The organism is Olleya sp. Ti.3.14 (assembly GCF_038154885.1).
GTDB lineage: Bacteria > Bacteroidota > Bacteroidia > Flavobacteriales > Flavobacteriaceae > Olleya.
Genome location: NZ_JBAKAO010000012.1, coordinates 1 through 57,671 on the forward strand (window position 1 = coordinate 1; position 57,671 = coordinate 57,671).

Genomic DNA, 57,671 nt, shown 5'->3' on the forward strand with positions numbered 1-57,671 from the left:
CTTAGTAGAAAAAGAGAGAGGATTATCAATGTTGTCGAAGTCTAAAGCTTCACCGTGTATACTAATCTTATTTCTCTCTTTTGTTCTTTCTATTTATTAGTTAAATTTAATGAAAGACAAACTTAAGACGTGTATAATTAATTGCTTGTTTCTAGCCTACTTGCAAAAATCCTCAAGGATTTTCTATCTGATGTTTATTTGCTAAGTTAGGCGCTTAAACACGCCACCAATCTAATACATATACGTTAGGGCAAATTTGAAAAAAATGAGAAAAACACTATTAACATTTCTGATTTCGATTTCGATAATAAGTTGTAAACAGAATAAACGCAACACTAAAATTGAAGATATACCGACTGAACCAATAGATATAAAAGCATCCATTATAATTCCCATGAGCGAAAATGAAATTGGAAAAATTAAAAATGTTAATTTAGGTTGTGGATACAATTATGCGTTTGAAGAGAATAATTTGGAAATTTCACTTCCAAATACTCGAGAAGTCGATATTATAAATAAAATTCTATCATATTCCGGAATTCCATCAAATTTTGAAATTTACAAAGCCAATATACAAAATGCAGTCGCAACTATTATCGAAAATCAACGATATATACTTTATGACGAAAGACTGTTTGATTATACAGATAGGTCCACTAAATCACGTTGGAGTTCTATTTCAATTTTGGCACACGAAATAGGACATCACTTATCTGGACATACTTTAAGTTCATCTTCAGACCAATTAAAAGCGGAATTAGAAGCCGATAAATTTTCTGGCTTCGTTCTTTATAAAATGGGAGCTAGTTTGGAAGATGCAAGTAAAGCAATTGACTTATTAGGAACATTATCAGATACAGAAACTCATCCTTCTAAAAGGAAAAGAATTCAAGCAATTAAAAAAGGTTGGAACGAGGCAAATAAACAAAGGTATGAAGCTGCTTTACCACCACCACCAAATGATGATGATAAAGAATTTCATGCTTTTAATAGCCCAATGCTAATTGATGAAGAACATATTGAATATGCTAAAGAAATTGGTTCGGATGTTTATACGAACTATGGTTTTTTATATGGTATCATTACAGATGTAGAAAAAGATTTCGGTTCCTTTAGGATTAGAATTATAAGAATGGAAAATACTGATGATTATTGGCGTGATATAACTGGCGAAGAATGGGATGTCGTAATGGACAGAATTGAATTTCTTGACAATAATAAAATGTGCCACGCCTGTGCTTTTAATTTTAAAGCATTAATGATACCAGGAAGAAGGCTAAAATTCTCAATGGTTGAGGCTTATCCTGGAGCAGGCACTTCAATGAATGGTGTATGGTTTTTAACCTACGCTGAAAGATTAAATGGAAATGTATTGTGAAAAAACTTGCCATAACAACGTTAATAATTAATGGTTAATCCTCACCTCCTCACGAAATCCTCACGAATTTTCCGTCAAGTTCTTATTTACTAAATTACGCACACAAACCACGTAACTAACCAAACACAATCACGTTTTTAACCAGCATAAAAATCAAAACTCATGAAATACAAATTTAATCGTAAAACAAAATTTGGATTCCAAAATATAATGGTCAATTCAATCATTTTTAGTGTTTTACTGTGCTTTTCTTGTAAGGAAGAATCTAACGCGTTAAAAACCACAGAAAGTGATTTAATGACAAAAATAAATGCTGTTCAGGAACAAGTGATGGCTCAAGGTAATATGACAGCAGCTGAAGAACAGGCTTTATTAAGTTTATGCAGCATTGTGTCGCATGATGACGGTTTAGCAACTTATACTACCGACAATAGTATGCTATTAAAAGATGTAGACCTTGCTCCAGTCTATAATGGTTGTGAAGCGCTCTCAAAAGAAGAAACAAGAGCCTGTTTTGATAATAAAATAGCGACGTTCATTAAAAGAGAGTTTAACTTAAGTGTCTCTAAAGATTTAAATCTTTCTGATCCTAAACAAGTGGACGCCTTTTTTATTATCAACGAAGACGGTAATTTAACAGGAATGAAAGTGAGAGATTCAGAAGTAACCATTCAAGCAGAAATCTTAAGAGTGCTTAGAAAAATGCCTATAATGAAACCTGCTAACCACAATGGAAAAAGTGTTTCTGTATTATGTTCCATAGTCGTAACATATGGAAACACAATAAATGTAGACGTTGTTTATATTCCTGAAAGACCAGAATAATCTTTAACATTTTAAAAAAACTATTGCAATAATGGTGATAGACCATGGCTTGTCACTAACTACTTTTCACAATTAAAACCTAACAAAACAACCAACCACCAAAACCAAAAATGAAAAACACCCTTACCCTATTGCTACTTGTATTAACTACAATGGTTACTCAAGCACAAATTACCAAAGACAAATCGTTAAATGTACAATTGGGTTATGGTATTTCTGTACCTTATAACAGTATTACAGACGTAGCAGACAAAGGTGTTTTTGCACAAACAGAATTAGTACTTAAAGTAAAATCTTGGTTAGAGTTAAGACCTTACGCTGGTTTTATTATAACAAACTCTAATGGTAAGGATTTAAACAACAATCCTACCTTTGAGGTTTCCGAAACTAAAGCATTTTTACTTGGTGGTAAGGCCAGATTACGTGCACCAATTCCATGGGTTGCGCCTTATCTAGAATTAGGTATCGGAACATCCATAGGATCTTTTAAAACCTTAACTGCTTTTGATTTTGTGGACAAAGGTGGAATTATTTATCATATTCCGTTAGCGTTTGGTTTAGAACTAGGAAAAAATAATAATGTAGATTTAGGCTTCACCTATTTTTTTCAACCTTCGGTTAAACAATTTGCTGGCGCAATTGCTGTTGGTGTGACCTTTCCGCTTAATAATTAAAAGTGCAATACTACTCAGCATTAAAAAGTTAACCAATATAAAACGCAACACTACAAGATTAGTAGTATACCTAGTGCTTGCTTAGCAACTCTAATTGATTTAGCCATAAATGAATTTCCTAAAAACGATAACGCTTATAAATCCATTGGATTAGTAGTTATACTTGGCGTGTTAAGTTATTTAATTTTTAAAGACACTCAGTCTAGACTCAAAAAAAGACGCTAAAATCTAGTGTAGTATTGGGTTTAGTAAAAATTAGCTGTAATAAACGCGCTAAAATTCAGCTTTAAAACATTTACAATTCCCTTAACATTTAAGCGCTTTAGGTGTTATAAAAAATAACTAACTTGTAACCAACAAACTTTACAACCAGTTATTATGACAACATTAAGCATGACGTCAAGGCTTTTTGCAGCACTATTTTTAGTGGCTACAATGGGTTTTGCACAAGACAAAACGGTTCCTGTTTTTGAAAATGGAGAAGCGCAAATTGTCGAAGGATTTAGCAACTACAAAGATTACATAAGGCATGACCTTTGGGTACAAACTACATTTAATACAGATGGAGACGACACATTAGATCGTGTGCACGTGTCTGTAACTAGACCAAAACAAACAGATACTGAAGGTTTAAAATTACCTGTAATATACGTGACTAGTCCTTATTTTGCTGGAGTCGCACCAGATGTTCCTGGTATTATGTGGAATGTAGAGCATGAGTTAGGTGAGTTACCAACACAAGAGCGTGCACATCCTGAGGTAAAACGTTTAGGAGAGCGTCCAATTATATCAAATTCGCATATCTCTAAATGGGTGCCTCGTGGTTATATTGTTGTACACTCGTCGTCTCCAGGTACAGGATTATCGCAAGGTAGTCCAACCGTTGGTGGACCAAACGAAGCGTTAGCACCTAAAGCAGTTATTGACTGGTTAAATGGTCGTGTTAAAGGATACACAACACCTGATGGTGATGAAGAGGTTAAAGCCTTTTGGTCTACAGGAAAAGTTGGTATGACAGGGACGTCGTACAATGGTACATTACCATTAGCTGCTGCGACAACTGGAGTGGAGGGTTTAGAGGCTATTATCCCAATTGCACCTAACACCTCATCATATCACTACTACAGATCTAACGGTTTAGTGCGTCATCCTGGAGGTTATTTAGGTGAAGATATTGATGTACTATACGATTTTATACATAGTGGTGACGAGAGCAAACGTCCTTACAACAACAAAACGGTTAGAGATACAGAAATGGCTAACGGAATGGACAGAAAAACAGGAGATTTAAACGACTTCTGGAATGATCGTGATTACCTTAACCAAATGGATGGTATGAAAGCTGCATTATTAATGTCTCATGGTTTTAACGACTGGAATGTAATGCCAGAACACAGTAACCGTATTTACCAAAAGGCCAAAGCAATGGGATTACCAACCCAAATTTACTACCACCAAAATGGACATGGTGGACCACCACCAATGACTATGATGAACCGTTGGTTTACACGTTATTTACATGGTGTAGAAAATGGTGTAGAAAACGATAAACAAGCTTGGATTGTTAGAGAAAATGATAAACGTGATCAACCAACTGCTTATGATGCTTATCCAAATCCAGAGGCTAAAGACGTGACTTTATATTTAAATAAAGGTGGTAACCAAATGGGAATGCTAACTACAAAAGCTAGCAAACGTCAAAAAACAGAAACGTTAGTAGACGATTTTACCATTTCTGGGAAAGACCATGCGCAAGCATCAAACTCAACACACAGATTATTATACGCAACACCAACTTTAAAACAAGACTTACATGTATCTGGAGAAAGTACTATTAGCATAAGCTTATCTAGTAGTAAACCTGCTGCTAATTTATCGGTTTGGTTAGTCTCGTTACCATATACAGACGACGCCAAAGTATTAACTGATAATATTATTACACGTGGTTGGGCTGATCCTCAAAACTATAAGTCGTTAACCGAAAGCGAACCTTTAAAACCTGGTAAATTTTATGACTTAACGTTTAAATTACAACCAGATGATCAAATTATTAAAGCTGGTCAGCAAATAGGATTAATTATCTTTTCTAGCGATAAAGACTTTACAATCCATCCAAAACCTGGTACTGAGTTAACAGTAGATTTAGACAAAACTACATTAACGTTACCTGTTGTTGGTGGTTTAGAGGCTTTAAAAGCTGCAACTGAATACTAATGACTATTGTTATAAACAGTATTGAAATCAATAAGACCAACATCCTAAATTTATTATCTAAAGGCAAAAAGCTTCAAGCTATTAAAACCGTTAGAGAACAATTGGATGTTGGTCTTTATGAAAGTAAAATTATAGTCGAAAATTTAGAACAAAATCCTAATTTTTACGACGGAAGACCACACACGATTTCAACAGATTTCCCAGACATGGAAACCTTAGGTACTGATCCTATTAAAACAACTAGTGGTCATATTATATCAGATACCTCTAGCAAATTTAAAGACACGGTAATTATCTTTTTAATTATAGCTATTGTGGTATTATTATTAATTCAATTTAGCAAGTAACCTTTTGTCCATAACCGAAAAACTATATCGCTTTTTAAACAACGAAACGGAAGAACGTGTTTGCAAAGACATTACTGAGCAAGCTTGTGACGCTGTACCAAAAAACTATTTTTTACTGATTTTTAGTAGTGTGTTTACCAAATTAGGAGACACATTAAGCAATCCAAAAACGGTCTTAACATGGTTGATGAGTTATGTTAGTGCTCCTGTATATTTAATTAGTTTAATTGTACCTATTAGAGAATCAGGTTCTATGGTTCCGCAAGTATTTTTATCAAAATATGTCAAAAAGCAACCTGTTAGAAAATGGATTTGGGTTTTTGGCTCTTTTTTACAATTTTTAGCAATTGCGTCTATTGGTTTTATAGCTTTAAATTTTGAAGGTACAACTGCAGGATGGCTAATTATTATAGCTGTTATAATATTTAGTTTGTCCAGAAGTATTTGCTCGTTATCGTCAAAGGATGTGACTGGAAAAACCATTCCAAAAACAAGACGCGGTAAACTTAAAGGTTACACTGTATCTGTTTCTGGAATATTAGTACTTGCTGCTGGATTGTTTATTTTATATCAATCTAAAAGCGAACAAACCATTACCTTCTATAGCTATTTAATCTTTTTTGCTTCGGCAATGTGGTTAATTGCTGCTGTAATTTATTCTAGAATTAAGGAGTTTCCGGAAGATACTGATGCTTCGGACAACGACAAAACGTCTTTTATTTCAAAATTAAAACTATTAAAAAAAGATGCGCATTTTAGAAATTTTGTAATCGCACGATCGCTATTATTATGTTCTGCTTTAACAGCACCTTACTACATATTATTAGCGCAAAAATACATTGGCAAGGAAGTTTATTTGCTTGGATTGTTTATTATAGCCAAAGGGATCGCATCCATTGTAAGCTCGCCAACTTGGGGAAAACTAGCTGACAAATCCAGTAAAAATGTGATGGCAATTGCTGTATTAATTGCATCAGGTTTAGGGATTATCTTATTTTTTATAATTACCTATTTTGACACTGTTAGAAGTCTAGTTTGGTTATATCCTGTAGCTTTTTTTATTTTAGGAATTGCTCATGGAGGCGTCCGACTAGGTCGTAAAACTTACATTGTAGATATGGCTAAAGGCAACCAACGTACAGACTACGTTTCTGTTAGTAATACTGTTATTGGTATAATTTTATTATTTACTGGTGGTTTAAGTGCATTAGTATCATCAATATCTATTGAAGGCGTGGTTTTAATTTTATCTTTATTCGGAATTTTAGGTGCTTACAAAAGCTACAAACTACCTGATGTTGAGTAATTTTAACTGATTTTTAAAGTGTAAAATTTAATTCTATTCTTAGGTTTTTTTAAAACCGCTAAATTCTAATTAATTGAAGGTATATTTGCCTAATTAATTTTACCTGTTTTACATTTAAATGTCAATTACATTACTCTCTTCTCCTTTACAAGGTTTTACGGATTTTAGATTCCGTAACGCGTTTCATCATTATTTTGGTGGTATTGATACGTTTTATGCACCTTATATTAGACTTAACGGAAAGCTAAGAATTAAGCAATCGTATCAATTAGATTTACAACCAGAAAATAACACGACTTTAAATGTGATTCCACAAGTCATGACAAATGATGCTGACGAGTTTATGTTTGTCGTAGATTATGTTCAAAGTTTAGGTTATAAAGAGTTAAACTGGAATTTAGGTTGTCCTTATCCAATGGTTACTAAATCCGGAATGGGTTCTGGTTTGATATGCAATCCTACAAAAATTGACGAGATTTTAAAACGTGCACATAACGAGAGCGACATAACGGTTTCCATGAAAATGAGAATGGGTTATGAACATGCTGCCGAAATTTTAGACACCTTCCCTATTCTAGACAGTTATCCACTTAAAAATATTGCGATACATGCCAGAATTGGTAAACAATTATACAAAGGACCTGTAGATTTGGAAGCGTTTGAGCGTTGTATTACTGGCACAAAACACAAGTTATATTACAATGGTGATATTACATCTGTAGACGCTTTTAAAACTATGGAAGCACGCTTTCCTAGTATTGATCATTTTATGATTGGTCGTGGACTAATTGCAGATCCGTTTTTACCAAGTATGATTAAAAATAACACCACTGCATATCCTAAAGACCGTTGGGAAATTTTTAGTCAGTTTCATGATACGATTTACCAACAGTACGACGACTACCTTTCTGGTCCAACACCAATAAAAATGAAAATGTTAGGCTTTTGGGAGTTTTTCTCGCAGTCGTTTTCTAATCCTCAAAAAACTTACAAAGCCATCAAAAAGGCTAGTAATCCTGTAAAATACAAACAAGCAGTTGCTACTATTTTAAATAACGAAAAGTAGTTTTTCAATATTTACTCTATATTTACAAAAACCAACCAGAGTAACACCATGCAAAATAATTATAGATCCAAAGCTTTTAAAGCTTGGCTTGACAAACTACAACAAGAAAGTTGGCAGTTAGAATTAATTATTTCTGGGTTTTCGATTTACGGATTATCACAAGCGTTTGAACCCTTAGAGTTATATTTCAATATTTCTCAAAACGAAAGTAACTCGTATTTAACCACAATCTTAATGATTGCGCTTATCTCTTGTTCCATTTTACTATTTACATTATTACTTCATGTTATACTAAGAGGTTTATGGATTGGTGCCTTAGGATTACGTTACGTCTCAGGAGATATAGACTATAAAAAATTAAATTACAGGCCTAAATTTGACCGTTATTTACGTAAAAAAGTAGGTTCTTTTGATAAGTATATTGCTAAACTAGAGGATTATTGTAGTATCCTTTTTGCGGTTTCGTTTTTGCTGATTTTTTATATACTATCCGTATTTATTGTAATAGGAAGTATTGTCGCAATTGCCTATCTGTTTCTTCGTAATCACGAAAATCAACACTTTTTGTTATTTGTAATAGGCATGGTATTATTGTTTTTTATACTTATTGGGATGCTGCTTACTTTTTTAGATTTTGTCACACAAGGCTATCTTAAAAAAAACAAATGGTTAGCAAAAATTTACTTTCCGTTTTATTGGGTGTTTAGCTATTTAACACTGTCCTTTTTATATCGTCCATTAGTTCATAATTTTTTGGATAACCGCTTTGGTAAACGACTAAGCTTTACTTTAATTCCTATTTATTTTGTTATTATATTATTAGCTTCATATAGTTATAATCGTTCTAACTATTTTTCAGTAATGGATGACTCTAATAGTTTTATTGCTAATGCTAATAATTATGACGAAAGCATCACAGAAAAAGGTTTATTTATTTCAGATGCCTCTATTCCTTCTAAAATAATAAACACCAACTATTTACCTGTTTTTATAGAATACCAAAATGATATAGAAGACGTTATTTTTGAGTACAACAAATCCCTTAAACCAGAACAGGATAAACGTGGCTTAAAATCGGATATTTTTACCTCTACCAATCAAATGATTGCAAAAAACAGTCGAGACCGTCTTAAAGCAGATTACATGCTAACACTATCTAATATTTATAGTTTTAAAATAGACAGTTTGGACTATGATAATCCTGACTTTATTTATGCTAAACACAATAATAATCAGCAAGGTTTTGAAACCGTTTTATCTTTAAAAAACATTACTGAAGGCAAACACGTGTTAACTATAAACAGACTGGTTAAAAAGGATAGTGCGTTTATTAAAACAACACTTTTAAATATCCCTTTTTGGTATTTTAATAGTAATTAAAGTTTATGAAAATCACGTCTACCAACATAGCAAAACCAACAACCATTGTTTGGAATGGAAAAACACAAACAACCGGAATTTATAAATACCCTACAAAAGAAGGTATTTATCTAGAAAAAGAAGACGTTAAAGGCGATGAGGTCTCTGACCGCAAACATCATGGTGGCATTTTTAAAGCCTGTTATTTATTTTCGGAAGACCATTATGCGTATTGGCAAAACTTATATCCCAATTTAGATTTTAATTACGGGATTTTTGGCGAAAATCTAACCGTTAAAGGTCTAGACGAAACTAAAATAACTGTTGGTGATATTTATAAAATTGGCACTGCTTTAGTACAAGTCACGCAACCCAGAGAACCTTGTTTTAAATTAGGCATCCGTTTTGGTACGCAAACAATTCTTAAACAATTTATTAAGCATGCACGACCAGGAACTTACGTTCGTGTTTTGGAAGAAGGCTTGATAAAACCTGGAGATAAAATGATTTTGGTACAAGCTGCAACAGAGCGCTTAACCACAGCGCAATTATTCACCTTGCTTTATGCGAAACAAAAAGACCAATCACAATTAGCTTTAATTGTACATAATGATGCGATTCCACTTAAAAAACGTCAAAAACTAGCTGCTTTTATAAAAAACTAATAGAACACAAAACCGATAAGCTACATTAACTTATCTTTGCTGCAATCTATTTTAAAGCCATTTTTTTGAAAGATCTTTTACTAATAACGCCTCCTTTTACGCAATTAAACACACCTTATCCTGCAACTGCCTATTTAAAAGGATTTTTAAAAACGATAGGTGTTTCTGCCTTTCAGATGGATTTAGGGATTGAGGTGATTTTAGAATTATTCAGTAAAAAAACATTTGAAAAACTTTTTGATTTAGCAATAGAAAACGATTCAATTGCAACAGAAAACTGTCAACGTATTTACACGTTAAAAGCGGATTATTTACAGCCTTTAGATGCTATAATTTTGTTTCTTCAAGGTAAAAATCAAACCTTAGCAAGACAAATATGCACCACAAATTTCCTACCACAAGCCTCTAGATTTGAACAACTAGAAGATATGGATTGGGCTTTTGGCGAAATGGGAATGCAAGATAAGGCCAAGCATTTAGCAACCTTATATCTTGAGGATTTATCGGATTTTATTATTGAGTGTATCGATCCTAATTTTGGGTTTAGCAGATATGCTGAGCGTTTAGGACAAAGTGCCAATGCGTTTGACGAGCTATACGATAGCTTGCAAAATAAACCAACATTTATAGACGACCTAACACTAAACATATTAGAAAACAAACTAAAAACGGTACAACCAAAGTTAATTTGTTTTTCGGTTCCCTTTCCAGGGAATTTATACAGTGCATTTAGATGCGCACAATTTATAAAAGCCAATTATCCTGAAATTAAAATAGCAATTGGTGGAGGTTTTCCTAATACCGAATTACGTCAGGTCACAGACACACGTGTTTTTGACTTTTTTGACTTTATTACTTTAGATGATGGCGAACTGCCAATTGAGTTATTGCACCAAAACGTATGTAATACTCAAAATAAAACTCTTTCTGAACAAGAATTTAAAAGAACTTTTATTCTTGACAAGGATACAGTTGTATATAAAAACAACACCACACGACCTGATTACAAACAACTACAAGTTGGCACACCAGATTATTCAGATTTGTTGCTAGAAGATTATATTTCGGTTATTGAAATTGCTAATCCAATGCACAGTTTATGGAGCGATGGACGTTGGAATAAGCTAACTATGGCTCATGGTTGTTATTGGGGAAAATGTACCTTTTGTGACATATCTTTAGATTATATTAAAATTTACGAACCCATTGCTGCGTCCCTTTTAGTGGATAGAATGGAACAGCTAATTGCACAAACAGGAGAAAACGGATTTCATTTTGTGGACGAAGCTGCTCCTCCTGCGTTAATGAAAGCCTTGGCTTTAGAGATTTTAAAACGTCAATTAACCGTTACATGGTGGACCAACATCAGGTTTGAAAAAAACTTTACACAAGATTTATGTTACTTACTAAAAGCCTCAGGTTGTATTGCAGTCTCAGGAGGTTTAGAAGTAGCATCAGACAGACTATTAAAGCTAATTGATAAAGGTGTAACTGTGGAGCAAGTCGCACAAGTTACGCGTAACTTTACACAAGCTAACATCATGGTCCACTCCTATTTAATGTATGGTTATCCTACACAAACAGTACAAGAAACTGTTGATAGTTTAGAGATGGTTAGACAGTTATTTGAGTTAGGTATAATACAATCTGGATTTTGGCATCAATTTGCGTTAACAGCACATAGTCCTATTGGGTTAAACCCTTCAGACTATGGGATTACACCAAATTACAAGTCTATAACATTTGCAAATAATGATATTGATTTTACGGACAAAACTGGCATTGACCATAATATGTTTAGTTTCGGTTTAAAAAAATCGTTATTTAATTTTATGCATGGTATTGGTTTTGACATGGACTTACAAGAATGGTTTGATTTTGACATTCCGCAAAGTACAATTACACCTTATTACATCGAGGATTGCTTAAACACACCAGCTAGCTTAACAACTAAGCCAACTGCAAAAATAGTGTGGTTAGGTAATTTACCTTTAGTTAGAGAATACACAAAAACTAAAAAAGGATTTGTAAATGAATTGCTGGAGCTAACGTTTCATGATAAAACGGATCAACTTCAAATTACAGTCAATAAGCCTGAAGGTGAATGGTTGCTAGATACGCTTGAAACCTTAAAACCAACCACAGGAAAAGCGCTTTCATTTTCAGCATTAAAAAAAGATTTTGAGTCCCAATTTGAAGATTTTGAACTCTTTTGGTTTTCTAAACAAATGCAAAAATTAAAGGACTTTGGATTGCTTCAATTATAATTAACACAAGATTAATCTAGCCAATTCACATTAAAAACTACCTTTGCTTAAATGCAAAACAAGCTAAAGACACAGTTAAAAACAATCGAATTATTCCTTAAAGGCTCAAGCTTTTACAGAGGAGTCGTGCTTACTATTGCTGCTGTTTTACCTTTAGTAATATTTAGTGCTATAGACTTATTTGTCTATGCTCCTTCCATAGCTGTTGGTGCGTTTTTGAATGCTCCAAGTGATGTTCCTGGTAGTTTAAGACGTAAAATTAATGGGATACTAATTAGTATAGTGCTAACGATGTTAGTGACGTTTATTATTTTTATTACTAAACCTGTTTTTGTCTTATTAATACTTGCTATTGCAGTGTTAAGCTTTGCTATTAGTTTAATATCTGTCTATGGATTTAGAGCCTCGTTAATATCGTTTTCTGGACTATTATCTATTGTTTTAGCATTAGCAATTAGCAAACCAGATCCTGTTGCTATTTTTTTGCATGTTGGTTTAATGGGAGTTGGAGGTTTATGGTACTTATTGGTTTCATTATTTTCTAAATGGATTGCGCCTAAAAAGGATGACGACCAGTTATTATCTGACACTTTAGCTTTAACTGGCGAGTATTTAAAAATTAGGGGTAAACTGCTAACTAAATCTAATAAACGAGAAAAATACGCTAAAAAAGCACTGATCCTACAAACACAAATAAGTGAAAAACATGAAACTTTAAGAGAACTACTATTGGAAGGCCGAAAACGTTCTGGTCGCTCCTACTCTAATGAGAGACGTCTTTTAATTTTTATATCGCTTGTTGATATTTTTGAATTAGCATTAGCAAATACCTTAGATTATTCTAAAATAGATACGTTATTTGGTCTTCAAAAATCATACTTAACACCTTTTAAAGATTTAAATAAAGCACTAGGAAATCACCTTATTACTTTATCAGAACTTTTAATTAAAAAAGAAACACTTCCTGACTTTGATTCCATTTCTAAAATAGCAGATAAAACCAATAGTGCTATTGAAGATTATGTAACAGAAATAACCTTACCAAAAGCTAGAGAAGGTGCAATAACACTAAGAAACCTTCAAGATTACCAAAAACAATTATTGCAAGAAGTTAAAGCAATTAGACGCGTTTTAAGTAAAGTTAAAGACAACACTAAAGCGTCTTTAAAAACACAGGATTCTAAACAATTTTTAACCTCTCAGGATTATAGACTAAACATTTTGTGGCAACATTTTAGCTTAAAATCACCTATGTTACGACATGCGTTTAGGGTGAGTTTAGCTATGGTATTTGGTTTTTTATTAGGAAGTCTTTTTGATTTAAAAAACGCCTATTGGATTGTATTAACCATTGTGGTTATTATGCGACCTAACTATGGATTAACAAAAGAACGCTCTAAAAACCGAATTATAGGGACTATTATTGGAGCAATTATAGCAACAACTGTTGTATTAATTACTCAAAATACCATAGTATATATGGTATTGGCAGTCATATCTTTAACCTTTGCATTTTCGCTAATCCAACAAAGTTATAAAGCTGGAGCTGCATTTATTACACTTAATATTGTTTTTGTATATGCTTTAATTGATCCAAATGCATTTGATGTCATCCAATACAGAGTAATTGATACTGTGATTGGAGCAATCATTGCTGTTTTGGCTAATTACCTATTGTTTCCAAGTTGGGAATATAAAAATTTAGATGCAGTTATAGTTAATGCCATTACATCTAACAGTAATTATTTAAAGGCTACTAAACAGTTATACCATAATAAAGAAGCTAAAAACTTGGACTATAAAATTTCTAGAAAAGAAGCCTTTTTAGCTATGAGTAATCTAAATGCAGCCTTTCAAAGATTAACGCAAGACCCAAAATCTAAACAAAAAGAATCGGTTTTAATTTACGATATCGTTACATTAAATCATACCATATTATCTGCTGTAGCGTCTATTGGTAGTTATATTTTAAATCATAAAACAACATCTGCTTCAGAAGAATTTGATACTATTATTGATGGTATTACAGACACTTTAAAGCATGTGATTTTAAAATTAGAACAAGACAAAACCATTCCTTTTACAGAAGTAGACGATGTAAATAAAGCACATCAAACGTTACAAAACAAATATGCTAATCTTTCTGAAAAACGAGATATAGACATACAAGCAGGTCAGACTGAGATTGATACTAACACCTTATTAGATCTTCAAGAAGCGCATTTAATAAGCAACCAATTACTATGGTTAAAATCGTTATCTGCTAATTTAATAAATGCAACGTCTAAATATAAATCTGTTTTTAATTAACTTGCTTAGTATTTAAAATCTATAATTGAAAACTACCTTTTCAGATCGTAAAAACTTTATTAAGCAAGCCATAAAACCACACTTCGGGATTTTAGGAATTGGTTTTGCTATAATTTTATTTGGTGTTTTGTTTGCTTTTATAGGCTTTAAAGTTGAAAATGGCTTAGGATTTATAATATTTGGAGGTCTTTTTATTGCGCTTAGCTTAGCCTTTATGTTATATACATTACCTTCTAGTCTTATGTATTACTATGAGCAAGCCGAAATAAAAAAATATGGTAGTTATACAACTGCTAAAGTTATAAATAAGCGTGTGGACGACTATTCGCATAGTAACTCCACGTTTAATGGAGGATCAAAAAAAGCTATTGAAACCTACTTGTACGTTATAGCGTTTGAATTTACTTATAACAATACCATTTATAATAGCGAATGTTTTTTTGAGCATAAATCCACATATGATGCAATTGCAATGCACTCAACATTACCTATTAAGTTTTTAAAAACAAAACCTCAAAATGTTACTTTACGTCGCAAAAAATTAGCTAATCAATTAGGTGTTACTGCTAAAATGTGTCAATAATCAACCAACTGTAATTTTGCTTCCTCTGTAAAAGACATGCTTTACTCATCCAAAAGCAGGATTAACTAAGTGTTGGTTTTATGACTTCAATTGTTACCATAGGTTTGTTACATAATAATGTATTAAACTTATATATCATGAAAAATCAAATAAACTTAGACATCACGACGCCTTGTAATCAAAATTATAATCAATTTACGCCTACACCTAAAGGTGGTTTTTGTAACGCTTGCACAAAAGAGGTTATCGATTTTACTAAAATGACTACAGAAGACATCGGTCTTTACTTCAACACTAAACAAACCACCAACGTCTGCGGAAGATTTAAAAACACACAGCTAACAACACTTCCTGTTAAAGCTAAAAAAAATAAACTTAGTTTTATAAGCACCATTGGATTAGCTTGTTTAGCCCTATTCTCTTTAACAACTGCAAAAGCACAAGACAATCTATCCAGAGTCATGACCTCTAAAATAAAAATCAATCAGAATCAAGCTAATATTACCGTAAAAGGAACTGTATATGACAACGATGGTTTACCACTTCCTAGCGCAAACGTAGTTTTACAAGGTACAACTGTAGGCGTTACAACTGATTTTGATGGACAGTTTATTTTTCCAGAAAAGTTAAAAGAAGGTGATATTTTAGTGTTTAACTATGTTGGTTATGAGTCTAAAAAGATGGTTATTCAAAATCCAGATAGCATGTCAAACGTACTTTTAAATGTAAGCTTAAGTAACGATTCCTATATTATGATGGGTAAAGTTGCTGTTAAATCGGTTTATTCGTCTAAAAAATAAAGTGTTTTAAAATGAAAAAACTAAGCCTACTTTTATGTTTTTTGCTTTGCACGATAGTAACAGCTCAAATTACCGATTTTGATGACATCAATTTTACCAGAGCTGATAATATTGCTAAACGTCATAGCAACTTAGATTTAAAAAACCTTCCCTTACTTGCTCATAATTTGACTTTTAATTTACCTACTGAAGCAGAAAAATTTAGAGCAATATACACTTGGGTTTGCAGTAATATTAAAGGTGATTTAGCACAAGATAGTAAGGTTAGTAAAAACAGAAAAAAATTTAAAAACGATAGTATTGGCTATGTAAATTGGAATAATTCTTATAAAAATAAAGCCATAAAAAAACTATTAAAGCAAAATAAAACCATGTGTACAGGTTATGCCTATTTAATTAAAGAGTTGTGCTTTTTGGCTAATATAGAATGTAAAATAATTAATGGTTATGGACGTTCCACAACCACTAATGTAGATACCTTACAGTTAGTTAACCATTCTTGGAATGCAGTTAAGTTAAACGACAAATGGTATTTATGCGATGCCACTTGGTCTAGTGGTTATTTTATAAATGATGTCTTTATAAAAGACTATAATTTAGGTTACTTTTTAACTGAACCCATTCTATTTGCAAAAAACCATTATCCAATTAATAAAAAATGGTTATTGGATAGTACTTTAATATCAAGTGATTATACAGCATCTCCAATGGTTTATGGTAAGACGTTTACACATCAAATCACACCTATTTACCCTTCAAATTTAAATACAATCATAAAAAGAAACGACGTTATAAATTTTAGCTTTAAAATTCCAGATGCCATTAATATCAAGGATGTCACATTAATAGAATATTCTGGTTTTAATGAAATTACTCGTGATTTAGAATACATAAAACAAGACAATGGTCAGATAACATTAGCTAGTAAATTTAAAAACATAGGTACTTTTGACGTACACTTAAAACTAAAAAATGATATTGTCACTTCCTACACCATCCAAGTAGCAAAAAAGTAACACCTTGTGTAGTGTAAAAAAATATTAAGCCTCAATAAATGCTTGGAAAAAACTACCTTTGTAGCAAATCTTAATTCATGTCATTTAAAGACTTACAACTTAATAGACCTATTTTACGTGCAATTGCCGAAAAAGGATACGACAACCCAACGTTAGTACAAGAAAAAACAATTCCTGTAGTACTTAACAAAAAAGATGTTATTGTCTCTGCCCAAACTGGTACTGGTAAAACAGCTGCTTTTGCATTACCTATTTTACAGTTATTATTTGACAAACAAGACGCGCCTAAAAAAGGAAGAAAAATTAAAGCATTAATTGTTAGTCCAACGCGTGAACTGGCAATACAAATTGCTGAGAATTTTGAAGCCTATGCGACTTACACCACCTTAAAAAGCGCAGTAATATTTGGTGGAGCGTCTATCGATCCACAAAAAGAAATACTTCGTGATGGTGTTGATATTTTAATTGCAACGCCAGGACGTTTATTGGATTTACATAAGCAAGATGTTATTAATCTGGACTATGTCCAAACTTTGGTATTAGATGAAGCAGATTTAATGCTAGACATGGGGTTTATCGATGATGTCAAAAAAATTGAAAGGTTATGTCCTAAGACTAAACAAACCCTATTATTTTCGGCAACGATACCTTATAAAGTAGAACAATTAGCAAGTACAATATTAAACGAGCCTCAACGTATAGAGGTTGCTCAAAACAGCTCGACATCTAAAAATGTCAATCAATTACTATACTTTGTTCCTAAAAAAGACAAAATAGAATTAGGTTTACATTTACTACGAAACACCATAAAAGGTAACATCATTATTTTTAGACGTACTAAATATGGTGTAGATAAATTAGAAAAAACGCTGCTTAAAAACGGTTATAAAGTGGACAGTATCCATGGTGATAAAAGTCAAACTGCAAGACAAGAAGCATTAAATAAATTTAAGAAAAAAGAAGTCAATATATTAATTGCAACAGATGTTGCTGCGCGTGGTATTGATATTGATAATTTAGATGCGGTAGTCAACTTTGACCTTCCTAATGTCCCAGAAACTTATGTCCACAGAATTGGTCGTACTGCTCGTGCTGGACAAACTGGTATGGCATACTCACTTTGCAGTGCAGACGAAAAACCTTACCTATTGGAGATACAAAAACTGATTCATTTACAATTAGATGTTATAGATGAGCATCCTTACCCACTAGACCCAAAAGCAAAACCAATCATTCATAAATCTGCAAAAAAAGGAAGCAAACATAAAAAAGGACGTAAAAGTGAAGCTTCTAAAAAGAAGAAAAAGCGTTGGTATTAATCATTATTAAATAGACTGTATGCACTCTAGATATTTCATTATTTTACTTTCAATACTATTTACAATTAATAGTTTTAGTCAAACTAGAATTATTGATAGTATTACAAAAAATGGCGTCTCGTTTGCTACAGTTTCGTTTGGAAACGGAAATGGAATATTTGCTGATGATGATGGCAAATTTTTATTCACTAAAAAGCTATATTCAGATATCGATTCCCTTTTCGTTTCAGCATTAGGTTATAAAGATGTCAAACTTGCTTCAAAAACGCTAAAAGACACCCTTTATTTGACACCACAATCTGATCTTTTAGATGAGGTTATCGTTACTGCAAGACCTTCAGGAAAACACAAAGAAGTTACAATTAAACCAACTGAGCACGACGACTATTATAAATGTTGGTTACCCACTATTGAAAGCGAAATTGCTGTATTTTTCCCAAACACAGACAACAAGCCAAAGCATGTTACTAAAGTGCTAATCCCTATTAAAACCGAAGCCAAAGATTGGGACAAAAGAGGTAAAAGTAATAAAGCAAAACGTCCGTTTTCAACATTATTTAGAGTCCAATTTTACAAAAACAATAATGGGCTTCCTGGTGATGTTTTAACCTACGAAAAAGTAATATTTATTGCCACGCAAGACACCAAACCTGTTTTTGAATTTGATGTGTCTGGATTTGATATTTTTATACCAAAAGATGGTATTTACATTTCCATACAAGTTTTAGGCTTTACAGATAAAAACGGAAAATTACTTCCAAATAAAAAATATCAAGAAGTTAAAACTAGACGTGGTATTGTAAAAGTATCGACAACGTTTAGACCTTTATTACCTTTTACAGACCAAATTTCTGAAAAAACTACCTTTGTAAAACGTGTTTTTCAAAACAATGGACAATGGGTTCTTTTTGACAAAAAAAACATCGATAACTCAAATCTTTTAAACGCTGGTTTAAACAATTATGGTATGGGTTTAAAAATGGAAGTCTATAAAGAGTAATAGCCTTTTTACTGCAATATTTTCATCTTACAAAAAGCTTATTCAGTTTTAATCAAAATTAGACAAATGTGTGTTGTCTATTCATAATTTTGTAGTATTTTTAGTATTCATTCTATTTTAAATGAAGGAGAGCAATCTATGACAGAAATCGATATTGAAAAAGAAAATGCAGACATTGCCAAAGCGTATAAACAACTGTTAAAAGTTAGTTATCGCACATTGTCTACAGAGGACAAAAAACTAATACGAAAAGCATTTGACGTAGCTGTTGAAGCGCATCGTCCACAACGCAGAAAAAGTGGAGAAGCCTACATCTTCCATCCTATTGCTGTTGCCAAAATTGTTGCGCAACAAATTGGTCTAGATGCAACATCTATTGCTGCTGCGTTACTACATGATGTGGTTGAGGATAACGAAAACTACACCATTAAAGATATCGAAGATTTATTTGGATCTACCGTTTCTAAAATTGTAGATGGCTTGACAAAAATTTCGTCTTTAAGTAAAGAAAAAGACATGGACGTGTCTTTACAAGCCGAAAACTTTAGAAAAATGCTACTAACTTTAAATGACGACGTTAGAGTTATCATTATAAAAATAGCAGACCGTTTGCACAACATGCAAACCATGGACAGCATGCGTCCTGATAAACAAGAAAAAATAGCATCCGAAACCCTGTACATTTATGCTCCTTTAGCGCATAGAATTGGATTATATAATATTAAAACAGAATTAGAAGACTTAGGATTAAAATACACAGCACCTGACACTTACAACAAAATTCTTAATAAAATTAAAGAAAGTAAGGAAGAACAAGATGCTTATATAACCGAATTTAATGATGTTATAAAAAAATCCTTAGACAAAGAAGGCTTAAACTACACTATAAAAGGACGACCTAAATCCATATTTTCTATTAAACGCAAAATGGACAAACAAGGCGTTACATTTGATGAGGTTTACGACAAATTTGCTGTCCGAATTATATACAAAAGTGATCGTGAAAACGAAAAATTTCTAGCCTGGAAAATCTACTCCATTGTAACCGACCATTTTAGACCTAACCCAACCCGATTACGTGATTGGATATCCTCTCCAAAATCTACTGGTTATGAAGCTTTACACATTACTGTAATGGGACCAAAAGGACGATGGGTAGAAGTACAAGTACGTAGTGAGCGTATGAATGAAATAGCCGAAAAAGGTTATGCTGCACACTATAAATATAAAAATGCCGAAGACAAAGAGGATAATTTAGACATGTGGATTAATCGTTTGCAGGAAGCGCTAGAAAATGCGTCTACCAATGCAGTCGATTTTGTAGAGCAATTTAAACTAAACCTGTATTCTAAAGAAATTTTTGTTTTTACACCTAAAGGAGAATTAAAGTCCTTACCTAAAGGCGCTACACCTTTAGACTTTGCATTTAGTATACACACAGAAGTTGGTAAAAAAACTAGAGGCGCCAAAGTAAACGGAAAACTAGTGCCTTTAAGTCACGAATTAAGTAGTGGTGACCAAGTAGATATTATCACTTCAGAAAACGCAAAACCTAATCCTAACTGGTTAGATTACGCAACCACAGCAAGAGCTAGAGGTAAAATTAAATCGTTATTAAAAGAAGATACTAAAGTAATAGCCGAAGAAGGAAAAGAAATTTTAAGACGTAAATTAAAACAACTTAAAATTACGCTTAATGAAAAATCGGTTAATGAAATGGTAAGCCATTTTCATTTAAAAACTAGTTTAGATTTGTTTTACCGTGTAGGCACAGGTAATATTGATAACACGATGCTTAAGGAATATGCTGCTTCACGTAGCAATGCTTTGATGAGTTTTTTCAAAAATAAAATTACCAGAAAACAAACTATATCTCCAGAAGAAGTCAATAAAGATGAAATTACTAATAAATATGACCTATTAGTCTTTGGTAAAGAAGAAGAAAAACTAGATTACAAATTAGCTAATTGTTGTAATCCAATTCCTGGAGACGCAGTATTTGGCTTTATTACCATAAACGATGGTATTAAAGTGCATAAAAAAAATTGCCCAAATGCGATAAGTTTGCAATCTAATTATGCCTATCGTATCATTCAGGCAAGATGGATAGACTCGTCACAACAAGAGTTTGCTGCACAGATTATTTTATCTGGAATAGACAATTTAGGACTAGTTAATCACATTACTAAAGTCATCTCATCCAACATGCACGTCAACATGAATAGTATTAGTTTTCAGAGTGATGACGGTATCTTTAAAGGAAAAATAAATGTTATTGTACGTAACAAATCCATGCTTAAAAAGCTAATGGATAATCTTAAAAAACTTAACGGTATAGACAAGGTAACTCGGGTTTAAATTAATGTTGTTAATAACTGTCTAATAACACTTAAAGTAAAGTCTAAGTTTTATGATTGCAACCTCAAAAAAAGATGTAAATTTGCTTGGTATTTATGAGCGCAAAAACAGATATAAAAAATCAAGAGATTGTAAAAAACGTATTCACTTCTTTTTTAGAAGCGAATGGTCATAGAAAAACACCAGAACGTTACGCTATACTTCAAGAAATCTATTCTAACGATGAACATTTTGATATAGAATCCCTATATCTAAACATGAAAAACAAGAAGTATCGTGTTAGTCGTGCTACGTTATACAATACTATCGAGCTGCTTCTAGATTGCGGCTTAGTTAGAAAACACCAGTTTGGTAAAAATCAAGCACATTACGAAAAGTCTTATTTTGATAAACAACATGACCATGTTATACTTCAAGATACAGGAGAAGTTATAGAATTTTGTGATCCAAGAATTCAGGCAATTAAAAAAACAATTGAAGAAGTCTTTGATATCGAAATCTCTAAGCACTCACTATATTTTTACGGAAATCGAAAAAAAAATAATAACAACACAACTAATTAAAAATGGCAGTAGATTTACTACTTGGTTTACAATGGGGAGATGAAGGCAAAGGAAAAATTGTCGACGTTTTAACTTCAAATTACAATATCATAGCACGTTTTCAGGGTGGTCCAAATGCAGGACATACACTTAAATTTGACGGAATAAAACACGTACTACGTACTATACCTTCAGGAATTTTTCATAAAGATGCTATGAATGTTATTGGAAATGGTGTAGTAGTTGATCCAGTTGTTTTTATTAAAGAATTAGAAGGTTTAGACCAATTTGATGTTGATTATAAAGCCAAACTAATTGTATCTAGAAAAGCACACTTAATTTTACCAACACATCGTTTATTAGATGCAGCTAGCGAAGCCTCTAAAGGTAAAGCTAAAATTGGTTCTACTTTAAAAGGTATTGGTCCAACATACATGGATAAAACTGGTAGAAACGGTATTAGAGTTGGTGATCTAGAACTAGATAGCTGGAAAGAAAAATACAGAGCTTTAGCTAATAAGCATGAAGCTATGATTGCATTTTATAATGTAGACGTACAGTACGATTTAGAAGAAATGGAAGTTGAATTTTTTGAGTCTATTGAAAAACTTAAAGAATTACAATTTATAGATAGCGAAGCCTATTTACATCAATCACTAAAAGATGGTAAAACTATTTTAGCCGAAGGTGCTCAAGGATCGCTTTTAGATATCGATTTTGGTACCTATCCATTTGTAACTTCAAGTAATACAACTGCAGCAGGAGCTTGTACTGGTTTAGGTATTGCTCCAAACCAAATTAAAGAAGTCTTTGGTATTTTTAAAGCATACACAACACGTGTAGGTTCTGGACCTTTTCCAACAGAGTTGTTTGATAAAGATGGAGAAGAAATGGCTAGAGTTGGTCAAGAATTTGGAGCTGTAACAGGTCGTGCTAGACGTTGTGGATGGTTAGACTTAGTGGCTTTAAAATACACTTGTCGTGTTAATGGTGTTACACAATTAATGATGATGAAAAGTGATGTTTTATCTGGTTTTGAAACTTTAAAGGTAGCAACTGCTTACAAATATAAAGGAGAAACGATTAAACATTTACCGTTTAACATAGAACCTGAAAATGTAGAACCTATTTATACAGAGTTTAAAGGTTGGAGCGAAGACTTAACTAAAATGAGTGAAGCTTCTCAATTACCAAAAGCGCTAAATGATTATATCGCATTTTTAGAAGAAGAATTAGAAATTCCTATTAAAATAGTATCTGTTGGACCAGACAGAAAACAGACTATTTTTATGTAATTAAAAAATAAATTAAAATTACCAACCTGCTATTCAATATAATAGCAGGTTTTTTCATCTTAAATAATTCCTAATAGATAATACTAAGTCTATTAAATCGTTATTTTTGTGCCAAACCATGACATCTTGAAAATTAATAAACACATATATTTTTTATTCTTAATGCTTACAATGCAGTTAGGAATAGCACAACAAAAAACCATCGAGATTAAAGACTCTGGTGCATTTGGTGATATTGACGAAGAAAACTTTCCAGGAGCAAGTATCCTAACCAGAAGTGATCAAGGTCAAGTTCATATTTACCATGATGGTATTGATATGTTTTGCGACAAAGCCATATTTTATGGTAAAGAAGATTTTGTTGAAGCCTACGGAAATGTAAACATGAAGCAAGGTGACACCATAAACTTAACGTCAAAATACGTGGAGTATTCTGGTAAAACACAATTAGCGTTTGCAAGTGGAGATGTGGTATTGACAGATCCTCAATCTACTATAACATCTGATACGCTATACTTTAACAGAGCAAAACAAGAATCCTATTATAAATCTGGAGGTAAAGTTGTAAGGGACTCATCTGGGACGATTACAAGTCGTATTGGTCGTTATTATATGAATGACAAAAAATACCGTTTTGTAGATAGCGTCAAACTTGTCAATCCAGATTACGAGCTTAACACAAAAACCCTGGATTACTATTCTGATAATGGTCATGCCTACATGTATGGTCCTTCAACAATAGTTGGTGATAGTAGCAAAATTTACAGCGAACGTGGTTTTTACGACACCACAAACGACACTGGCTATTTTGTCCGAAACTCAAGAATAGACTACGATAATCGTGTTATTGTTGGTGATAGTTTGCATTTTGACAGAAGACTAAATTTTGCGTCAGCAACTAATAATATAACCGTTACAGACACTATAAATAGTAGTATCATTAAAGGACATTATGCAGAAGTTTATCGTGCTAAAGACTCTGTGTTTATTACCAAACGCGCTTTAGCAATAACTATCCAAGAAAAAGATAGTATATACATGCATGCAGACACGTTGATGGTTACAGGTAAACCAGAACATCGTATTACTAGAGGCTATTACAATGGTAAAGTATATAAATCAGATATTAGTGCCAAAGCAGATTCGATTCATGCAGACCATAAAACAGGACTAACACAGTTAATTAATTTAAAACGATTAAATAAAGGCGATGCGTTTTCGGCTGCAAGAAAACCAATACTCTGGAATCTGGACAATCAAATGACAGGTGACACAATTCATTTAAAATCAAATCCTAAAACCGAAAAATTAGATTCACTCATCGTTTTTTATAATGCTTTTTTAATTAGTAAGGATACGATTAGTAAGGACTCATACAATCAAATTTCTGGTAAACGCTTAATAGGAATGTTTGATGATGATAATCAAATCAAGCAAGTAGATATACTTAAAAATGCAGAATCTATTAATTTTAGTAGAAATGATAAGCAAGAGTTAATAGGTATAGAAAAATCAAAATCTTCAGATATTATTATTTATTTTGAAGAAAAAGAAGTTGTTGAGCTTAGAAAACTTTTACAATTTGAAGGTAAGCTTTATACAGAAGAAGATTTACCATTAAACGCTAGAAAACTTAGAGGTTTTGATTGGCGAGATGATGAACGTCCAAAATCTGTTGAAGATTTATTTAAAGACGATCCACCTTTTACTCTACCTGTTATTAAAGGACTAGAAGCCTATCAAGAAGGTGAAGAGTTTTTTGGAGAGGCTTTAATTGGACGTGTTAAAAAAGCAGACGACGAAGCTGAAAAGAAAAATTTAAACAAAAAAGACGAAGCTCCCAAAGCCTCTAGAAATGTCCCTAAAAAATTTCTAAATACAAATACTAATACTCCTGCTTTACAAAAAGCAACTTCAAAAAAACAAACAGTTAATCAAATAGTACAATCTAAGACTGATCAGGATTAGGAGTTATGAAGGATAGATTTTTTAAACACCAAGCACAAACGTCGCCATATCCTTTAGCTCTAGAAATTTCTCATGCTAAAGGAAGCTATATTTACGACACTAATAACAAAGCCTATTTAGACTTTGTTGCAGGTGTATCTGCATGTACATTAGGACATAGCCACCCAAAGGTAGTAAATGCTATTAAACAACAAGCAGACAAATATTTGCATGTTATGGTTTACGGAGAATATGTCCAAAAACCAGCAGTAGATTTATGTAAATTTATAGCAGATCATTTGCCAGAACCATTAACGTCTACATATTTAGTAAATTCTGGTACAGAAGCTATTGAAGGTGCCATAAAATTAGCACGACGTGTTACTGGACGTAGTCAGATTATTGCAGCCCATAATGCCTATCATGGCAATACTTTAGGATCTTTAAGTTTAATGGACTTTGAAGAGCGAAAAGCACCATTTAGACCATTACTGCCAGATATTAGTCACATTACGTTTAATTACCAACCACATTTTAAACATATCACTACAAAAACTGCTGCAGTAATAGTAGAAACCATTCAAGGTGGAGCTGGTTTTATAGAGCCTACTAACGACTATTTAGCCAAATTAAAAGCAAAATGTCAGGACGTTGGAGCGCTATTAATTTTAGACGAAATACAACCAGGAATTGGCAGAACAGGACAATTATTTGGTTTTCAAAATTATAATGTGGTTCCAGACATAGTCGTTACCGGAAAAGGATTAGCTGGCGGATTACCAATTGGCGCATTTACAGCGTCTAAGGCGCATATGGATGCCTTTCAGGATGGACCAAAGCTAAGCCATATTACAACTTTTGGTGGTAACCCATTAATTGCAGCTTCGGCTTTAGCCACATTACAAGAAGTTACAAATAGTGACTTAATGTCACAAGCTTTAGAAAAAGAACAATTAATCAGGCAACACTTACAACATCCTTTAATTACCGAAATTAGAGGTCGTGGTTTGATGTTAGCAGCAATTACAACAGATGCTAAAGTCACTGACCAAGTGGTACTACAAGCGCAAAATCAAGGATTAATACTTTTTTGGCTGCTGTTTGAGCCTAAAGCAATACGCATAACACCTCCTTTAACCATCAGTAATGAAGAAATTATTAAAGGGTGTGGCATTATTATTGACTTATTAAATAAAATAACGGACTCTAATTAAAGAGTAAGACGCTTTCAATCAATCAAAAACACATCAAAACCCGTAATTGTTGATTACTTTGTTAAAAACAAAAGTGGCAAATGCCATTTAAAAAGTAATAGAACAGTACATTTATTACAATAGAAACACCTAAACAGTGCCTATGGAGTTTAGTCAAGAAGAACCTAATAAAGTATCGCTTAGCAAATTTGAATCGATGTTAAAAACAAACAATGTGTTGTTTTTTGACTCGGACGAATTTGAAAATATAATACACCATTACCTTAACCAAGGTAAAGTATCTCTAGCAAAAAAGGCTATTAAATTAGGCTTAGAGCAACACCCTACCTCTACTAATCTAAAATTATTTAAGGTAGAAATTTATGTGTTTGAAAATAAGCTAAAAGAAGCGAATCAGTTACTAGATGCCTTGTATGTATTAGAGCCTTCAAATGAAGAAATATACATTCAAAAAGCAAATATATTATCTAAAGATGATAAGCATCAAGACGCGATTAAAGTTTTAAATATAGCTTTAGATTTAGCAGAAGAATCCTCAGAACTACATTCTTTAATAGGAATGGAATATCTATTTTTAGATAACTTTGAAGAAGCTAAACAGAGTTTTATGCGTTGTATAGAGGATGACATGGATGACTATTCTGCGTTATACAACATTATGTATTGCTTCGATTTTTTAAATGAAAATGATGAAGCGATCACCTTTTTAAACAGTTATTTAGATAAAAACCCATATTGTGAAGTTGCTTGGCACCAATTAGGTAAGCAATACTTTACTATAAAACAATACGAAAAATCTTTAAGTGCTTTTGAATTTGCTATTATATCAGACGACACTTTTGTAGGTGCTTACATTGAAAAAGGTAGAGTCCTAGAAAAGTTAAAGCGTTATAATGAAGCAATCGAAAATTACGCAGTAACCCTAGAATTGGAAGACCCTACATCTTTTGCTTTATTAAGATTAGGACAATGTCATGAAAAACTAGGTCAGATAGATTTAGCAAAACAATATTATTATAAAACTGTAAAGGAAGACCCATTACTTGATAAGGGTTGGATAGCCATTACTAAGTTTTATAACAAACAAAAAAACTATCAAAAAGCATTATATTATATTAATAAAGCGATTAATATTAATGCAGACAACGCTGTTTATTGGAAGTTATATGCACAAATAAACCACAGACTAAACTTTTTAGAAGAATCTGAACGTGGCTATAAGCGAGCTTTAGAACTTGGAAATTATGAGTTAGCCTCTTGGTTGCAAAGAGCAGATATTTTAATTCAATTAGGAGAACCTGAAGCTGCAAGCTTAAACTTAATTCAGGCAGCAGAATTTTACCCAGAAGATGCAGAAATTGAATTTAGACTAGCTGGTATTTACTATGGTTTATTAGAAACTGAAAAAGGAAGCTACCACTTAAAAAACGGATTAACTTTTGACGAAGAACTAATATTTATTATTGAAGAAATTTTTCCAATGGTCTACCAATCTACGACCTTTAAAAACGCGTTAAAAAAGTTACATAAATCATAACATAAAATGATTTTTGCATACCTTTGGTTACCAACAAAACTCAAATTATGCAAAGACGCTTAAAAGATTACCTTGTTATTAGTTTAAAAGGAATTGCTATGGGAGCAGCAGATGCAGTTCCTGGAGTATCAGGAGGTACCATTGCGTTTATCTCTGGGATTTACGAAGAGTTAATTACAACTATAAGTGGTGTTAACCTAACGTTAGTAAAGACCTTAAAAAAAGATGGTTTTTTTGCCTTTTGGAAACAACTAAACGGTAACTTTCTTTTAGCGCTTTTAACAGGTATTATTATCAGTTTTGTTTCGTTTATGAGACTAGCAAAATACCTAATAGAACAACACCCAGTTTTAATATGGTCGTTCTTTTTTGGTTTAATTATAGCTAGTATCTTTTTTGTTGGTAAACAAATTAATAAATGGTCTGCTAAAACCATTATCGCATTAATTATTGGTACTATAGCTGCATTTTACATTACTAGTTTACCATCTTTAGCTAGTAATACCAACTCCTATTTTTTATTTATTGCTGGAGCATTAGCGATTTGCGCTATGATTTTACCAGGTATTTCTGGTAGTTTTATATTAGTAATTTTAGGAGCATATAAAACATTAAGTGATGCTTTTCATGACTTTGATTTAAAAAAAATAGCACTATTTGCAACTGGAGCAATTGTTGGTTTGCTTAGTTTTAGCCACGTATTAAAATGGCTATTCAAAAATTACCATAATACAACTCTAGCCATTCTAACCGGTTTTATTCTAGGTTCGTTAAATAAAGTTTGGCCTTATAAAAAAACCATTTCGGTAATGGATGACGCTTCAGGATCTGTAGTCGATTTTATTGGACTTTCAGACTACCAAACGTTAAGTGTGTTTCAAAAAAACAGCTTAGATTTTGATAGCTACAAAACCGTTTTAGAACAAAGTGTACTGCCATCAACCTATTCTCAAATTAACGCTAATACAGACGCTCAATTAGTTTTAGCAATTGGATTGATGATTGCAGGTTTTTTAACTATTTTTATTCTTGAAAAAGTAGGTAATAAAGCAAGCTAAATGCAAAACACACGCACATTTAAAGATAAACTATTCTTAATCTTAAAAGGATTAGGCATGGGAGCTGCTAATAAAGTTCCTGGTGTATCTGGTGGTGTCGTAGCATTTGTTGCAGGTTTTTACGAAGAGTTTATACACTCCTTACAAAGGGTAAATGGCACTGCTTTTAAATTACTTTTAAAAGGACGCTTTAAAGCGTTTTATCATTATATAAATGGACGTTTTTTAAGCTTACTATTTTTTGGAATGATAGTAAGCTATTTTAGTATTTCAAAAATCCTAGACTACCTTATTACGCACTACCAACTCTATGTTTGGAGTGTCTTTTTCGGGATGATTATAGGTTCGATTTATTATATAAGTAAGGATTTTAAAGATTGGAAAACCACAACATATTTAGCTTTAATCATTGGTGCTGTTTTAGGAATAGGTATTAGTTTTCTAGATCCTGCTACAGAAAATGATAACCTGATATTTGTTTTTTTCTGCGGAATAATTAGTGTTTCAGGAATGACTTTACCTGGCTTTTCAGGTTCATTTATCTTAATATTATTAGGCAATTACGTCTTACTATTAGTGGACTCTGTGAATGCTTTATTTGATACTTTTTCTGAGGTATTAATAGGTGATTTTAGCTTTACTGCAAATATAGAACGTCTTAGGATGTTAAAAGTACTAGCAGTCTTTACATTAGGCTCAATAGTTGGTTTGGTAACTTTTTCTCATGTATTAAATTACATTTTAAAACATTATAAAAATGTCACGTTAGCATCAATTATAGGTTTTATAGTAGGATCCTTAGGTGTTGTGTGGCCATTTAAACATACCATATTTAAAACAAAATCTACAGGCGAATTTTTAGTAGATTCTAGAGGTCAAAAAATAATTGAAAATTACGAACGTTACTTACCAGAACTTAATACCGAAACTATAATCGCATTATGCTATACCATAGTAGGAATAGCAATCGTATTAGCATTAGAAATATATGGACAAAAAACAAAGCAATCACATGCGTAACTATGGATTAATTGGTAAAGATATCTCCTACTCTTTCTCTCAAAACTATTTTTCAATAAAATTTAAAGACGAAAATATTACTGATGCTAAATACCAAAATTTTGACATTCAAAATATTGAAAACTTTAAATCAAACATACTAACAACCAAAGGATTATCTGGCCTTAATGTTACCATCCCTTATAAAGAAAGTATTATTCCCTTTTTAGATTCATTAGATAAAAAAGCAAAAAAAATTGGTGCAGTAAATACTATTAAATTCACTAAAAAAGGACGTCTTAAAGGCTACAATACAGACATTTATGGTTTCAAAAAAAGCATCAAACCACACATAAATAAACATCATAAAAAAGCTTTAATTTTAGGTACAGGAGGAGCCAGCAAAGCAATTGCTTATGTTTTAAAACAACTAAACATCCAATTTCATTTTGTATCAAGACAGCAGTCAAAAGTAGTTAGTTATACCTATGACACGTTAACGGAAGCTATTATTAATGACCATCAAATCATTATAAATTGCTCGCCTGTTGGGACGTTTCCTGATGTAAATGAAGCACCAAATATTCCATATGGTGGACTTTCTAAAAAACATATTTTATTCGACTTAATTTATAATCCATCACAAACGGTTTTTTTAAAACATGGCAAAAACCATGGTGCTACTACTATAAATGGCTATGACATGTTAGTGTTTCAGGCAGAAAAATCTTGGAAAATCTGGAATAAAAATCTTTAAACTAAGAGTTAATCAACAAATTATTGGTAGTTTTTCAACTTGTCACTATCTTTAAAAGCTAAATACATAAATATCAACTAAAAACATTTTAAAAATGTCAGAGCTAGATAACCTGCAAAATGCAGATGGAACGAAAGAAAACACTGAAAACGTACAACCAGAAACACCACAAGAAGTAACTTCAAAAGTAGAAGATAACGATGATGTTTTAAATGAAATTGAAGATTCTAATGCAGAAGATGCTGAAGATGAAGGTAACGTTGACAGACACAACATTGAAGATAAAGATTACGAATCGCTTAATTTAGAGCAATTGGTTATCGAACTTGAGCGTTTGGTTAAAAACGAAAAAGTACAAGCTATTAAAAAACATGTAGATGCCATCAAAACAGAATTTGACAAGCAGTTTCATGAGCTTTTAGACGAGAAAAAAGAAGAGTTTTTAAGTAATGGTGGTAATGAGATTGACTTTAGATATCACACACCTATCCAACAAAGCTTTAAAGATAACTATAAAGATTACAGACAACGCTTAAGTGGTCACTACAAAAATATAGAACAAAACCACAAGCAAAATCTTACTAATCGATTAGACATCATAGAAGGTATTAAAGCGTTAACAGAAGATGCTGAAGACTCTATGAACACTAAATACAAAAAGTTTAAAGAGTTACAAGACCAATGGAAAACTGCTGGTCCAATACCAAGAGATAAATATAACAACGCTTGGAATAGCTACCATTTTAATGTAGAACGTTTTTACGACCTACTACATTTAGACAGAGATTTGCGCGATAAAGATTTTGAACATAATTTAGAGCTTAAAACTAAAATTATCGAGCAAGCTGAAGCATTAGCTAACGATGAAAATACCAACAGAGCCTTTAGAGAACTTCAAAATTTACATAAGATTTGGAAAGAAGAACTTGGACCTGTAGCTAGAGAACATAGAGAACCAATTTGGGAACGCTTTAAAGAAGCGACTAAAAAAATTAACGCTAAGCGTCAAGATTACTTTAAAAATTTGGACACTGTTTATGAGCAAAACTTATTAAATAAACAGGCGATAATCACGCTTATTGAAGAAAAAGCAAGTGAAAAAATCACGAATCATAGTGGTTGGCAAAATAAAATTAAAGAAATTGAAGCCTTAAGAGAAGAGTTTTTTAAAGCAGGTAAAGTACCTGTTAAAGTTAACGAAGCAACTTGGGCTAAATTTAAAGAAGCTGTAAGAGGTTTTAATAGACGTAAAAACGAATTTTATAAAAATTTAAAGAAAGACCAATACGATAATCTAGAGAAAAAACTAGAATTAATTAAAATTGCTGAAGACAATAAAGACAGTGAAGATTTTCAGGCAACAACGCAGTTGATGAAAAAAATTCAAGGTGATTGGAAACGTATTGGACATGTCCCTAGAAAAGATAGTGATAAAATATGGAAGCAATTTAAAAGTGCTTGTAACCACTATTTTGATCGTATTAAAGAACAACGCAATGCAGCTAGTGCTGAAGAGGAAGAGGCTTTTACACAAAAAGAAGCCTTACTATCTGAAGTTAAAAACTTGACACTTTCTGGAGATCAAAAAACGGATTTAGCAACTATAAAAACACAAATTAATAGTTGGAAAACTTTAGGTCGTGTGCCACGTAATAAGAGACAAATAGAAAGCGACTTTAATGATACACTTGATGGATTATTTAAATCTTTGGACTTAAATAAAACGGAAGCCGAGTTGATAAAATTTGAAAACAAATTAGATCAATTAGCGTCTGGAGATGATAGTCGCGCTATTGACAATGAGCGTTTTTACATCCAGAAAAAAGTAGATGAAATTAAAAGTGAAATTATTCAACTTGAAAATAATTTACAATTTTTCTCAAATGTAAAATCAGATAATCCATTAGTTAAAGAAGTGCATAAAAACATTAAAAAGCATAAGGATGATTTACAATTATGGGATACAAAACTTAAAAAAATTAAAGGATTGTACAATTAATAAAATCTAACTAATTTTAAAATTAAAGTTGCTATAAATATTACACATGTAATAGATTTAGCAACTTTTTTTTGCTTTAGTTACACTTACAAAAACTAAATAGAGTTTTATATATAATAACCTTGTACTTAATAAAGTATATGGTTTTAAATTAGTAAATTACTAGTATGAAAATAAACCTTTTATCCTGCGACGCAATTAGACCTGATAAAAAAGGAATTGCTAATTGTATCGAAGCTATTGCAATAGATATTAATGCAGCACAAGCCTTTCAATTTACAGAAATCTTATTAGAAGGAGATCCTATCGATTTTGATGTAGATGACAAAAATTCAGGATCTGCTTTAAGAGCCTTGCGCAAACTGGATATAGATTATCAAATATTAGATTAAAAACATTAGTAATAAAGTATACCAATTATGACCTACGGTATTAACGCTAAATCCTTTGCCAATAAGGACGCTTCAATCACTATAAAAGAGACTTCAATACATTTTGGTACTACACCACAGTCTAACGATACACTTGCTAGTCCTGCTGATTTATTTTTAAGTGCTTTTGCTGCTTGTATTTTAAAAAATGTACAACGCTTTTCTGTTTTAATGAAATTTGAATATACTTCCGCAGACATTACAGTACAAGGCGTACGTCTAGACAAACCACCAAGAATGGATCAAATAGACTATCAATTAATAATAGAGACTACAGATAAAAATTTAAATGTAAACTTGCTGAAAAAAAATATTGAAAAATTTGGCACCATTTATAATACGGTTAAATTAAGCTGCGATATAAACGGAACCGTTACCACAAAAGCATAAATCCATTAACAGACTACAATTCTAAGATTAACTTTATGTAAACTAATACATAATTGAGATATAATCTATTTGAATGTTTAAATATTAATCGTAACATTGCAATGAATTAATTAATAATAGAATTAATTTAAATATCAAAAAATATATTGTCATATAATACAAACTGTTTTTTAAAATCAACTTACAATGAAGTCTAATACACAGCCTATGCTATTTGAAGACATAGAAAAAACAATTAAGCAATTAAGACCTGATACCATTTCTGAATCACGAAAAGAAGTATTACAACCTTTGGCAGATTATATACAATCAAAGGTGAATAATAACCAAGACATCCGTATTAATTTTATTTGTACACATAATTCTAGACGCAGTCATTTATCACAAATTTGGGCACAAACAATAGCCAGCTACTTTGCTATTAAAAACGTATTTTGTTACTCTGGTGGTACGGAAGCAACAGCAGTTTACCCAATGGTTATCAAAACATTAAACCAATCTGGGTTTAAAATAAATGCTCTATCAAACGATAAAAATCCAATTTATTCAATCAAATATTCTAATAACGAACATCCAATTATTGGTTTTTCAAAAACATTAGATGACAATTTTAATCCGCAATCACAATTTGCTGCAATTATGACTTGTAGTCAAGCAGATGGTGGTTGTCCATTTATTGCTGGTGCTGAGCAACGTATACCTATTACTTTTGAAGATCCAAAAGCATTTGATAACACACCACAACAAGAAGAAAAATACAACGAAAGAAGTTTGCAAATAGCAACTGAAATGTTTTTTGTTTTCTCTCAAATAAAATCATAAAAATGGCTACAAAAAAATTAAGTTTTCTAGATAAAAATCTAACGCTATGGATATTTGTAGCAATGATAATTGGTGTTGGACTTGGGTATTTTATACCAACCTTTCCAGATATTATTAATTCCTTTAGTAGTGGATCTACAAATTACCCAATTGCAATTGGTTTAATTTTAATGATGTATCCACCATTAGCAAAAGTTAATTACGCTTTATTACCAAAGGTTTTTAGAAACACTAAAATATTGTCAATTTCGCTTATTCTAAACTGGATTATTGGACCTGTTTTAATGTTTATTTTGGCTATTACGTTTTTAAAAGACTATCCCGAATATATGGTTGGGTTAATTTTAATTGGTTTAGCACGTTGTATTGCAATGGTCTTGGTTTGGAATGATCTTGCAGAAGGTAGTAGCGAGTATGGTGCAGGTTTAGTCGCTTTAAACAGCATTTTTCAAGTATTAGCTTATAGTTTTTACGCTTGGCTTTTTATAACCATATTACCTCCTTATTTTGGATTTGAAGGTGCTATCGTAGATATTTCAATAGGTACCATTGCAGAAAGTGTCGCTATTTATTTAGGAATCCCTTTTCTTTTAGGAATTTTAAGTAGACAAATTTTAGTAAAATTAAAAGGTGAAGATTGGTATACTAATACATTTATACCAACAATATCTCCTATGACTTTAATTGCACTATTATTTACAATAGTCATTATGTTTTCGTTAAAAGGTGAGTTAATTGTAGAAATACCAATGGATGTTTTAATTGTTGCAGTACCATTACTTATCTATTTTTTACTGATGTTTATTATCGGTTTTTTCTTTACAAAAGCTTCTGGTGCAGAATATGATAAAACCGCTTCTGTTGCTTTTACTGCTGCTGGTAATAATTTTGAACTAGCTATCGCTGTCGCTATTGCTGTTTTTGGACTTAATTCTGGACAAGCTTTTGCTGGTGTTATTGGTCCTTTAGTTGAAGTTCCTGCGCTGATTTTATTAGTGAGAGTCTCGTTCTGGCTACGAAAAAAATATTATGGACACGCTAATTTGTAAAAAGACGTAGAACGCAGTAAATAAGTAATTACTTAACAGATAATTATCTGTAATAAATTAAAAGCACAATCTTAGATTGTGCTTTTTCTATTTTATATAATACTACTTAAAACGATTACTTTTTAGGAATCTCCTTTAAAATCTCTAAAACAAAGTTACAGTATATTTAGCAAACACTATTTGCGTGTATTAATCAACCTTATCTCAACCTTTACTCTGATACTACATTAATTGCAAATTTGACTTTGTCCTTTTTTTCAACTAACTTCGTTTAACTTCGAATATAATTCATTGAAACGGAATCATATTCGCTATACTTTGTGCTTCATTATGACAAACAAGTAACCAATGATAAAATTCTTTAGAAAAATTCGACAAAATTTGCTTTCAGAAGGTAAAGCTGGAAAGTATTTGAAATATGCTCTTGGTGAAATTATACTTGTTGTTATTGGAATTTTAATTGCGTTACAGATTAATAATTGGAATGAAAATAGAAAAAGCTCAAAAATTCGCAATAATTACTATAAGCAGGTTGTACAAGATTTAGCGAAGGACACTATTTATATTAACAGAAATATTATATATCTTGATTCGAGTCTTTCGAAATATCAAAAGTATTTAGAAAAATTACCTGAAGCTGAAAGTATCAATGATGTGATACCTCTTATTGGTACACTTGATTGGGAATTTGGTTATTATACTTTCAATACAAACACAATAGAATCTTTAATATCTACGGGAGACATTAAATTAATGCCAGATGAAATTAGGAATGCTCTACTAAATTTGAGAACTACTCAAAACGGAATTATTAAAACTATATCTGGGAATAATGACGTTCACTTAAAGGATGGTCAAAAAGCAATTGGTCTTGGACCTATAAATTATATTTTAAATATAAATCCCAAACTATTGAATCAATTAATTAGGGAGGAAGATATAATTTCAGCAATTAACATCATAAATGGAACTTTTCAATTTAGAGATTTTACAGATAAAAACTTATTAAAGGATATGCAATATTTACTAGAATCCACAAAAGTATTATCTGAATTAATCAACGAAGAGTTAAACAAATAACGAAAGCACAACAAAGTATATAATCCATTGCTAGTTCTAGACTACTTACGAATATTCCTGCGGAATATTCTATTCGGTTTTTATTTGCTAAATTAGTTGCTTACACACGCAACGTATCATATACAAAACCGTTAAACGAACATTAATAAATCACATAAAAAAGCACAATCTAAGATTGTGCTTTTTCTATTTTATATAATACTATTTAAAACGATTACTTTTTAGGAATCTCTTTTAAAATCTCTAATACAAAGTTCCAGTATTTTTGAGCAGACGATATTTGCGCACGCTCATCAGGACTATGTGCACCTTTAATATTTGGTCCAAAACTAATCATTTCCATATCTGGATAATTCTGACCCAAAATACCACATTCTAAACCAGCGTGACAAGCCGCAATATGTGCTTTTTCGCCATTTAATTTTTGGTATAAATTATCTAACACTTTTAATATAGCGCTATCCATGTTTGGTGTCCATCCTGGATAATCTCCCGAAAGCTCAACCTCACAACCTGTAAGCTCAAAAGCAGCACGTAGCGTATTTGCTAAGTCCATTTTACTACTTTCTACAGAGCTACGTGTTAAACACCCTATTTTTACGTGACCGTCCTTAACAATTACTCGTGCAATGTTATTAGATGTTTCTACCAATTCAGGTATATCAGCACTCATACGATACACACCATTTACTGCTGCATATATAGCACGTGTTAATCCTTCTTGTACACCAAGGTCCATAATTAATTCTGGAGTTTCTATTTTAGATACTTCAATCACCAAATCAGGCTCCATCGTTTTAAGTTCGGTTTTAATAGTGTTACCTAACTCTTCCATTTCGTTAATAAAAGCAGCTTCATGTATTGCATCTATAGCAACTAATGCTCTACTTTCTCTTGGTATAGCGTTACGTAAACTTCCACCATCAATTTCTGAGATACGTAAACCAAAGTTTTCAAAACCATCAAATAATAAACGGTTCATTAATTTATTAGCGTTACCTAAACCTTCGTGTATTTGCATACCTGAGTGTCCACCTTGTAAGCCTTTTACTTTTACTTCAAATCCAATTTTAAATTCTGGAGTTTCTTCTTGCTCGTAAGTTCTAGTTGCAGTCACATCAATACCTCCTGCACAACCAACACCAATCTCGTCATCTTCTTCCGTATCTAGGTTTAATAAGATTCCGCCAGTTAATAAACCACCTTTTAATCCCATTGCTCCTGTCATACCAGTTTCTTCGTCAATAGTAAATAACGCTTCAATTGCTGGATGTGGTATATCTGTACTTTCAAGAAGTGCCATAATTGTAGCTACTCCTAAACCGTTATCTGCACCAAGAGTTGTTCCTTTTGCTTTTACCCAGTCACCTTCCACTACCATTTGGATCCCTTGTGTGTCAAAATCAAAATCGGTATCTGCATTTTTTTGGTGTACCATATCTAAATGCGATTGCATGACAATAGTCACACGATCTTCCATACCTGCAGTTGCTGGTTTTTTGATAATCACATTTCCAACCTCATCTTCTATAACTTCTAAACCTAAATTGGTACCAAAGTCTTTCATAAATTTAATCACACGTTCCTCCTTTTTTGAAGGTCTTGGTACTGCGTTTAAATCTGCGAATTTATTCCATAATGCTTTTGGCTCTAAAGCTCTAACGTCTTGACTCATTTGTATCTTTTTTATTGAAATACAAAAGTACAAATTGCAGATGCATTTAGAAACCTTTTTAAGTTAGAAATAACATTAGTCGCTACTCCTGATGGTAGTGGCATCCTTTTTTGCAAAAAAAGATATAACGGACAGCAGGTAGAAACCTTTTAAATAAACCTAAGTGATTGGTCCTAATTTTTAATTATTTTTGAGTCATGCTAAAAAATAAAAAACTGTGGATTGCCCTACTGATTATACCTATGTATGTATTGGTGAAAGTTGTGGCTAAATTTCCGGACACAATCGAGGTTGTGTATAGTAATGGTTTATATCCTTTTATTTCTAAATTATTTAGGTATACTTTAGGTTGGTTACCTTTTAGTTTTGGCGATTTTTTATATGCTTTTAGTATTATTTTTATTCTCCGTTGGCTAATTTTAAATATCAAACGCATCTGGAAAGATACTGTCCATTGGCTAATTGATGTGTTTGCTGCTGTTAGTATTATTTTTATAGCGTTTCATTTATTTTGGGGTTTTAATTATTACCGAAATCCTTTGCATAAAAATTTAAATTTAGAGGATGATTACACCACTGAGCAATTAGTTACTGTGACTAAAAACTTGATTGAAAAATCAAATTCCATACATCTAAAGATTACTAAAAATGATAGTTTGAGGGTCGATTTACCGTTTACTAAATCCGAAATTCTAGCATTAACGCCTAAAAGTTATGAGGCTTTAAAAACGGATTTTCCGCATTTGGAATACCATCCTAAAAGTTTAAAAAAATCGTTATTTAGTGTCCCATTAACGTACATGGGTTTTAGTGGTTATCTTAATCCGTTAACTAGCGAAGCACAGGTGGATTATATGATACCTGTGTACAAATTCCCGACCACTGCTGCGCATGAAGTGGCACACCAATTAGGTTACGCTAAAGAAAACGAGGCTAATTTTATTGGCTTTTTAGCTACCATTAGCAATGATAATATATACTTTAAATATTCGGGATACACCTTTGGTTTAAGGCATTGTCTTGGTGAAATTTTTAGACGTGACCCTGATATATACTACCAATTATTACCAACTATTAATAAAGGGATTTTAAAAAACTATCAAGAGGTTAGAGATTTTTGGAATGATTACAAAAACCCGTTGGAACCAATTTTTAGATCTACTTACACGTCTTACCTAAAAGCTAACAACCAAGCCAAAGGTATGGATAGCTATAGCTATGTGGTGGCTTTATTGGTTAATTATTTAGAAAATAAAATCTTATAAAAACGTTAAAATCCTAATTGGGTGTTGTTTGGCATATTGGCTAATGCGTATCTTTAGTGTTTATCAACCTTAAACTATCAACCAATGATTAAAAAATGGGCAGCATTAAGCCTGCTGTTGTGCAGTTATTTTTCTTTTGCGCAAGAGTATGTTCCTAAAAACGATGGTGTAAAAACCAACACGTCTAATTACACAGCATTAACAAACGCTAAAATTTACGTCACTCCTAATCAAGTTATTGAAAACGGAACCTTACTTATTAAAGATGGTAAAGTTGTCTCTTCTGGAGCTGCTGTTACTATCCCAAAAAACGCTGTTGTTATTGATGTAACAGGAAAATCTATTTACCCATCCTTTATAGATATTTATACAGATTTTGGTGTAAAAACACCTAGTAGCGCTTCTGGTAATAACAGAAGTCCGCAATATGACGCTAGTCGCGAAGGTTTTTATTGGAATGACCATATTAGACCTGACCAAAATGCAATAGACCATTTTGAATTTGATAGCAAAAAAGCTGAAGAATTACGTAAAGCTGGTTTTGGTGTTGTAACCTCGCATATTGATGATGGTATAATCCAAGGTACTGGTGTTTTAGTAACACTAGCTGATTCTGGTAGTGATGCTACTAGATTATTGGATGACAAAGTTGGACAATTTTCTGGAACATCAAAAAGCAAAACCTCTAGACAGGCTTATCCAACATCATTAATGGGTACTATGGCGTTATTACGACAAGTAAACCATGATGCAGATTGGTATGCTAAAGGAAATATTAAAGAAAGAGATCGTGCTTTAGAAGCTTACATTGCTAACAAAAATCTGGTTCAGTTTTTTGATGCTGGCAAAAAAATAAATGCGTTACGTTTTGACAAACTAGGTGACCAATTTGGTATCCAATATGTATTTGTTGGAGGTGGTGATGAGTATGAGCTTATTAATGACATTAAAAACACCAATGCTAAATTTATTTTACCTTTAGACTTTCCGGACGCATATGATATGGAAGATCCACTATTGGCACAATCTGTTAGTCTTGAAGATTTAAAAGCATGGAACCAAAGTCCTGCTAATCCTAAAATTTTAGCCGAAAACAATATTCAGTTTACATTAACCACACATAAATTAAAAGAGGCTAAATCATTAATGCCTAATATTTTAAAGGCTATTGAATATGGTTTAGATAAAACAAAAGCTTTAGAAGCTTTAACAACTGTGCCTGCCGGAATTATTGGTAAATCAACTGAGCTTGGACATTTAAAATCAGGTGCTTATGCTAACTTTTTAATTACTTCTGGTGATGTTTTTGATAAAGAAACAACCATTTACGAAAACTGGGTGACAGGTATCAAAGACGAATTAGTAGCGATGAATACTACAGATCTACGTGGTAGTTATACCTTTAATTTTGATAATACGGATTACGAGTTAGAAATTTCTGGCGAAATTGAAAAACTAAAATCTAAGGTTAAAACCGAAACTAAAGAATATGGTTCAAAAATAAGCTTTAGTGATAATTGGATGCAATTAACGTTTGCTGCTGCAGATAGCACTAAAAAGGACTTTATAAGAGTAGTCACTAATGTTACCAACCCTAAAACATTAAGCGGTAAATTATTTTATCCTAATGGTAACGAAGGGACATTTTTTGCAACTAAACAGGCAAAAGATGCTAAAAAGGAAGACAAAAAAGACAGCGAGGACAAAGACGATAAAACACCAACTATATATCCTGTAACGTATCCAAATATGGCGTATGGTATGGAAAGCCTACCTCAACAAGAAACGTTATTGTTTAAAAACGTAACGGTTTGGACTAATGAGAAAGATGGTATTATTAAAAATACAGACGTTTTAATTAAAAACGGAAAGATTGCCAAAATCGGTACTAATTTAAGTGCTGGTAATGCAACTGTTATTGACGGAACAAACAAACATTTAACGTCAGGGATTATTGACGAGCACTCGCACATTGCAACAGAAAGTGTTAACGAAGCAGGACACAACAGTACTGCCGAAGTAACTATTGAAGATGTTTTAGATGCTGAAGATGTAGACATTTACCGTAACCTTGCTGGTGGTGTTACTAGTATCCAAATATTACATGGATCTGCCAATCCAATTGGAGGACGATCGGCTATTATTAAATTAAAATGGGGAGAAAAAGCCGATAATCTAGTCTACCAAAACAGCCCTAAATTCATCAAATTTGCTTTAGGAGAAAATGTAAAACAAGCCAATTGGGGAGACAATGCTAAAACGCGTTTTCCGCAAACCAGAATGGGTGTTGAGCAAGTGTTTACTGATTACTTCCAACGTGCGCAAGAGTATGATGCTCTAAAGAAAAGTGGTAAACCTTACCGTAAAGATTTAGAGTTAGAAACTATTGCCGAAATTTTAAATAAAGAACGTTTTGTCTCTTGTCACTCTTACGTGCAAAGTGAGATTAATATGCTAATGAAGGTTGCCGAAAAATTCAACTTCAGAATCAACACTTTCACACATATTTTAGAAGGATACAAAGTAGCAGACAAAATGGTAGAACATGGTGTTGGAGGATCAACTTTCTCTGACTGGTGGGCTTACAAGTACGAGGTTAATGATGCCATCCCTTTTAACGCGCCAATCATGCATAACGCTGGTGTTTTAGTAGCCATAAATAGTGATGATGCAGAGATGTCTAGACGTTTAAACCAAGAAGCAGCAAAATCTGTTAAATATGGAGATATTAGCGAGGAAGACGCTTGGAAATTTGTAACGCTTAATCCTGCTAAATTATTACATATCGATGATCGTGTTGGTAGTATTAAAGTGGGTAAAGATGCAGATGTTGTGCTATGGAGCGATAATCCATTATCTATTTACGCTAAAGCGGAAAAAACAATCATTGAAGGAAAAGTTTATTTTGATTTAGAGCGTGATGCTAAACTAAGAGAGACTATCAAAAAAGAGAAAAATGAACTAACAATGCTAATGCTTCAAGCTAAAAACAAAGGTTTAAAAACAAAACCTATTGAGAAAAAAGAAAAAGAGCTATTACATTGTGATTCTATTGACCACCAACACTAGTCAATACCTAAAGTAAAATATAAAATATACACTCATAAATTTTTCGCTTAAGCGGAAATAAAACGATAATAAATCATGAGAAAATTTAAAATATTAATCCTAACGTTATGTGTTTCGGTAATTAGTTTTGCCCAACAAACGCCTGGAGATAAACAAACCACAGCCATTACTATTGAAGGTGCAACTGCACATTTAGGAAATGGTGACGTTATTGAAAATGCTTTAATAATGTTTGAAAACGGTACACTAACCTTTGTTGGTAGCGCCAATACAAAAATTGCAAGAAAAGGAACCATTATTGATGCTAAAGGTAAGCATGTGTATCCTGGTTTTATTGCACCAAACTCAACTTTAGGTTTAGTTGAAGTTGACGCTGTACGTGCTACCAACGACGATGACGAAGTTGGTGCTATGAATCCACATATACGTAGTCTTATTGCTTATAATACCGAATCTAAAGTAGTAGAATCTATGCGACCAAATGGTGTTTTAATGGCTCAAATTACACCTCGTGGTGGACGTATTTCTGGAACATCAAGTGTTGTACAATTAGATGCTTGGAACTGGGAAGACGCAGCTATTAAAACTGATGATGGTATACATTTAAATTGGCCAAGTACCTACTCTAGAGGTCGCTGGTGGTTAGGAGAACCAAATGTTTTAAAAGAAAACAAAAATTACGCAAAAGAGATAGAAGAGCTAACCAATTACTTTGCCCAAAGTAAAGCCTATAATGCTAATAAAACATCTCCAAAAGATTTACCTTTTGAAGCTTTAGAAGGGTTAATGGATGGTAGCAAAAAGCTTTTTGTACATGTCGATAACGAGAAAGGAATTACAGACGCTATTAATTTTGCTAAAGCAGAAAACATAAAACACTTAGTTATTGTTGGTGGATATGAAGCAAATAATGTTGTTGATTTATTAAAACAAAACAACATACCTGTATTAGTACAACGTACGCACTCTAGACCAAATGGAGATGATCATGATTATGACTTACCATACAAATTAGCATCGCAATTAGTAAATGCTGGTATTTTAGTTGGATTAGAAAATGCAGGAGATATGGAACGTATGAACACTAGAAACTTACCTTTTTTAGCAGGAACTACTGTTGCCTATGGCTTATCTAAAGCACAGGCTTTAAGTTTAATTACATTAAACACAGCAAAAATATTGGGAGTTGATGATAAAGTAGGCTCATTAGAGGTTGGAAAAGATGCTACATTATTTATTAGCCAAGGTGATGCTTTGGATATGAGAACAAATAAATTGGACCAAGCCTTTATCCAAGGTCGTAACATCAGTTTAGAAACACACCAAACAGAATTGTACAAGCGTTATTCTAAAAAGTATAAACAACAGTAATTTGGATTATATCCTTAAAGACAATTAGAAAGCTACTCAAAAAAAAAAAAAAAAACAATTTTATTATTTTTCGAGTAGCTTTCATTGACCATCTAAAATCAACACCCAAAACAACTACTAAGTCATAACATCTTTTATTTTAATCTATAAAAAAACCAGTATGAAACAGTTATTAATAGTATCATTTACTTTTGTTAGTGTATTTTGTCTAGGTCAAAACAAACTAGAACCTGTACTAGCATTAAATATAAATGCCGATTATTTTAATACTGTTTATAATAAGTTAGACGCTATTACTAAAAGTATAGTAGGTAACACCTATGTTATTAGTTATATGGATGATATTAGACAAGGTCAACTGTTTATAGTTCCAGATAACATTGGAAAATCTTTTAACAATATAAAAATAGCTAATCAGCCCAATTTAGATTTACAACTAGAGCGTATATTGTATACTGGTAATTTTCCGAATCCTAGACTCATTAATATACCAAACATTAAACATTAAAAAAGGCGACCCTTTGGGTCGCCTTTTTTATTTTATATAATTTTAAATACTACTCCACTACAACAGCAGTTTCTGGCTTTGCAAATGTACTTGCAGCTAATGATTGCTTAGATAAAGTAACATTCGTAAACTGTAAATCGTTTCGTTTTTTAACAGGTAAATTATCTTCAACAAGATACCATGTTAAAGTCTCTGGTAATACTAAGCCTTCAATAGTATGCCAATTACTGTATTTGATAAACGACCATTGTTCGCTTTTAGCTTTACTATTAAATGTAACAGTGTAAGCTAACCATTCCATTTTAAATGAAGTCGGATTATAATATAATACATACTCATCGTCAGACGATGCTCCTACACCACTATCATAACTGATTTTTATTCCTGGATATTCTACTCCTTCAAAGCTTAAAGGTTTAGCTACTTCATAATTAATCCCATTATCAGCTAACACAAATGGCATTGTATGAAAATAAAACATCAAGTTATAATAAAACTTAGGGTTACCTTGATACTCCTCTTTGTTTTTAGTATCCAACCAAACGTCTTTACCATCAAAACCTAGCGTGTGATTTGGCGTAGTAATTACAGATTCTCTAGATTTTAAATTAACTGTGGTCACTTCTTTACCTGTTGGCTTTGTCATGGTAAAAGCTAAAGATTGCATTTGGTTCCAGTTATCCAAACCTCCATGAGCTTCAAAAACTTTAGATATATTTTCTGGATAGATTGAAGTCGTTACATCCAATGTTTCTTTAGTATAATCAGTTTCAGATATGGTTTCTTTTTTAACTTCACTTTTACAAGAAAAAAGCATTAATCCTAAAAATAAGGTGTACAGTAATTGTTTCATTTATAATATGTTTTATTTATGAGTAGCAAGTTAAGTCGTAAATTATTAAATTCTTTACAAAAAAAAGCCTCAGTATTACACTGAAGCTTTTTAATATAATATATATCTTAAATTAGTCTACAAAATTAGCTTGTTCTGGCTTAACAAACATTGCTGCATCTGGTGCTGTTGTAGATAACTTTACGTCTGTAAAAACATTGGGAGCTTTAGGTGTTGTTGGTTTATCATCTTTAAAACCATAACCTGTAATTGTATTTGGTAAAAGTAAACCGTTTACTTCTTGCCAATCTCCATAACGTCTAAAATGCAACTCTTTAGTATCAATTCCCGGAACAAAGTTTACTGTGTAACCTAACCATTCCATTTTAAAAGTCTCAGCATTATAATATAGTATGTAAATATCTTCTGGTGTTGCTCCTACACCATTATCATAAGATATTTTAATTCCTGGATAAGTTACACCTTCAAAAGTAAGTGCTTCTGCTTCAGAAAATTTAATTCCGTCGTCAGACAAAATAAAAGGCATAGTATAAAAATAAAACATTAAGTTATAGCCAAATTTAGGATCATATCCTTTATATTCTTTATCAGTTTTATTTAATAACCATGGTTTTTGACCATCAAAACCAATCGCATAGTTTTCAGATGCTAACAATGCTTTTCTGTTGTATAAATCAGTAGTTGTAACTTCTTTTCCATCAGGCTTCTCTTGCGTATACTCTAAAGACCTCATAGATTTCCATAGGTCTAATCCTCCATGCGCATTAAATACCTTTACTAAGTTTTCTGGATATTTTTTTGTCTCTTTAACTGCTTTTTCAGTTAAAGATTTATCCTCTTGGTTTGTGATCGTTTGAGTTTCGGTTTTTGTTTCAGATTTACATGAAAACAAAAATAAACCTAGTGATAATGTGTAAAGTATTTTTCTCATTTAAATAATGGTTTTTAGTATTCTTAAGTAAGTCGAAATTAATCACATTTCTTTACAAAAAAAAGGTAGCAATTTGATATTTTTTATAAGTCTTCAATTTTTAAAGTATCTGTTATTTTATAGCGTATTTATTATGTATTTACACCTAAATATCAAAATAAATTTTAGATAATGCATCAGTCTTGTAGACTGCAAGATTTAGCTTAAATTTGTGTTGAAATATAAATAGGGTTTTAAACATTTAAAATGGCAAATAAAGAAATAAGTAGCACTCAAAATCCACTAATAAAACATATTGTTTTACTTAAAGAAAAATCCCGTGAACGTAAAAAAACAAATACGTTTGTTTTAGAAGGTGAACGCGAAATTCAGCTGGCTTTAAACGGACAGTATGCCATACAAACTATTTTAGTCTTACCCGAAATTTATGACATTACAAAAATTGAAGATTTACCTAAGACTATTGATATTATTGAAGTCTCAAAAGAAGTTTACCAAAAAATAGCCTATCGTGAAACTACGGAAGGTATAATCGCTATTGCCAAAAGCAAACCGCATCAATTAGAGTCTATTGTTTTTAATAATAACAATCCTTTAATTTTAATTGCCGAAGCTCCTGAAAAACCAGGTAATATTGGTGCTATTTTACGTACTGCGGATGCTGCTAATGTAGACGCTGTGATTATTGCAAATCCAAAAACAGACTTATACAATCCAAACATTGTACGTTCCAGCATTGGTTGTATTTTTACTAATCAAATTGCAACAGGAACAACTGAAGATATTATCGCTTTTTTAAATCAAAATAATATTGCTATTTACAGTGCTATTTTACAAGATGCTGTGCATTATCACGAGCAAGATTATAGTAAAGGAAGTGCTATTGTAGTTGGTACGGAAGCTGATGGTTTAAGTGATATTTGGCGAAAAGCATCTAAGCAAAATATAAAAATACCTATGCAAGGTGCCATAGACTCCATGAATGTGTCTGTTGCTGCTGGAATATTAATTTTTGAAGCTAAACGTCAGCGTAATTTTAAATAATCTAATGACAGCAACTACTTTGTTTTATATTTTAATAGCTATTATAACCATCAGTTTTTTAATTGATAACATTTTAGATGCGCTTAACGCGAAACATTATAACGATGCTTTGCCATCAGAATTACAAGATGTTTATGATGACGCAGAATACAAAAAATCGCAACGTTATAAAGCTACTAACTATAAATTCGGGTTGCTTACCTCAACGTTTTCATTACTACTTACATTAGGATTTTTCTTTTTTGATGGTTTTGCTTACGTAGATCAAATAGCTAGACAATTAACAGAACATTCTATTTTGATTACTTTAATTTTCTTTGGAATAATTATGTTAGGTAGTGATGTACTAACCACTCCCTTTTCTTACTACAAAACCTTTGTTATAGAAGAACAGTTTGGGTTTAATAAAAACACAAGAAAAACCTTTATCCTAGACAAAATTAAAGGTTGGTTTATGACCATTTTTATTGGTGGTTTAATATTAGGTGCATTAACTTGGTTTTATCAAACTACAAGCTCAAAATTCTGGTTATATGCTTGGATGCTAATAACCGTATTTACGGTCTTTGTAAATCTATTTTATTCAAGACTAATCGTACCAATATTTAATAAACAAAGTCCATTGGAAAATGGCAGTTTGCGCACTGCAATCTCTGACTATGCCAACACTGTAGGTTTTAATTTAGATAAAATTTATATCATTGATGGTTCAAAACGTAGCACAAAAGCAAACGCTTATTTTTCTGGTTTTGGAAGCGAAAAACGTGTCACACTTTATGACACTTTAGTTAATGACTTAAATGAAGATGAAATTGTTGCTGTCTTGGCACACGAAGTTGGTCATTACAAAAAGAAACATATTATTTTTAACTTAACAACCTCTGTAATATTAACCGGGTTTACCTTATATATTTTATCGCTTTTAATAGGAAACCCAATGTTAAGTGAAGCATTAGGTGTGGCAACACCAAGTTTTCATATTGGACTAATTGCGTTTGGTATTTTATATTCGCCTTTATCCGAAATTACAGGATTATTAATGAACTGGTTTTCACGTAAGTTTGAATACCAAGCCGATAATTATGCTAAAACCACCTATAAGTCTGAACCTTTAATTACGTCGCTTAAAAAATTGTCTAAAAATAGTTTAAGCAATTTAACGCCTCATCCAGCCTATGTCTTTATGCATTATTCGCATCCTACATTACTGGAAAGAATTAAAAATTTAAGACAATAATTTTATCTTGATTTATTTTTTGTTTTAACTTGTAGTCAAATCGTTATTATGAAAAAAATCAGCTGCTACTTAGTATTATGTTTAGTGTTTTTTGGATGTAAAGACAACACACAAATCATAGATCCAATACCAGAACACGACACGTTTACAATAGCTTCTAAAGCAGTAAACGAAACTAGAGTTATCACTGTTTGGACACCTCCCGAGTATAAAACATCTACTACTACCTTCCCTGTATTGTATATGCCTGACGGCGGAATTAAAGAAGATTTCTCGCATATTGCTAATACACTTGCAGAACTTATAAAATCAAAAAGCATTTCTCCGATTATTCTTGTTGGAATAGAAAATACGGACAGAAGAAGAGATTTATCAGGATTTTCTAAAGTTAAAGAAGATGAACAATATTGTCCATTAACGGATGGTGCTAAAAACTTTAGAGCATTTATTACTGATGAGTTATTTCCTGAAATCAATTCGCGTTACCGCACAAATGAAAGAAAGGGTATTGTTGGCGAATCTCTAGCTGGTCTTTTTGTTGTCGAAACCATGTTACTAAAACCAGATACTTTTAATTTTTATATAGCTATGGATCCATCATTATGGTGGAATGATATGCACTTAGTCAAAACTGCATCGGATAAATTAGCTGCATTAAACAATAAAGAAATTAAATTTTGGTTTGCAGGATCTGACACTAAAGACATATCCATTGCGACAAACAAATTAGACAAACTATTAAAAGCAGAGGCGCCAGAAAACTTAATTTGGCAATACTCTGATGCCCCTAATGAACAGCACAACACCATTTTTAGAGCAACTAAAGACAAAGCTTTTAAATGGACGTTACAGTAATTACTTATCACTTATAGTAACTAAAACAAAAAAGAATGTTTAGACATCAAGGCAAAAGCAGAAACTTAAAACATAATCTGCGAATTGCTACGGTATTATCCTTTGTTGCCGGAATTGTTAATGTTGTAGGCTTTTTAGCTTTCAAACAATTAACAACTAATGTAACAGGTCATTTTGCACTATTTATAACGGACGTTGCTAATTTTGACGTTTGGAAAGGAACGATCTATTTTCTGTATATATTCTCATTTTTATTAGGATCCTTTACCTCTAGTTTTTTAATTGAATTTTTTAAAGAAAACAAACAGCTAAATGTTTACGTTTTACCCACACTTATTGAATGTTTTATCTTAATATCTATTGGCTGTTTAAGTAATTTTATAATTATCACTTCTCCCAACATTATTGTTTGCTTGCTTCTTTTTGCAATGGGGCTTCAAAACTCTTTTGTAACTAAAATTTCAAATGCAGTTGTTAGGACCACACATCTTACTGGTCTTTTTACCGATCTAGGTATTGATCTTTCTCTATTGTTTTTTCCAAAATTTGACACCATAAGAGCAAAACTAAAAGCAAATATTAAACTTCGTATTTATATCATTTTATTCTTTTTTGCTGGTGGACTTATTGGTGGATTCTTTTACTCTAAAGTAAACCTAAAGTTGAATACCTTGATTATAGGTGCTGTCATTTTACTAATAAGTTTGTTCTATGATGATCTTAGGTATAAAATAATAAAGACTAGAAGAAAAATAATCAAATAATAGTAGTTCGTTAATCTCATAAAAACAGAATACAAACTATTGTAAACAAATCCTCCTAATACTCCTCCTGTAAGGCGCTTTGAAGATTATAATGTATAAAATTAAAACCTGTTTCTTCAACTTTTTGAGAACTTACACGTTGACTTTCAAATAACAAAATATGCATTTCGCCCAAAATTAGTTTCATTAAAGACTCTGGAATGTTAGGTAAAAACAAAGGTCTTTTTAACTGTTGTGCTATAGATTTTGTTAATTGTTTGTTAGTTTCTGGATTTGGTGCTACACCATTATATACACCTTCTAATTTGTTTTCTAGTACATGTAAAAACAGATTAGCCAAGTCCGTAATATGTATCCATGATTGCCACTGTTTACCAGATCCAAAAGCTGCTCCTGCTCCAAATTTAATTGGTTTAGCCATTTCAGGAAGCGCACCACCTTTTGCAGAAAGTACCAATCCTATTCTAACTTTAGACACCATAATATTTAAAGTAGAAAAGGCATCTACAACCTGCTCCCACTGTTCTACCACTTGACCTAAAAACGAAGAACTTACTGTGTCAAAATCTTCTGAATAGTAATTAGTTAATGAACTTGGATAAATACCAATTGCGCTAGCAGACACAATTTGTTTAACCTGATTAGGATGATTTTTAAGCGTATCAAAAAGTAATTGTGATGTTTGGACACGACTTAACATAATTGTTTTTTTATAAGACGCTGTCCAGCGTTTTGAAATACTAGCTCCTACCAAATGTATGATAGCATCAACCTCATTTAAACATGCTGTATCTATTTCATTTTTTGAAGGATTCCAATAAAACCCTTTATAATTTGGGTCTGTTTCTAATTTGGATTTACTTGTAGTAAGGTAATTAACAGCAATATTATTTAAACGACATTGTTTTACAATTTCGCTACCAATTAAACCTGTTGCTCCTGTAATTAATATGCGCATTCTTTTTTATATAAAAATACGAATAAGTCTGACTAATTGTAATTGCTTTAAGTAAGCTTTAACGTTTAGTAAAATGATATAAATTATACTAGTTAATTAGGCTTCTTTTACAGCTCTTAATATATGTCGTTTACTTGGTGGACCAGGAAGACGGTCTACCTTAAAACCTACGCTTTGCATAGCACGTCTTGCAGCACCTTGAGCGCAATAGGTCATTAAAACACCATTGGGCTTAAGTGCTTCAAACATAATTTTAAAAATAGAAGCTGTCCACAATTCAGGTTGTTCGGTTGGTCCAAAAGCATCAAAATAAATAACATCAAATTGATTAACAGCTTTTAAATTAAAGATGTCTTGTTTTCTTTTTTCTAGTGTAAATCTTGGTGTTATTTTATGTGGTATGTCCCAAGAGACCTCATGCATTGTATTAAATATGTTTTGCTGTTCTGGAACCAATAATTCTTCTGGAAAATTTAATTGTTTAATTATATCCATAGTAACCGGAAACGTCTCTACACCAACATAATTAATGGTTAGTGGTAGTGTTTCTGTTTTAACTAGCGTATTAAAGGCGTTAAGTCCAGATCCAAAACCCAGCTCTAAAATAGAACAGGATTGTGTTACTTCTTGACTTTTTAAAGAAGACAAAAAATAAAACAATCCTGATTTAAGATAGACAAAATCAGACTCTTCTATTGCTCCAGAAGTAGAATGGTAATGTGCTTTGTATTTTGGGTGCAACAATGTTGAAGAACCATCTTTTGTAATTTCGATTATTGGTTTCAACCTATTGTGAGATTAAAAGTTTTTTAATTTTAGGAATTGGTCCTGTACATTCTAAACTGTGACAAGAGATACATGTATTAATCGTATTATTAAACCTGTCTTTTAAACTTAAATCAGAACTAGTGTTATAAATCTCCTTTTGAGCGGTTAAAAAGATATTAGAAAAACTTTTAAATCGTTCGGTTCTGGCTTTAAAGTCTGATAATTGGGCAGTATGAATATTCAAAAATTGCTCCGGAAAAGGGGTTAAATCCTCTTCTTTTACAACCTGTTTTTTAAGCTCAAGATTAAATGCATACAGCTCTTTCATTAAAACTGACATTTCTGAAGGTACATACATGTCGTAAATAACCTCTGCTTTGACAGCCTTATTAGCATTGTCTTTACATGATATAAAAAAGACTAGAATTATAAAACAAAAAACAAGTTTCATATTATTGTTTTTCTACTAATAATACACCATCAGCTAAAAATGAAAATGTACGTTTTGGCTCAGTAATAGCTTCAATTTCTGCTTTGTCTGCACCTTTATCTTCAGCATAATGACGTTGCTCCTCTACTGACACTTCTTCAATAAAAGCCAAACCATTGACAATAACCTCCTGTTCTGCAATATTTTTTGGCATAAAAAAACCATAGTCTTTAAATTTTACCATAACATCATTACCATCTCCTAAGTCTGCTGTCATCCAACAACCTTTAGCCTGACACACTTCCTTAACTTTTAAATTTACTTTAGTTGGGATACTATCTCCTGCTTTCATGTCTGCGTAGTGACTAAGCATAGATGAAGAAGCAACAGCGTCATCAGCATTAATCTCTTTACCAAAAGATTTGTAACTCACTTCAACCGTTTCAGTAACTACTTCGTCTTTAACTGTGTCGTCTTGTTTTGTTTCATTTTTACAAGCTACTATTGTTAACAATAATGCAAATAAGATTAAATAATTTTTCATTGTGATTTCTATTATAATTTGTTATCCAAAGATAGTATTTTAAGCGTAATAGCATACTTTCTAATATATATTTCTGTATTTTTGTAACAGAAATTCAACCACAATATATGGCAACTTTAACCAAAAAAGACATAAAAATTACTAGAACTGAAACTTCAAAACTAAGCACTGTTGATTTTAACAATTTAGCTTTTGGACAAGTTTTTTCAGATCATATGCTAACTTGTGATTATAAAGATGGTAAATGGCAACTGCCAGAAATTGTACCATATAGCCCAATTACTTTAGATCCATCTGCCAAAATTTTTCATTATGGTCAGTCTATTTTTGAAGGAATGAAAGCCTATAAGGATACTACTGAGGATGTGTTTATGTTTAGACCTTTAGAGAACGTAAAGCGTTTAAATATTTCGGCTAAACGTTTATCAATTCCTGAAGTTCCGGAAGATTATTTTCTTGAAGGTTTAAAAGCGCTTTTAGAAGTTGAAAAAGACTGGATTCCTACTAATGAAGGTAGCTCACTATATATTAGACCTTTTATTTTTGCCTCAGGAAAAGGCTTTCATGCCTCTCCTGCTGATGAGTATAAATTTATTATTTGTACTGCACCTTCAGGTGCTTATTTTTCTGGAAAAGTAAATGTTTTAATTGAAGAAACTTACTCACGTAGTGCTAATGGTGGTGTAGGTTTTGCTAAAGCTGGTGGTAATTATGCTGGACAATTTTATCCTACACAATTAGCAAAAGCTAAAGGATACCAACAGGTTATTTGGACAGATGATACTACACATGAATATATCGAGGAAGCTGGTGCAATGAACGTGTTTATACGTATCAACGACACTTTACTAACCTCTCCTGTTAGTGATAGGATTTTAGATGGAATTACAAGAAAAAGTATCCTACAATTAGCTGAAGCTGAAGGTATAAAAACTGAGGTAAGAAAAGTAAAAGTTAGCGAGTTAGTTGATGCTGCTAAAAACGGTAGTTTAAAAGAAATGTTTGGTGCTGGAACTGCTGCAGTAATTTCGCCAATTTCTGGTTTTGGTTTTAGAGGTGAAGACTTTGAAATACCAGAGCAAGACCAATCATTTTCGTCACAATTAAAACAACGTATTATAAATATACAAACTAATAAAACTGAAGATCCTTTTGGATGGCGAGTTAAACTTTAATTTTAATAAATAGTTTTATCTAATTTTAGATAACTAAAAAAGCAACCATTTGGTTGCTTTTTTTTTGTTGTAATTATTATATATTACTTGTCTAATATTGCTTTAATATTAGGCTTAAAATAGTTTGGACCTTTTAGTACTTTACCATCCTCTCTGTAAATAGGTTCTCCATCTTCTCCTAATTTACTCATATTACTACGTTGTATTTCTGCAAAGACTTCTTCTATCTTATCTTGCATACCATGTTCTATTATTGTACCACACAATATGTATAGCATGTCTCCTAATGCATCTGCTACTTCAACTAGGTCGTTATTTTTTGCTGCTTCTAAATATTCTTCATTTTCTTCTCGCATTAACTCGTAACGCAGTAGGTTTTTATCTAGACCTAAATCTGCTTTAGGTGTTTCTCTGTGTCCTATTTTAAAAGCGGTATGAAATGCTTTTACAGCCTGTATTTTATCTTGCATGTAATTGTTGTTTTATTCCTTGAAGTTAGTACTTAGTTTTACTAATTTTGCTTAAAAATAAATTATGTTTAGTAAAGGACAAATCGTTTTTGGAATTTTATTCGCTATCGCATTTATTATCGTACTGATTAGAATGTACCGTAAGGATCTAAACTTGCACAAAGTCCATTATAAAGGTGTCCTATGGATACTACTAGCTTTTCTTGCTTTTATTGGTATGATTGTCGCTATTAAAGTGATTTTTAAGTAAAATACATCTTATAATTATAATATAAAAAAAGCCTTAATCTAAATTAGATTAAGGCTTTTTAATTTCCGCGAAAGCGTTATAATTTTAATTTTCTTCTGGTAGAAAGTTGTAATTTTTACTGTAAAATAACATTTGACCATCAAAACTTTCTGGTTGTGTTACGTTAATAGCAGTAATCTCTCCAGCGTCATTAGTTTCTGGTACTAAAACTGGGTTTACAAATCCACTATAAGGAGGTGATGTAAATTGTTTATTACGTTCTAAAACCTCTGCATGTATTGCTTGATCTACCTTTACACCATAACCTTCTACTAAATCCTCAACCGCTTTATAATCTCCTTCAGATTTAATACGTTGTGTTTCGCGCAGTAATTGCCCAAATAAGTCATGTAGCTTATCGTAGTCATTAATATTAAAATAGGTTTTTCCGTCTCTTGTTATTTTTTCAATAACATTGTCTGCTTGACCTTTTTCAAATACCCAAGCACTTACCCATTGTCTGTTACGCATGTGTGCTTCTTCTACATCATCTCCTAAATTAAGTCTTATTAATTGAGACATTAAACCGTTACGTATGTAACCATCATAAGCAGCCATACCAACACTTTTCCAGTCGTCAACTAATCCTAATTCTTGTAATTTAGGATTGTATAAATAGTATAATCCTACTAAATCTGCACGACCTTCTTCCAAAGTTGAAGCATAGTTTTTAAGGGTTTCTTTAGTTTCTCCAACACCTGGATTTAATTGTCCTGACGCGTGTCCAATAACTTCATGTAAAGCAGTGTGTAATTTATCTGCTATTTGACCATATTTTTCTTCTAACTCATACTCTTGGTCATCGTTTACAAACTCTTTTAAACGACCTGTACTTCCTGCATTATTATAGGCGTGAATGATGTTACCTAAGGATACCGACTTACTTCCAACTGCTGCACGAATCCAGTTTGCATTTGGTAAGTTTACACCAATTGGTGTGCTTGGTGAGGCGTCTCCAGCTTCTCCTGCAACGTTTACAACTTTATACGTTACACCAACCACGTTCTCTTTTTTATGTTCTTGCATTAAAGGAGAATTATCTTCAAACCATTGTGCGTTTTCAGATAAAACTGCCATTTTTTGAGACATATCAAAATCGTTGATTTGTACAATAGTTTCATAAGACCCTCTATAACCTAATGGGTCATTATAAACTTCAATAAAACTATTAATATAATCTACATTTCCAGCTGTTGCTGCTGTCCAAGCCACATTATAATTATCCCAAGTTTGTAAGTCTCCTGTGTTATAATATCTAATTAAAAGTCCTAAGGCTGTAGCTTGCTCTTGGTTTTCAGCTACTCCTTTTGCTAATTCTAACCATTTTACAATTTGATCAATTGCCGAACCGTATAAACCACCTGATTTATAAACACGCTCTTTTAAAACACCATCTTCTTTTACTAATTGCGAGTTTAATCCGTATGATAATGGTTTGTCTGGATTTGGAGACTTCATTTTTTTGTAAAACGCTTCTACATCTGCATTAGTTACATTTGGTCCATAAAAATTAACTGCACTTTCTAATACGTTATCAACTCCTTTAGCTTGATTAACTTTTTTAGCATCTTGGTCGTTAAAAATTACATCAAATGCTTCACCTGCCAATGTTGTGTTTGTTGCTGACATAATTTCCTTTAGATACTCTTGAGAAAATTCTGGTTTAAGTTTATCGTTAGAATAATGATGATGTATACCATTACTAAACCACACACGCTTAAGGTAGGCGTCAAATGCCTTCCAATTATCTGATGTTTTATCACCTTTATAATTGGTATACACGTTTTCTAATGCTTTTCTAATTTTTAAATTGTGTCTGTAATTTTGATCCCACATTATATCGCGACCTGCCAAACCAGCTTGTGTTAAGTAGTACACTAATTTTTGTTCCTTTAAGGTTAGTTTTTCCCAACCCGGAATTTGATAGCGTAGTATTTTAATATCTGCAAATTCTTCTACATTAAAGTTAAAAGCAGTTTCTACTTTAGGTTCCTCTTGGGTCGTTGACTTTTCTGCTTTGTCATTACCACAAGACCATAATAGTGTCGCAACAAATGCAGCACTTAATATTGATTTTAATTTCATAATTAAATAGTTTTTTAAAAGTCTTTAAAGATAAGAATTTAACAAATTGTAAATTGATTATCTTTGAAATAACAACCATTTAATTTTTAAGAATGAAATACTTAAAATACCTTTTATTTTTATTGCTTATTGCAATCATAGCTATAGCTATTTATATTGCAGTACAACCTAATGATTTTAGTGTATCAAGAACTAGAACTATTCAAGCACCTGCTAGTTTAATATATAATGAAGTGATAGATTTTAAAAACTGGGAAGATTGGAATGCTTGGACAGAAGAAAAACCAGAAATGACTATTAATTATCCAGAACAAACAAAAGGTATTGATGGTTCTTACTCTTGGATTGATAATGGTGAAACAGGTACCATGCGCACTATAGATACCAATCCTAATAAGTCCATTACACAAACCATGCAGTTTGCTGATTACCCAAGTTCTGACGTTGTTTGGACTTTTATACCAAATGCAGATGGTAGTACTGATGTAAAATGGACCATTTCTGGTAAAGATTTACCTTTTGGCTTTAAAGCCTATGCAGCTTTTACTGGAGGAATGGATAGTAAAATAGGACCATATTACGATCGTAGTTTAGAACTTTTAGATCAAAAAATAGTTAAAAGCATGACGGTTTATAATATTAAAGTAAATGGTGTAACACAACATAGTGGTGGTTTTTACCTTTATAATACCACTTCTAGTAAAATTGAAAATTTTAAAGTTAAAATGCAGCAAATGCTTCCTGAAGTTAAACAATACCTTACAGACAACAAT

The 57,671-nt window shown here is 32.1% G+C and carries 50 protein-coding genes (1 of these 50 running past the window's edge); 41 read left to right on the forward strand and 9 right to left on the reverse strand.

Features of this window, described 5'->3' with window-relative positions; all coding sequences use genetic code 11:
- Positions 1-265 precede the first annotated feature (265 nt).
- The 31 genes from V6251_RS13840 to V6251_RS13990 all read left to right on the forward strand — a co-directional run bounded on the left by V6251_RS13840 (position 266) and on the right by V6251_RS13990 (position 36,607).
- Positions 266-1,378 carry a hypothetical protein gene (locus tag V6251_RS13840; protein WP_341588781.1) on the forward strand — a complete coding sequence of 371 codons (1,113 nt, stop codon included), beginning with the start codon at positions 266-268 and terminating at the stop codon, positions 1,376-1,378.
- A 162-nt stretch (positions 1,379-1,540) separates the two neighbouring features.
- A complete protein-coding gene (locus tag V6251_RS13845) occupies positions 1,541-2,203 on the forward strand; it encodes a hypothetical protein (protein WP_341588782.1) in 663 nt (220 codons plus the stop codon).
- A gap of 110 nt (positions 2,204-2,313) precedes the next feature.
- Entirely contained in the window at positions 2,314-2,877 is a 564-nt protein-coding gene (locus tag V6251_RS13850; protein WP_341588783.1) for a hypothetical protein, read from the forward strand.
- Between the two features lie 378 nt (positions 2,878-3,255).
- Positions 3,256-5,091: a Xaa-Pro dipeptidyl-peptidase gene (locus V6251_RS13855; RefSeq protein ID WP_445933624.1), complete on the forward strand. Its 1,836-nt coding sequence runs from the start codon at positions 3,256-3,258 to the stop codon at positions 5,089-5,091.
- Positions 5,091-5,438, forward strand: a complete 348-nt coding sequence (locus tag V6251_RS13860) for a hypothetical protein (protein WP_341588784.1) — start codon at positions 5,091-5,093, stop codon at positions 5,436-5,438. The genes V6251_RS13855 and V6251_RS13860 overlap by 1 nt, the downstream gene beginning before the upstream one ends.
- Before the next feature lie 4 nt (positions 5,439-5,442).
- A complete protein-coding gene (locus V6251_RS13865) occupies positions 5,443-6,744 on the forward strand; it encodes an MFS transporter (protein WP_341588785.1) in 1,302 nt (433 codons plus the stop codon).
- A 118-nt stretch (positions 6,745-6,862) separates the two neighbouring features.
- Entirely contained in the window at positions 6,863-7,810 is a 948-nt protein-coding gene (locus tag V6251_RS13870; protein WP_341588786.1) for a tRNA dihydrouridine synthase, read from the forward strand.
- A gap of 48 nt (positions 7,811-7,858) precedes the next feature.
- Positions 7,859-9,190: a hypothetical protein gene (locus tag V6251_RS13875; RefSeq protein WP_341588787.1), complete on the forward strand. Its 1,332-nt coding sequence runs from the start codon at positions 7,859-7,861 to the stop codon at positions 9,188-9,190.
- Between the two features lie 5 nt (positions 9,191-9,195).
- Positions 9,196-9,834 carry an MOSC domain-containing protein gene (locus tag V6251_RS13880; RefSeq protein ID WP_341588788.1) on the forward strand — a complete coding sequence of 213 codons (639 nt, stop codon included), beginning with the start codon at positions 9,196-9,198 and terminating at the stop codon, positions 9,832-9,834.
- 65 nt (positions 9,835-9,899) lie between these two features.
- The gene (locus V6251_RS13885) at positions 9,900-12,101 is read left to right on the forward strand and encodes a B12-binding domain-containing radical SAM protein (RefSeq protein ID WP_341588789.1); all 2,202 of its coding nucleotides are present in this window, start codon (positions 9,900-9,902) and stop codon (positions 12,099-12,101) included.
- Positions 12,102-12,152: 51 nt separating this feature from the next.
- Positions 12,153-14,411, forward strand: a complete 2,259-nt coding sequence (locus tag V6251_RS13890; protein WP_341588790.1) for an FUSC family protein — start codon at positions 12,153-12,155, stop codon at positions 14,409-14,411.
- A 25-nt stretch (positions 14,412-14,436) separates the two neighbouring features.
- Positions 14,437-14,994, forward strand: a complete 558-nt coding sequence (locus tag V6251_RS13895) for a hypothetical protein (protein ID WP_341588791.1) — start codon at positions 14,437-14,439, stop codon at positions 14,992-14,994.
- Between the two features lie 137 nt (positions 14,995-15,131).
- Positions 15,132-15,794, forward strand: coding sequence for a carboxypeptidase-like regulatory domain-containing protein (locus tag V6251_RS13900; protein ID WP_341588792.1), 663 nt, complete (start codon positions 15,132-15,134; stop codon positions 15,792-15,794).
- Between the two features lie 11 nt (positions 15,795-15,805).
- Positions 15,806-16,810: a transglutaminase domain-containing protein gene (locus V6251_RS13905; RefSeq protein WP_341588793.1), complete on the forward strand. Its 1,005-nt coding sequence runs from the start codon at positions 15,806-15,808 to the stop codon at positions 16,808-16,810.
- A gap of 77 nt (positions 16,811-16,887) precedes the next feature.
- Positions 16,888-18,129 carry a DEAD/DEAH box helicase gene (locus V6251_RS13910; protein ID WP_292943784.1) on the forward strand — a complete coding sequence of 414 codons (1,242 nt, stop codon included), beginning with the start codon at positions 16,888-16,890 and terminating at the stop codon, positions 18,127-18,129.
- Between the two features lie 19 nt (positions 18,130-18,148).
- The gene (locus tag V6251_RS13915; protein ID WP_341588794.1) at positions 18,149-19,129 is read left to right on the forward strand and encodes a hypothetical protein; all 981 of its coding nucleotides are present in this window, start codon (positions 18,149-18,151) and stop codon (positions 19,127-19,129) included.
- A gap of 138 nt (positions 19,130-19,267) precedes the next feature.
- Positions 19,268-21,487 (forward strand): RelA/SpoT family protein, encoded by a 2,220-nt coding sequence (locus tag V6251_RS13920; RefSeq protein WP_341588795.1) that lies wholly within the window; start codon positions 19,268-19,270, stop codon positions 21,485-21,487.
- A 95-nt stretch (positions 21,488-21,582) separates the two neighbouring features.
- Positions 21,583-22,050 (forward strand): Fur family transcriptional regulator, encoded by a 468-nt coding sequence (locus V6251_RS13925; RefSeq protein WP_028282732.1) that lies wholly within the window; start codon positions 21,583-21,585, stop codon positions 22,048-22,050.
- Between the two features lie 2 nt (positions 22,051-22,052).
- A complete protein-coding gene (locus V6251_RS13930) occupies positions 22,053-23,324 on the forward strand; it encodes an adenylosuccinate synthase (RefSeq protein WP_341588796.1) in 1,272 nt (423 codons plus the stop codon).
- A gap of 171 nt (positions 23,325-23,495) precedes the next feature.
- Positions 23,496-25,292: an OstA-like protein gene (locus tag V6251_RS13935; protein WP_341588797.1), complete on the forward strand. Its 1,797-nt coding sequence runs from the start codon at positions 23,496-23,498 to the stop codon at positions 25,290-25,292.
- Between the two features lie 5 nt (positions 25,293-25,297).
- A complete protein-coding gene (locus tag V6251_RS13940; RefSeq protein ID WP_341588798.1) occupies positions 25,298-26,485 on the forward strand; it encodes an aspartate aminotransferase family protein in 1,188 nt (395 codons plus the stop codon).
- 142 nt (positions 26,486-26,627) lie between these two features.
- The gene (locus V6251_RS13945; protein WP_341588799.1) at positions 26,628-28,022 is read left to right on the forward strand and encodes a tetratricopeptide repeat protein; all 1,395 of its coding nucleotides are present in this window, start codon (positions 26,628-26,630) and stop codon (positions 28,020-28,022) included.
- Between the two features lie 47 nt (positions 28,023-28,069).
- Positions 28,070-29,080: a DUF368 domain-containing protein gene (locus tag V6251_RS13950; RefSeq protein WP_341588800.1), complete on the forward strand. Its 1,011-nt coding sequence runs from the start codon at positions 28,070-28,072 to the stop codon at positions 29,078-29,080.
- On the forward strand, positions 29,081-30,100 hold the full coding sequence (locus V6251_RS13955) for a DUF368 domain-containing protein (RefSeq protein WP_341588801.1): 1,020 nt from the start codon (positions 29,081-29,083) through the stop codon (positions 30,098-30,100). It abuts the gene before it with no gap.
- Positions 30,069-30,836: a shikimate dehydrogenase family protein gene (locus V6251_RS13960; RefSeq protein WP_341588802.1), complete on the forward strand. Its 768-nt coding sequence runs from the start codon at positions 30,069-30,071 to the stop codon at positions 30,834-30,836. The genes V6251_RS13955 and V6251_RS13960 overlap by 32 nt, the downstream gene beginning before the upstream one ends.
- A 94-nt stretch (positions 30,837-30,930) precedes the next feature.
- The gene (locus V6251_RS13965) at positions 30,931-32,835 is read left to right on the forward strand and encodes a DUF349 domain-containing protein (RefSeq protein ID WP_341588803.1); all 1,905 of its coding nucleotides are present in this window, start codon (positions 30,931-30,933) and stop codon (positions 32,833-32,835) included.
- Positions 32,836-33,002: 167 nt separating this feature from the next.
- The gene (locus V6251_RS13970) at positions 33,003-33,227 is read left to right on the forward strand and encodes a hypothetical protein (protein ID WP_145000449.1); all 225 of its coding nucleotides are present in this window, start codon (positions 33,003-33,005) and stop codon (positions 33,225-33,227) included.
- 27 nt (positions 33,228-33,254) lie between these two features.
- Positions 33,255-33,656: an OsmC family protein gene (locus tag V6251_RS13975; RefSeq protein ID WP_341588804.1), complete on the forward strand. Its 402-nt coding sequence runs from the start codon at positions 33,255-33,257 to the stop codon at positions 33,654-33,656.
- A 186-nt stretch (positions 33,657-33,842) separates the two neighbouring features.
- Positions 33,843-34,478: a protein-tyrosine-phosphatase gene (locus tag V6251_RS13980; RefSeq protein ID WP_341588805.1), complete on the forward strand. Its 636-nt coding sequence runs from the start codon at positions 33,843-33,845 to the stop codon at positions 34,476-34,478.
- A 2-nt stretch (positions 34,479-34,480) separates the two neighbouring features.
- A complete protein-coding gene (gene arsB, locus V6251_RS13985; protein ID WP_341588806.1) occupies positions 34,481-35,527 on the forward strand; it encodes an ACR3 family arsenite efflux transporter in 1,047 nt (348 codons plus the stop codon).
- A gap of 348 nt (positions 35,528-35,875) precedes the next feature.
- Positions 35,876-36,607: a DUF6090 family protein gene (locus V6251_RS13990; RefSeq protein WP_341588807.1), complete on the forward strand. Its 732-nt coding sequence runs from the start codon at positions 35,876-35,878 to the stop codon at positions 36,605-36,607.
- 214 nt (positions 36,608-36,821) lie between these two features.
- Here the strand turns inward: V6251_RS13990 and V6251_RS13995 are convergent, their stop codons facing one another.
- On the reverse strand, positions 36,822-38,282 hold the full coding sequence (locus V6251_RS13995) for an aminoacyl-histidine dipeptidase (protein WP_341588808.1): 1,461 nt from the start codon (positions 38,280-38,282) through the stop codon (positions 36,822-36,824).
- Between the two features lie 197 nt (positions 38,283-38,479).
- On the opposite strand from V6251_RS13995, the gene V6251_RS14000 reads away from it, so the two are divergent.
- The 4 genes from V6251_RS14000 to V6251_RS14015 all read left to right on the forward strand — a co-directional run bounded on the left by V6251_RS14000 (position 38,480) and on the right by V6251_RS14015 (position 44,495).
- Positions 38,480-39,547 carry a DUF3810 domain-containing protein gene (locus V6251_RS14000; protein WP_341588809.1) on the forward strand — a complete coding sequence of 356 codons (1,068 nt, stop codon included), beginning with the start codon at positions 38,480-38,482 and terminating at the stop codon, positions 39,545-39,547.
- Positions 39,548-39,631: 84 nt separating this feature from the next.
- On the forward strand, positions 39,632-42,616 hold the full coding sequence (locus V6251_RS14005; RefSeq protein ID WP_341588810.1) for an amidohydrolase family protein: 2,985 nt from the start codon (positions 39,632-39,634) through the stop codon (positions 42,614-42,616).
- Between the two features lie 75 nt (positions 42,617-42,691).
- Positions 42,692-43,987 (forward strand): amidohydrolase family protein, encoded by a 1,296-nt coding sequence (locus tag V6251_RS14010; protein WP_341588811.1) that lies wholly within the window; start codon positions 42,692-42,694, stop codon positions 43,985-43,987.
- A gap of 160 nt (positions 43,988-44,147) precedes the next feature.
- On the forward strand, positions 44,148-44,495 hold the full coding sequence (locus V6251_RS14015; protein ID WP_341588812.1) for a hypothetical protein: 348 nt from the start codon (positions 44,148-44,150) through the stop codon (positions 44,493-44,495).
- 49 nt (positions 44,496-44,544) lie between these two features.
- Here V6251_RS14015 and V6251_RS14020 read toward each other — a convergent pair whose 3' ends face one another.
- Complete coding sequence (locus V6251_RS14020) at positions 44,545-45,348, reverse strand: DUF6503 family protein (protein WP_341588813.1); 804 nt, start codon at positions 45,346-45,348, stop codon at positions 44,545-44,547.
- 112 nt (positions 45,349-45,460) lie between these two features.
- Positions 45,461-46,279, reverse strand: a complete 819-nt coding sequence (locus tag V6251_RS14025; protein ID WP_341588814.1) for a DUF6503 family protein — start codon at positions 46,277-46,279, stop codon at positions 45,461-45,463.
- Positions 46,280-46,525: 246 nt separating this feature from the next.
- Between V6251_RS14025 and V6251_RS14030 the strand changes: the two genes are divergently transcribed.
- The 4 genes from V6251_RS14030 to V6251_RS14045 are packed head-to-tail and all read left to right on the forward strand — an operon-like array spanning position 46,526 to position 50,179.
- A complete protein-coding gene (locus V6251_RS14030) occupies positions 46,526-47,323 on the forward strand; it encodes a TrmH family RNA methyltransferase (RefSeq protein ID WP_341588815.1) in 798 nt (265 codons plus the stop codon).
- 4 nt (positions 47,324-47,327) lie between these two features.
- Positions 47,328-48,560, forward strand: coding sequence for a M48 family metallopeptidase (locus V6251_RS14035; protein WP_341588816.1), 1,233 nt, complete (start codon positions 47,328-47,330; stop codon positions 48,558-48,560).
- Positions 48,561-48,608: 48 nt separating this feature from the next.
- Positions 48,609-49,415, forward strand: a complete 807-nt coding sequence (locus tag V6251_RS14040; RefSeq protein ID WP_341588817.1) for an alpha/beta hydrolase — start codon at positions 48,609-48,611, stop codon at positions 49,413-49,415.
- Between the two features lie 35 nt (positions 49,416-49,450).
- Complete coding sequence (locus V6251_RS14045) at positions 49,451-50,179, forward strand: YoaK family protein (RefSeq protein ID WP_341588818.1); 729 nt, start codon at positions 49,451-49,453, stop codon at positions 50,177-50,179.
- 55 nt (positions 50,180-50,234) lie between these two features.
- Here the strand turns inward: V6251_RS14045 and V6251_RS14050 are convergent, their stop codons facing one another.
- The 4 genes from V6251_RS14050 to V6251_RS14065 form a co-directional block, all read right to left on the reverse strand.
- On the reverse strand, positions 50,235-51,137 hold the full coding sequence (locus tag V6251_RS14050; protein WP_341588819.1) for a TIGR01777 family oxidoreductase: 903 nt from the start codon (positions 51,135-51,137) through the stop codon (positions 50,235-50,237).
- A gap of 96 nt (positions 51,138-51,233) precedes the next feature.
- The gene (gene mnmD, locus V6251_RS14055; RefSeq protein ID WP_341588820.1) at positions 51,234-51,923 is read right to left on the reverse strand and encodes a tRNA (5-methylaminomethyl-2-thiouridine)(34)-methyltransferase MnmD; all 690 of its coding nucleotides are present in this window, start codon (positions 51,921-51,923) and stop codon (positions 51,234-51,236) included.
- A gap of 1 nt (position 51,924) precedes the next feature.
- The gene (locus V6251_RS14060; protein WP_341588821.1) at positions 51,925-52,356 is read right to left on the reverse strand and encodes a hypothetical protein; all 432 of its coding nucleotides are present in this window, start codon (positions 52,354-52,356) and stop codon (positions 51,925-51,927) included.
- 1 nt (position 52,357) lies between these two features.
- Positions 52,358-52,879 (reverse strand): DUF4920 domain-containing protein, encoded by a 522-nt coding sequence (locus V6251_RS14065; protein ID WP_341588822.1) that lies wholly within the window; start codon positions 52,877-52,879, stop codon positions 52,358-52,360.
- Between the two features lie 107 nt (positions 52,880-52,986).
- Between V6251_RS14065 and V6251_RS14070 the strand changes: the two genes are divergently transcribed.
- On the forward strand, positions 52,987-54,054 hold the full coding sequence (locus V6251_RS14070) for a branched-chain amino acid aminotransferase (protein WP_341588823.1): 1,068 nt from the start codon (positions 52,987-52,989) through the stop codon (positions 54,052-54,054).
- An 83-nt stretch (positions 54,055-54,137) separates the two neighbouring features.
- Here V6251_RS14070 and V6251_RS14075 read toward each other — a convergent pair whose 3' ends face one another.
- Together V6251_RS14075 and V6251_RS14080 are read right to left on the reverse strand one after the other, a co-directional pair.
- The gene (locus V6251_RS14075) at positions 54,138-54,524 is read right to left on the reverse strand and encodes a nucleoside triphosphate pyrophosphohydrolase family protein (RefSeq protein ID WP_145000492.1); all 387 of its coding nucleotides are present in this window, start codon (positions 54,522-54,524) and stop codon (positions 54,138-54,140) included.
- 334 nt (positions 54,525-54,858) lie between these two features.
- Entirely contained in the window at positions 54,859-56,898 is a 2,040-nt protein-coding gene (locus tag V6251_RS14080) for a dipeptidyl-peptidase 3 family protein (RefSeq protein ID WP_341588824.1), read from the reverse strand.
- A 92-nt stretch (positions 56,899-56,990) separates the two neighbouring features.
- Between V6251_RS14080 and V6251_RS14085 the strand changes: the two genes are divergently transcribed.
- A protein-coding gene (locus V6251_RS14085) for an SRPBCC family protein (protein ID WP_341588825.1) crosses the window boundary here: on the forward strand, positions 56,991-57,671 show its 5' portion. Its footprint extends 366 nt past the window's final position; 681 of the gene's 1,047 nt are visible here — the first part of the coding sequence; its start codon is at positions 56,991-56,993; its stop codon lies off the right edge, out of view.

Excerpts from the sequence above, each read along its gene's own strand:
- V6251_RS13840 (WP_341588781.1), top strand. The coding sequence starts at position 266 with ATGAGAAAAACACTATTAACATTTCTGATTTCGATTTCGATAATAAGT.
- V6251_RS13845 (WP_341588782.1), top strand. The coding sequence starts at position 1,541 with ATGAAATACAAATTTAATCGTAAAACAAAATTTGGATTCCAAAATATA.
- V6251_RS13850 (WP_341588783.1), top strand. The coding sequence starts at position 2,314 with ATGAAAAACACCCTTACCCTATTGCTACTTGTATTAACTACAATGGTT.
- V6251_RS13855 (WP_445933624.1), top strand. The coding sequence starts at position 3,256 with ATGACAACATTAAGCATGACGTCAAGGCTTTTTGCAGCACTATTTTTA.
- V6251_RS13860 (WP_341588784.1), top strand. The coding sequence starts at position 5,091 with ATGACTATTGTTATAAACAGTATTGAAATCAATAAGACCAACATCCTA.
- V6251_RS13870 (WP_341588786.1), top strand. The coding sequence starts at position 6,863 with ATGTCAATTACATTACTCTCTTCTCCTTTACAAGGTTTTACGGATTTT.
- V6251_RS13875 (WP_341588787.1), top strand. The coding sequence starts at position 7,859 with ATGCAAAATAATTATAGATCCAAAGCTTTTAAAGCTTGGCTTGACAAA.
- V6251_RS13880 (WP_341588788.1), top strand. The coding sequence starts at position 9,196 with ATGAAAATCACGTCTACCAACATAGCAAAACCAACAACCATTGTTTGG.
- V6251_RS13890 (WP_341588790.1), top strand. The coding sequence starts at position 12,153 with ATGCAAAACAAGCTAAAGACACAGTTAAAAACAATCGAATTATTCCTT.
- V6251_RS13900 (WP_341588792.1), top strand. The coding sequence starts at position 15,132 with ATGAAAAATCAAATAAACTTAGACATCACGACGCCTTGTAATCAAAAT.
- V6251_RS13905 (WP_341588793.1), top strand. The coding sequence starts at position 15,806 with ATGAAAAAACTAAGCCTACTTTTATGTTTTTTGCTTTGCACGATAGTA.
- V6251_RS13910 (WP_292943784.1), top strand. The coding sequence starts at position 16,888 with ATGTCATTTAAAGACTTACAACTTAATAGACCTATTTTACGTGCAATT.
- V6251_RS13915 (WP_341588794.1), top strand. The coding sequence starts at position 18,149 with ATGCACTCTAGATATTTCATTATTTTACTTTCAATACTATTTACAATT.
- V6251_RS13920 (WP_341588795.1), top strand. The coding sequence starts at position 19,268 with ATGACAGAAATCGATATTGAAAAAGAAAATGCAGACATTGCCAAAGCG.
- V6251_RS13925 (WP_028282732.1), top strand. The coding sequence starts at position 21,583 with ATGAGCGCAAAAACAGATATAAAAAATCAAGAGATTGTAAAAAACGTA.
- V6251_RS13930 (WP_341588796.1), top strand. The coding sequence starts at position 22,053 with ATGGCAGTAGATTTACTACTTGGTTTACAATGGGGAGATGAAGGCAAA.
- V6251_RS13935 (WP_341588797.1), top strand. The coding sequence starts at position 23,496 with ATGCAGTTAGGAATAGCACAACAAAAAACCATCGAGATTAAAGACTCT.
- V6251_RS13940 (WP_341588798.1), top strand. The coding sequence starts at position 25,298 with ATGAAGGATAGATTTTTTAAACACCAAGCACAAACGTCGCCATATCCT.
- V6251_RS13945 (WP_341588799.1), top strand. The coding sequence starts at position 26,628 with ATGGAGTTTAGTCAAGAAGAACCTAATAAAGTATCGCTTAGCAAATTT.
- V6251_RS13950 (WP_341588800.1), top strand. The coding sequence starts at position 28,070 with ATGCAAAGACGCTTAAAAGATTACCTTGTTATTAGTTTAAAAGGAATT.
- V6251_RS13955 (WP_341588801.1), top strand. The coding sequence starts at position 29,081 with ATGCAAAACACACGCACATTTAAAGATAAACTATTCTTAATCTTAAAA.
- V6251_RS13960 (WP_341588802.1), top strand. The coding sequence starts at position 30,069 with ATGGACAAAAAACAAAGCAATCACATGCGTAACTATGGATTAATTGGT.
- V6251_RS13965 (WP_341588803.1), top strand. The coding sequence starts at position 30,931 with ATGTCAGAGCTAGATAACCTGCAAAATGCAGATGGAACGAAAGAAAAC.
- V6251_RS13970 (WP_145000449.1), top strand. The coding sequence starts at position 33,003 with ATGAAAATAAACCTTTTATCCTGCGACGCAATTAGACCTGATAAAAAA.
- V6251_RS13975 (WP_341588804.1), top strand. The coding sequence starts at position 33,255 with ATGACCTACGGTATTAACGCTAAATCCTTTGCCAATAAGGACGCTTCA.
- V6251_RS13980 (WP_341588805.1), top strand. The coding sequence starts at position 33,843 with ATGAAGTCTAATACACAGCCTATGCTATTTGAAGACATAGAAAAAACA.
- arsB (WP_341588806.1), top strand. The coding sequence starts at position 34,481 with ATGGCTACAAAAAAATTAAGTTTTCTAGATAAAAATCTAACGCTATGG.
- V6251_RS13990 (WP_341588807.1), top strand. The coding sequence starts at position 35,876 with ATGATAAAATTCTTTAGAAAAATTCGACAAAATTTGCTTTCAGAAGGT.
- V6251_RS13995 (WP_341588808.1), bottom strand. The coding sequence starts at position 38,282 with ATGAGTCAAGACGTTAGAGCTTTAGAGCCAAAAGCATTATGGAATAAA.
- V6251_RS14000 (WP_341588809.1), top strand. The coding sequence starts at position 38,480 with ATGCTAAAAAATAAAAAACTGTGGATTGCCCTACTGATTATACCTATG.
- V6251_RS14005 (WP_341588810.1), top strand. The coding sequence starts at position 39,632 with ATGATTAAAAAATGGGCAGCATTAAGCCTGCTGTTGTGCAGTTATTTT.
- V6251_RS14010 (WP_341588811.1), top strand. The coding sequence starts at position 42,692 with ATGAGAAAATTTAAAATATTAATCCTAACGTTATGTGTTTCGGTAATT.
- V6251_RS14015 (WP_341588812.1), top strand. The coding sequence starts at position 44,148 with ATGAAACAGTTATTAATAGTATCATTTACTTTTGTTAGTGTATTTTGT.
- V6251_RS14020 (WP_341588813.1), bottom strand. The coding sequence starts at position 45,348 with ATGAAACAATTACTGTACACCTTATTTTTAGGATTAATGCTTTTTTCT.
- V6251_RS14025 (WP_341588814.1), bottom strand. The coding sequence starts at position 46,279 with ATGAGAAAAATACTTTACACATTATCACTAGGTTTATTTTTGTTTTCA.
- V6251_RS14030 (WP_341588815.1), top strand. The coding sequence starts at position 46,526 with ATGGCAAATAAAGAAATAAGTAGCACTCAAAATCCACTAATAAAACAT.
- V6251_RS14035 (WP_341588816.1), top strand. The coding sequence starts at position 47,328 with ATGACAGCAACTACTTTGTTTTATATTTTAATAGCTATTATAACCATC.
- V6251_RS14040 (WP_341588817.1), top strand. The coding sequence starts at position 48,609 with ATGAAAAAAATCAGCTGCTACTTAGTATTATGTTTAGTGTTTTTTGGA.
- V6251_RS14045 (WP_341588818.1), top strand. The coding sequence starts at position 49,451 with ATGTTTAGACATCAAGGCAAAAGCAGAAACTTAAAACATAATCTGCGA.
- V6251_RS14050 (WP_341588819.1), bottom strand. The coding sequence starts at position 51,137 with ATGCGCATATTAATTACAGGAGCAACAGGTTTAATTGGTAGCGAAATT.
- V6251_RS14060 (WP_341588821.1), bottom strand. The coding sequence starts at position 52,356 with ATGAAACTTGTTTTTTGTTTTATAATTCTAGTCTTTTTTATATCATGT.
- V6251_RS14065 (WP_341588822.1), bottom strand. The coding sequence starts at position 52,879 with ATGAAAAATTATTTAATCTTATTTGCATTATTGTTAACAATAGTAGCT.
- V6251_RS14070 (WP_341588823.1), top strand. The coding sequence starts at position 52,987 with ATGGCAACTTTAACCAAAAAAGACATAAAAATTACTAGAACTGAAACT.
- V6251_RS14075 (WP_145000492.1), bottom strand. The coding sequence starts at position 54,524 with ATGCAAGATAAAATACAGGCTGTAAAAGCATTTCATACCGCTTTTAAA.
- V6251_RS14080 (WP_341588824.1), bottom strand. The coding sequence starts at position 56,898 with ATGAAATTAAAATCAATATTAAGTGCTGCATTTGTTGCGACACTATTA.